General features: G+C 37.6%; 50 protein-coding genes (2 of these 50 only partly in view). All 50 read left to right on the forward strand.

Annotated elements, in window-relative coordinates; genetic code table 11:
- Positions 1–1,022: the final stretch of an anaerobic ribonucleoside-triphosphate reductase gene (nrdD, locus tag BLP50_RS01070; RefSeq protein ID WP_090149619.1), read on the forward strand. It extends 1,102 nt beyond the left edge of the window; the window shows 1,022 of its 2,124 coding nt (coding positions 1,103–2,124); its start codon lies beyond the left edge, outside the window; the stop codon is at positions 1,020–1,022.
- Positions 1,022–1,513: an anaerobic ribonucleoside-triphosphate reductase activating protein gene (gene nrdG / locus BLP50_RS01075; RefSeq protein WP_090149622.1), complete on the forward strand. Its 492-nt coding sequence runs from the start codon at positions 1,022–1,024 to the stop codon at positions 1,511–1,513. Before nrdD ends, nrdG begins: the two co-directional genes overlap by 1 nt.
- A gap of 18 nt (positions 1,514–1,531) precedes the next feature.
- Complete coding sequence (gene dut, locus BLP50_RS01080) at positions 1,532–1,969, forward strand: dUTP diphosphatase (RefSeq protein ID WP_090149624.1); 438 nt, start codon at positions 1,532–1,534, stop codon at positions 1,967–1,969.
- A gap of 77 nt (positions 1,970–2,046) precedes the next feature.
- Positions 2,047–3,972 (forward strand): DNA gyrase/topoisomerase IV subunit B, encoded by a 1,926-nt coding sequence (locus tag BLP50_RS01085; RefSeq protein WP_090149628.1) that lies wholly within the window; start codon positions 2,047–2,049, stop codon positions 3,970–3,972.
- Positions 3,973–4,052: 80 nt separating this feature from the next.
- Positions 4,053–6,293, forward strand: a complete 2,241-nt coding sequence (locus BLP50_RS01090) for a DNA gyrase/topoisomerase IV subunit A (protein ID WP_090149630.1) — start codon at positions 4,053–4,055, stop codon at positions 6,291–6,293.
- Positions 6,290–6,943: an HAD hydrolase-like protein gene (locus BLP50_RS01095; RefSeq protein ID WP_090149634.1), complete on the forward strand. Its 654-nt coding sequence runs from the start codon at positions 6,290–6,292 to the stop codon at positions 6,941–6,943. The genes BLP50_RS01090 and BLP50_RS01095 overlap by 4 nt, the downstream gene beginning before the upstream one ends.
- 73 nt (positions 6,944–7,016) lie before the next feature.
- Entirely contained in the window at positions 7,017–7,571 is a 555-nt protein-coding gene (locus tag BLP50_RS01100; protein ID WP_176753649.1) for a CPBP family intramembrane glutamic endopeptidase, read from the forward strand.
- Between the two features lie 9 nt (positions 7,572–7,580).
- Positions 7,581–8,303 (forward strand): DUF308 domain-containing protein, encoded by a 723-nt coding sequence (locus BLP50_RS01105; RefSeq protein ID WP_090149640.1) that lies wholly within the window; start codon positions 7,581–7,583, stop codon positions 8,301–8,303.
- Positions 8,304–8,493: 190 nt separating this feature from the next.
- Positions 8,494–8,778, forward strand: a complete 285-nt coding sequence (locus BLP50_RS01110) for a co-chaperone GroES (protein WP_015549795.1) — start codon at positions 8,494–8,496, stop codon at positions 8,776–8,778.
- Positions 8,779–8,804: 26 nt separating this feature from the next.
- Complete coding sequence (gene groL, locus BLP50_RS01115; protein WP_090149643.1) at positions 8,805–10,439, forward strand: chaperonin GroEL; 1,635 nt, start codon at positions 8,805–8,807, stop codon at positions 10,437–10,439.
- 262 nt (positions 10,440–10,701) lie between these two features.
- Positions 10,702–11,574 carry a DegV family protein gene (locus BLP50_RS01120; RefSeq protein WP_090149646.1) on the forward strand — a complete coding sequence of 291 codons (873 nt, stop codon included), beginning with the start codon at positions 10,702–10,704 and terminating at the stop codon, positions 11,572–11,574.
- 40 nt (positions 11,575–11,614) lie between these two features.
- Positions 11,615–12,889: an adenylosuccinate synthase gene (locus BLP50_RS01125; protein ID WP_090149648.1), complete on the forward strand. Its 1,275-nt coding sequence runs from the start codon at positions 11,615–11,617 to the stop codon at positions 12,887–12,889.
- 191 nt (positions 12,890–13,080) lie between these two features.
- Positions 13,081–13,728 (forward strand): DUF4340 domain-containing protein, encoded by a 648-nt coding sequence (locus BLP50_RS01130; RefSeq protein ID WP_090149650.1) that lies wholly within the window; start codon positions 13,081–13,083, stop codon positions 13,726–13,728.
- 136 nt (positions 13,729–13,864) lie between these two features.
- A complete protein-coding gene (gene rpsO / locus BLP50_RS01135; RefSeq protein WP_090149654.1) occupies positions 13,865–14,131 on the forward strand; it encodes a 30S ribosomal protein S15 in 267 nt (88 codons plus the stop codon).
- A gap of 161 nt (positions 14,132–14,292) precedes the next feature.
- Positions 14,293–16,374 carry a polyribonucleotide nucleotidyltransferase gene (locus BLP50_RS01140; protein WP_090149657.1) on the forward strand — a complete coding sequence of 694 codons (2,082 nt, stop codon included), beginning with the start codon at positions 14,293–14,295 and terminating at the stop codon, positions 16,372–16,374.
- A 63-nt stretch (positions 16,375–16,437) separates the two neighbouring features.
- Complete coding sequence (abc-f, locus tag BLP50_RS01145) at positions 16,438–18,342, forward strand: ribosomal protection-like ABC-F family protein (protein WP_090149660.1); 1,905 nt, start codon at positions 16,438–16,440, stop codon at positions 18,340–18,342.
- A gap of 59 nt (positions 18,343–18,401) precedes the next feature.
- Positions 18,402–19,034, forward strand: a complete 633-nt coding sequence (locus BLP50_RS01150) for a redox-sensing transcriptional repressor Rex (protein ID WP_090149662.1) — start codon at positions 18,402–18,404, stop codon at positions 19,032–19,034.
- Between the two features lie 8 nt (positions 19,035–19,042).
- The gene (locus BLP50_RS01155; RefSeq protein WP_090149664.1) at positions 19,043–19,810 is read left to right on the forward strand and encodes a hypothetical protein; all 768 of its coding nucleotides are present in this window, start codon (positions 19,043–19,045) and stop codon (positions 19,808–19,810) included.
- Positions 19,811–19,906: 96 nt separating this feature from the next.
- On the forward strand, positions 19,907–20,791 hold the full coding sequence (locus BLP50_RS01160) for a hemolysin family protein (protein ID WP_090149666.1): 885 nt from the start codon (positions 19,907–19,909) through the stop codon (positions 20,789–20,791).
- Positions 20,792–20,852: 61 nt separating this feature from the next.
- Positions 20,853–21,581, forward strand: a complete 729-nt coding sequence (locus BLP50_RS01165) for a YebC/PmpR family DNA-binding transcriptional regulator (RefSeq protein WP_090149667.1) — start codon at positions 20,853–20,855, stop codon at positions 21,579–21,581.
- 48 nt (positions 21,582–21,629) lie between these two features.
- Positions 21,630–23,078 carry a glycogen synthase gene (locus BLP50_RS01170; RefSeq protein WP_090149669.1) on the forward strand — a complete coding sequence of 483 codons (1,449 nt, stop codon included), beginning with the start codon at positions 21,630–21,632 and terminating at the stop codon, positions 23,076–23,078.
- Between the two features lie 18 nt (positions 23,079–23,096).
- Positions 23,097–25,796 carry a DNA translocase FtsK gene (locus BLP50_RS01175; protein WP_242869192.1) on the forward strand — a complete coding sequence of 900 codons (2,700 nt, stop codon included), beginning with the start codon at positions 23,097–23,099 and terminating at the stop codon, positions 25,794–25,796.
- Positions 25,797–25,812: 16 nt separating this feature from the next.
- Complete coding sequence (locus BLP50_RS01180; protein ID WP_090149672.1) at positions 25,813–27,483, forward strand: formate--tetrahydrofolate ligase; 1,671 nt, start codon at positions 25,813–25,815, stop codon at positions 27,481–27,483.
- A gap of 6 nt (positions 27,484–27,489) precedes the next feature.
- Positions 27,490–28,641, forward strand: a complete 1,152-nt coding sequence (locus tag BLP50_RS01185) for a chitobiase/beta-hexosaminidase C-terminal domain-containing protein (RefSeq protein ID WP_090149674.1) — start codon at positions 27,490–27,492, stop codon at positions 28,639–28,641.
- Between the two features lie 214 nt (positions 28,642–28,855).
- Complete coding sequence (gene rlmH, locus BLP50_RS01190; RefSeq protein ID WP_090149677.1) at positions 28,856–29,335, forward strand: 23S rRNA (pseudouridine(1915)-N(3))-methyltransferase RlmH; 480 nt, start codon at positions 28,856–28,858, stop codon at positions 29,333–29,335.
- Between the two features lie 21 nt (positions 29,336–29,356).
- Positions 29,357–30,661, forward strand: coding sequence for a pyrimidine-nucleoside phosphorylase (locus BLP50_RS01195; RefSeq protein ID WP_090149679.1), 1,305 nt, complete (start codon positions 29,357–29,359; stop codon positions 30,659–30,661).
- Position 30,662: 1 nt separating this feature from the next.
- A complete protein-coding gene (locus BLP50_RS01200; protein WP_090149682.1) occupies positions 30,663–31,652 on the forward strand; it encodes a PhoH family protein in 990 nt (329 codons plus the stop codon).
- Positions 31,649–32,854, forward strand: coding sequence for a hypothetical protein (locus tag BLP50_RS01205; protein ID WP_090149685.1), 1,206 nt, complete (start codon positions 31,649–31,651; stop codon positions 32,852–32,854). The genes BLP50_RS01200 and BLP50_RS01205 overlap by 4 nt, the downstream gene beginning before the upstream one ends.
- Entirely contained in the window at positions 32,838–33,335 is a 498-nt protein-coding gene (gene ybeY / locus BLP50_RS01210; RefSeq protein ID WP_090149687.1) for an rRNA maturation RNase YbeY, read from the forward strand. The genes BLP50_RS01205 and ybeY overlap by 17 nt, the downstream gene beginning before the upstream one ends.
- Positions 33,336–33,355: 20 nt before the next feature.
- Entirely contained in the window at positions 33,356–34,501 is a 1,146-nt protein-coding gene (locus tag BLP50_RS01215; RefSeq protein WP_090149690.1) for a DUF3048 domain-containing protein, read from the forward strand.
- A 5-nt stretch (positions 34,502–34,506) separates the two neighbouring features.
- Entirely contained in the window at positions 34,507–36,189 is a 1,683-nt protein-coding gene (locus BLP50_RS01220) for a putative polysaccharide biosynthesis protein (protein ID WP_090149693.1), read from the forward strand.
- A 4-nt stretch (positions 36,190–36,193) separates the two neighbouring features.
- Positions 36,194–37,411, forward strand: a complete 1,218-nt coding sequence (locus BLP50_RS01225) for an aminoacetone oxidase family FAD-binding enzyme (RefSeq protein ID WP_090149695.1) — start codon at positions 36,194–36,196, stop codon at positions 37,409–37,411.
- Positions 37,411–38,991 (forward strand): NAD(P)/FAD-dependent oxidoreductase, encoded by a 1,581-nt coding sequence (locus tag BLP50_RS01230; RefSeq protein WP_090149697.1) that lies wholly within the window; start codon positions 37,411–37,413, stop codon positions 38,989–38,991. Before BLP50_RS01225 ends, BLP50_RS01230 begins: the two co-directional genes overlap by 1 nt.
- A 12-nt stretch (positions 38,992–39,003) precedes the next feature.
- On the forward strand, positions 39,004–41,613 hold the full coding sequence (mutS, locus tag BLP50_RS01235; protein WP_330386034.1) for a DNA mismatch repair protein MutS: 2,610 nt from the start codon (positions 39,004–39,006) through the stop codon (positions 41,611–41,613).
- Positions 41,613–43,541 (forward strand): DNA mismatch repair endonuclease MutL, encoded by a 1,929-nt coding sequence (mutL, locus tag BLP50_RS01240; protein ID WP_090149701.1) that lies wholly within the window; start codon positions 41,613–41,615, stop codon positions 43,539–43,541. Before mutS ends, mutL begins: the two co-directional genes overlap by 1 nt.
- A complete protein-coding gene (miaA, locus tag BLP50_RS01245; RefSeq protein ID WP_090149704.1) occupies positions 43,541–44,479 on the forward strand; it encodes a tRNA (adenosine(37)-N6)-dimethylallyltransferase MiaA in 939 nt (312 codons plus the stop codon). The genes mutL and miaA overlap by 1 nt, the downstream gene beginning before the upstream one ends.
- Position 44,480: 1 nt before the next feature.
- Complete coding sequence (locus BLP50_RS01250; protein ID WP_330386035.1) at positions 44,481–45,767, forward strand: methionine gamma-lyase family protein; 1,287 nt, start codon at positions 44,481–44,483, stop codon at positions 45,765–45,767.
- Between the two features lie 49 nt (positions 45,768–45,816).
- The gene (gene mreB / locus BLP50_RS01255) at positions 45,817–46,830 is read left to right on the forward strand and encodes a rod shape-determining protein (protein ID WP_176753650.1); all 1,014 of its coding nucleotides are present in this window, start codon (positions 45,817–45,819) and stop codon (positions 46,828–46,830) included.
- Positions 46,831–46,844: 14 nt separating this feature from the next.
- Complete coding sequence (gene mreC, locus BLP50_RS01260; protein ID WP_090149714.1) at positions 46,845–47,708, forward strand: rod shape-determining protein MreC; 864 nt, start codon at positions 46,845–46,847, stop codon at positions 47,706–47,708.
- Positions 47,701–48,246, forward strand: coding sequence for a rod shape-determining protein MreD (mreD, locus tag BLP50_RS01265; protein ID WP_242869193.1), 546 nt, complete (start codon positions 47,701–47,703; stop codon positions 48,244–48,246). The genes mreC and mreD overlap by 8 nt, the downstream gene beginning before the upstream one ends.
- A complete protein-coding gene (locus BLP50_RS01270; protein ID WP_242869194.1) occupies positions 48,233–51,085 on the forward strand; it encodes a penicillin-binding transpeptidase domain-containing protein in 2,853 nt (950 codons plus the stop codon). Before mreD ends, BLP50_RS01270 begins: the two co-directional genes overlap by 14 nt.
- 19 nt (positions 51,086–51,104) lie before the next feature.
- A complete protein-coding gene (locus BLP50_RS01275) occupies positions 51,105–51,785 on the forward strand; it encodes a septum site-determining protein MinC (RefSeq protein ID WP_090149717.1) in 681 nt (226 codons plus the stop codon).
- The gene (locus tag BLP50_RS01280) at positions 51,785–52,900 is read left to right on the forward strand and encodes an FtsW/RodA/SpoVE family cell cycle protein (protein WP_090149720.1); all 1,116 of its coding nucleotides are present in this window, start codon (positions 51,785–51,787) and stop codon (positions 52,898–52,900) included. Before BLP50_RS01275 ends, BLP50_RS01280 begins: the two co-directional genes overlap by 1 nt.
- Positions 52,901–53,296: a methylglyoxal synthase gene (locus BLP50_RS01285; protein ID WP_090149724.1), complete on the forward strand. Its 396-nt coding sequence runs from the start codon at positions 52,901–52,903 to the stop codon at positions 53,294–53,296. It abuts the gene before it with no gap.
- On the forward strand, positions 53,280–54,263 hold the full coding sequence (locus BLP50_RS01290) for a D-alanyl-D-alanine carboxypeptidase family protein (RefSeq protein ID WP_242869195.1): 984 nt from the start codon (positions 53,280–53,282) through the stop codon (positions 54,261–54,263). The genes BLP50_RS01285 and BLP50_RS01290 overlap by 17 nt, the downstream gene beginning before the upstream one ends.
- 64 nt (positions 54,264–54,327) lie before the next feature.
- On the forward strand, positions 54,328–54,750 hold the full coding sequence (locus tag BLP50_RS01295) for a twitching motility protein PilT (protein ID WP_090149727.1): 423 nt from the start codon (positions 54,328–54,330) through the stop codon (positions 54,748–54,750).
- Between the two features lie 54 nt (positions 54,751–54,804).
- The gene (locus tag BLP50_RS01300; protein ID WP_090149731.1) at positions 54,805–56,211 is read left to right on the forward strand and encodes a biotin/lipoyl attachment domain-containing protein; all 1,407 of its coding nucleotides are present in this window, start codon (positions 54,805–54,807) and stop codon (positions 56,209–56,211) included.
- A 10-nt stretch (positions 56,212–56,221) separates the two neighbouring features.
- Positions 56,222–56,926 (forward strand): YggS family pyridoxal phosphate-dependent enzyme, encoded by a 705-nt coding sequence (locus BLP50_RS01305; RefSeq protein WP_090149734.1) that lies wholly within the window; start codon positions 56,222–56,224, stop codon positions 56,924–56,926.
- A 20-nt stretch (positions 56,927–56,946) separates the two neighbouring features.
- A complete protein-coding gene (locus tag BLP50_RS01310; RefSeq protein ID WP_090149737.1) occupies positions 56,947–57,459 on the forward strand; it encodes a cell division protein SepF in 513 nt (170 codons plus the stop codon).
- A 69-nt stretch (positions 57,460–57,528) separates the two neighbouring features.
- Positions 57,529–57,671, forward strand: the beginning of a protein-coding gene (gene aroB, locus BLP50_RS01315) for a 3-dehydroquinate synthase (protein ID WP_090149740.1). The gene runs 949 nt beyond the window's last position; 143 of the gene's 1,092 nt are visible here — the first part of the coding sequence; the start codon lies at positions 57,529–57,531; its stop codon lies off the right edge, out of view.

Genomic DNA, 57,671 nt, shown 5'->3' on the forward strand with positions numbered 1-57,671 from the left:
CAGGTGAGGGTTATATTGCCAGCATGTACAAAAAATATGGCAAGGTTATCTCTCCAATGGGATGTAGAGCCTTCCTTTCTCCTTGGTATGAAAGAGGTGGTATGAAGCCAGCAGATGATAATGACGAGCCAGTATTTATTGGACGTTTCAATATTGGAGCTGTTTCACTTCATCTTCCAATGATTCTTGCTAAGTCTCGTCAAGAATCTAGAGATTTCTACGAGGTACTTGATTATTACCTTGAGATGATTAGAAAGCTTCACATCCGTACATATGCTTATCTAGGCGAGATGCGTGCATCTACCAATCCACTTGCATATTGCGAGGGTGGTTTCTATGGTGGACACCTTGGATTCCACGACAAGATTAAGCCACTTTTAAAGGCTGCTACAGCTTCATTTGGCATTACAGCTTTTAATGAGCTTCAGGAACTTTACAATGGCAAGTCTCTCGTTGAGGATGGAGATTTTGCAATTGAAGTACTAAAGCACATCAATGAAAAGGTTAACCAGTTTAAGGAAGAAGACGGCAATCTCTACGCTATATACGGTACACCAGCTGAGAATTTATGCGGACTTCAGGTTAAACAGTTTAGAAATAAATACGGTATTATCGAGCATGTTTCTGATAGAGACTATGTTTCAAATTCTTTCCATTGCCATGTTTCAGAGGATATTACTCCTATTGAGAAACAGGACTTGGAGGGAAGATTCTGGGAGTTGTCTAACGGTGGCAAAATCCAGTATGTCAGATATCCAATTAACTACAATCGCGACGCTGTTAAGACTCTTGTTCGTCGCGCAATGGATAAGGGCTTTTACGAGGGTGTTAATTTATCACTTTCATATTGCGATGACTGCGGTCATGAGGAGCTTGAGATGGATGTTTGTCCAGTTTGCGGTAGCAAGAACCTGACCAAGATTGACCGAATGAATGGATATCTTTCATATTCTCGTGTAAAGGGAGATACACGTCTTAATGAAGCGAAGATGGCTGAAATAGCAGATAGGAAGAGTATGTAATGAATTACCATAATATAACTAAAGATGACATGCTAAATGGCGACGGCTTGCGCGTTGTTTTATGGGTGGCCGGATGTGACCATCACTGTAAGGAATGTCAGAATCCAATCACATGGGATCCTGATGGAGGTCTGAAATTTGATCAGGCGGCAAAAGATGAATTATTCGAAGTCTTATCTAGAGATTATATTTCTGGAATTACATTTAGTGGAGGTGACCCATTGTTTCCAGGAAATCGTAGGGAGGTGACGGAGCTTGCCCGGGAGATTAGGGAGAGATTTCCCGGCAAGACCGTCTGGCTCTATACGGGCTTCACTTATGAGGAAATTAAATCTCTTGAAATAATGGAATATTTGGATGTTCTGGTTGACGGAGAATTTGAAATTGATAAGATAGATTTACAGGCAAAATGGAGAGGTAGTATTAATCAGCGGGTTATTGATGTACCTCAGACTAGAAAGCTTAATCAAATAGTTTTGCATGTAGATTAAAAGGGAGATTTTTGAATAATGAATATTAACATAACTAAGCTTACAGATTCTGCAAAGCTTCCAGAGAGAGGCTCTGAGTATGCTGCAGGATATGACTTATTTGCAGATATCACAGAGGAGGTTAAAATCGCTCCACACCAGACTCTTATGATTGGTACTGGTCTTGCTATGGAGATTCCTGTGGGATATTTCGGAGGAGTTTTTGCTAGATCTGGTCTTTCAGCTAAGGAAGGACTTAGACCTGCTAACTGCGTAGGAGTAGTTGACTCGGATTATAGGGGAGAAGTTAAGGTAGCTCTTCACAATGATAGTGAAGTTGAAAGAGTTGTAACACCTGCTGAAAAAATTGCTCAACTTGTAGTTGTACCATTTCTTTCAGTAGAGTTTTCTGAGGTATCTGAGCTTTCAGATACAGCCCGTGGTGATGGCGGATTTGGTTCCACAGGAAAACATTAGAATGATACTTTGGCGCCTGGCTTTTGTCAGACGCCTTTAGTGCGCTTTATACATATTATTTGAAAGTGAGAAGTTTTATGGCAAAAAAGGTTACCTATGATGAAAGCAGTATATCTGTTTTAGAGGGGCTTGAGGCTGTTAGAAAAAGACCTGGAATGTACATTGGTTCCACCTCTAGAAAGGGCTTGAATCATTTAATTTATGAAATTGTAGACAACTCTGTAGATGAGCATCTAGCAGGAGAGTGCGACACTATCTATGTCACACTTGAAAAGGACGGAAGCTGTACTGTTGAGGATAATGGACGAGGTATTCCTGTTGGAATGCATGCGAAGGGACTTCCGGCTGCACGTTTAGTTTTCTCTACACTTCATGCAGGTGGTAAGTTCGATGATAGTGTATACAAGACTTCCGGCGGTTTGCACGGTGTTGGTTCTTCTGTTGTAAATGCACTTTCAGAATACATGGACGTAAGTATTTCTCGTGAGGGATATGTACACCATGATAGATATGAAAGAGGTGTTCCTACAGAAAAGCTTGTAGATGGCTTGCTTCCAAAGATTTCAAAGACTACAAAGCATGGTACAAAGATTAATTTCCTTCCAGATGCTGAGATTTTTGAGAAGACTAACTTTAAAGAAGATGAGGTTAAGTCACGTCTTCATGAGACAGCTTATCTTAACCCAGGACTTACTATTCATTATGCTGATTTGCGTGGTGAGGAGCCTGAGTACCTTACATTCCATGAGCCAGATGGTATTAAGGGCTTTGTTAAGGAGATTAATAAGACAGCTGAGACTCTTCATGATGTTATTTACTTCAAGGGCAGTGCTGATGGAATTGAACTTGAGATAGCTTTCCAGTACTGTAATGAGTTCAAGGAGAACATCCTTGGATTCTGTAACAATATCTACAACTCTGAGGGTGGTACTCATATCACAGGATTTAAGACTGTTCTTACAACAGTTATCAATAATTATGCTAGAGAGCTTGGTATTTTAAAGGAAAAGGATGCCAACTTTACTGGTGCCGATGTTAGAAATGGTATTACTGCTATTGTCAGCATCAAGCATCCTGACCCACGTTTTGAGGGACAGACTAAGACAAAGCTTGATAATCCTGACGCAGCAAAGGCTACAACAAAGGTTTGCCAGGATGAATTTATCCTCTACTTCGATAGAAACTTAGAGACTCTTAAGGCTATTATTTCATGTGCTGAAAAGTCAGCTAAGATTCGTAAATCCGAAGAAAAGGCTAAGACTAATCTTTTGTCTAAGCAGAAGTTTTCATTTGATCAAAATGGTAAGCTTTCTAACTGTGAATCAAGAGATGCTAGCAAGTGCGAGATTTTCATCGTAGAGGGAGATTCCGCTGGTGGTTCAGCCAAAAAGGCTAGAAATAGAATGTATCAGGCTATTATGCCTATTAGAGGTAAGATTCTCAACGTTGAAAAGGCTTCAATGGACAAGGTTCTTGCAAATGCAGAGATTAAGACACTTATCAACGCTTTTGGTTGTGGTTTCTCTGAGGGTTACGGCAATGACTTTGACATTTCAAAGCTTCGCTATGACAAGATAGTAATCATGGCCGATGCCGATGTGGATGGTGCTCATATCTGTACCCTTCTTTTGACATTCTTCTATAGATTTATGCCTGAGCTTATTAGAGAAGGTCATGTTTATATTGCAATGCCACCTCTTTACAAGGCCATTCCTACTAAGGGCGAGGAAGAATATCTTTATGATGATGTTGCCCTTGATAAGTATCGCAAAAAGATGAATGGTAAATCATTTACTCTTCAGCGTTACAAGGGTCTTGGTGAGATGGACGCAGAGCAGCTTTGGGAGACAACTCTTGATCCTGATCGTAGAAAACTTAAGCTTGTTGAAATCGAGGATGCTCTTATGGCATCAGAGGTTACAGAGCTTCTTATGGGCTCGGATGTTGCTCCACGTAAGGAGTTCATATACAAGCATGCTAGGGAGGCTGAGATTGACGTATAGTCAATTTATATCTCCTATACACGCAAAAAAAATAAATTGCGTGTTTTCCCGTATAGTATTTAGAAAGGGTTTAATTACTTATGGCACAAGATATTATTAGAACAGAATATTCTGAGATAATGCAAAAATCCTTCATAGATTATTCTATGTCAGTTATTCTTGCCCGTGCAGTACCTGATGTAAGAGATGGTCTTAAGCCAGTACAGCGTCGTACTCTTTATGACATGTACGAATTGAAGGTTGATTATAATAAACCATATAAAAAATCTGCTCGTATCGTGGGTGATACAATGGGTAAATATCACCCACATGGTGATAGCTCTATTTATGAATCACTTGTTGTTATGAGTCAGGACTTTAAAAAGAGTCTTCCACTTGTAGACGGTCATGGTAACTTTGGTTCTATCGAGGGTGATGGAGCTGCTGCCATGCGTTACACAGAGGCTCGTCTTGCTAAGGTGGCTCAGGAAGTTTACCTAGGTGATTTGGATAAAAATGTAGTAGATTTTGTTCCAAACTATGATGAGACTGAAAAGGAGCCAGAGGTACTTCCTGTTAGAGTTCCTAATATTTTAATTAACGGCTCTGACGGTATTGCTGTAGGTATGGTTACATCTATTCCACAGCATAATTTAGGCGAGGTTGTTGATGGCGTTATTGCTTACATGAAGGATCCTGACATTAATACAGCCCAGATGTTATCAATCATCCATGGTCCTGATTTCCCAACAGGAGGAATCATCACCAACAAGGATGATTTGATGGAAATTTATTCTACTGGTGTTGGTAAAATCAAAATTCGTGGTAAGGCTGAGATTGAGAAAATCAAGGGTGGCAAGGAACAGATTGTCATTACAGAGATTCCTTACACTATGATAGGTGCCAATATTGGTAAGTTCCTTAACGATATTTATTCGTTAGTAGAGACTAAAAAGACTAACGATATTACTGATATTTCTAACCAGTCAAAGGGCGAGCAGATTAGAATAATTGTAGAGCTTAGAAAGGGTGCAAACGCTGAAAATGTATTAAATCTTCTTTACAAGAAGACTCGTCTAGAGGATACATTTGGTGTCAACATGCTTGCTGTTGCTGATGGCAAGCCTGAGACTCTTGGTATTGTGCCTATTATCAGACATCATGTTAATTTCCAGTATGAGCTTTGCACTAGAAAGTATACTCATCTTCTTGGCAAAGAGCGTGAAAAGAAGGAAATCCAGGAGGGCTTAATCAAGGCTTGTGATGTTATTGATTTGATTATTGAGATTCTCAGAGGCTCAAAGGATGTTAAGCAGGCTAAGGCTTGCTTGGTAGAGGGTATCACTGATGGAATCAAGTTCAAATCAGAGCAGTCAAAGAAGGACGCAGCTCTTCTTAAATTCACAGAGCGTCAGGCCCAAGCTATTCTTGATATGAGATTGCATCGCCTTATCGGTCTTGAAATTGAGGCTCTTAGAGCTGACTATGCCGAGACTATGCAGAAAATCTCTGATTACAACAAGATTCTTGGCTCTCGTGCTGAGATGGCAAAGGTAATCATTAAGGATTTACAGGCAATCAAAAAGGAATATGCAAGAGAGCGCCGTACTGTCATTGATAATGTAGAAGAGGCAGTGGTTGAAGAAAAGCCAATCGAGGTTATTGATGTAGCAGTGCTTATCGACAGATTTGCCTATGCTCGTGTCATTGATATGCCTACATTTGAGCGTAATAAAGATGCTGCAGAGACAGAATCTAAGAAGATTGTATTCTGTAAAAATGTAGATAAGATTTGCCTTTTCACAGAAAAGGGTGATATGCATGCTATAAAGGTTCTTTCCCTTCCATTTGGTAAGTTTAGAGATAAGGGTCAGCCAATTGATACTGCTGAAAAGGGCTCAAAGATTGACCTTACAAAAGAAAATCTTATCTTTGCAGATGCTATGGAAAACATAAAAGATAAAAAGCTTATCTTTGGTACAAAGCAGGCCATGATCAAGGTGGTAGATGGCTCTGAGTTTGATGTTTCTCGTAAGCTTATTGCAGCAACCAAGCTTAATGACAAGGATGAAGTAATCTGCGTTAAGATATTAGAGCCTACTGATACTGTGGTTATGCAGTCAGAAAAGGATATGTTCCTTAGAATCGATGGAGCAACCATCCCTGAAAAGAAGAAAACTGCTGTTGGTGTTAGAGGAATGAAGCTTGCTAAGGGCGATTACCTTACACAGATTCACGTACTTGCTGATGGAGAGGCAAAGGACGTGAAGGTAAAGGGTAAGCCTGTAGCTCTTAATAGACTTCATGTAGGCACTCGCGACACTAAAGGTGTAAAAAAATGATAAAAAATGTTTATTTTGATTTAGATGGAACATTAATTGATTCAGCCCCTAGTATTATTACGGGGCTGAAACTTACTCTTGAAAAGTTTGGGTATGACATACCTGATTTTGCCACATTAAAAAAATGTGTTGGACCACCTTTTACCTATTCTTTTCCAAATTATTTGCATGTTCGTGATGAAGATTTCAAAGAGGCTGTAGCTACTTACAGACATTACTATGACAAAGAAGATGGATGTCTTAATGCCGATGTATTTGAGGGCGTTGAGGGACTTTTGGATTCTTTAGTAAAAAGAGGTTATTGTCTTTTTGTGTGCACTTCAAAACCGGAACCTACAGCACGTAAAATACTTTCCCATCTTGGTATCGATAAGTATTTTACCGAGATATGTGGTGCTACTATGGATGCTAAGATAGATACTAAGGCTCAGGTTATTAATCTATGTTTTGAAAGAGCGCCTTGGCATTTAAAAGAGGAGACTGTTCTGATTGGTGACACTATGTTTGATGTGGATGGAGCTAATCAAGTTGGCATTAAATGTATTGGAATTACTTGGGGCTCTGGTACTAGAGATGATTTATATGAACATGGTGCTATAGAGGTTTTTGATTATCCAGATGAGGTTTTAGATTACATTGAAGGAAATTAAGACTAATCGTTTATTTCAAGTTATATATCCTATTGTTGTTTACTTCCTAGTTTATCAGGTGGGCGTTTCTTTTTTGATTCAGATCTTTGGTGCTAGAATTGGAAAAGTGACTTGTTTGCTGATTGCAGGACTAGTATGTATTATACCTATTTATGGCTTATACAAGAGATATCCTAAATTAATTCCTGAGGATAATTTGGATAGGAAGACTTTGTTTTCCTATGTGATTTGGGTAGTTGGTGTAGTGGCATTTTCAATAGTACTTAACATTCTATTAACCCATTCATCACTTATTAATTCATCTGAGGGATTTAAGAGAGCAAGTGCCACATTAACTGATGGAAGCATACTTATTAAGCTGCTCTGTAGTGGAATAGTAATTCCCATTTTAGAAGAGCTTTTAATCAGAGGAATAGTAGTTGGACAGCTTTATTTATGGATTGGAAGATGGCCTGCTATTGTCATATCTTCAATTTGTTTTGGTATTCTCCACAATAATATAGTACAATTTATTTATGCAATAGCGATTGGCTTTGTGTTGAGTATTATGTATACCAAGCATAAAAGACTTTCTCTTTGTATCATTGCTCACGGATTAATTAATATTATCGTGATTTTATTCAGTTAGGAGGGACCTATGTCTAATTACGAAGAAACTAAACCAGCAAAAGGCGGAGTTATAGCTAATATTTTCGCCGCACTAGCATTTTTAGCATTAGGTATTTGCCTACTTGTTTTGAATGCTGACTCAGTTAGCGATATGATTTATTCATTTGCTTCAATTGCTGTTGGGGCATGTTTTATCTGCTTTGGCGCATATTACATGATTAAATACTTTTTCAAGCAGGAATATAAAAGCATCTGCAATTATGGTTTTACCATGGGCGTTATTTTAGCAATTATTGGTTCTGGATTTTTATTCCTTTCCAATGTTGTTGTAGTATTCCTTGATTTTATTATTATTTTTGCAGGAGCATTGCTTGGAACAATTATGCTTCAGCAGTCATTTGCGCTATTTTACATGAGAAAGGCCACATGGTTCTTAAGCTTTCTCTTTGGAGCATGCTCTATAGCTGCTAGTATTTACTTTGGATTCTTTGAAAAAATAGTATTTTTCTCAGGAAATCTGATTCCTTGCCTTTATTTCATTATTATTGGCGGATTATCACTTCTTTCAATGTTGCTTATGGTTATTGGTATTCATGGTCATAAGAAGGAGGCTAATGTTAAGCCAGCCAAACATACTGAAGAAGTATCTGCTCCAGAGGATAGTATATTTGAGGACGAACCATCATTTGAAACTCCAGTTGTAGAAAAGGTTGAATTGGAGCCTGGTTCAGATGATTTGTTTGATGAATAATATATATTCATGAGAAAAATAGAGTAAAAAAGAGAAAAAACGAGAAAAAAGTAGGATTCTGTAGAAAATAGCTAAAGCTTTTTACTTGCAACTATTAATACAGAATCCTATTATACTTTTTGTGGTTAGCACTCGAAACATTAGAGTGCTAACAGATGAAAAAGATTATTATTTTAGGAGGTAATATAAAATGAAGTTAGTTCCATTAACAGATCGCGTTGTATTAAAGCAGTGCGAGGCAGAGGAGACAACTAAGTCTGGAATTATTCTTGCTTCAGCAGCACAGGAAAAGCCACAGGAGGCTCTTGTTATCGCTGTAGGTCCTGGTGGGGTCGTAGACGGTAAGGAAATTACTATGCAGGTTAAAGAAGGTCAGAAGGTTATTTATTCAAAATATGCTGGCACAGAGGTTAAGCTTGAGGGCGAGGAGTACATTATTGTTCGCCAGAATGATATTCTTGCAGTAGTTGAATAATTAATATAGAAGAGAGGTAGATTGAGATGGCAAAAGAGATTAAGTACGGCGCAGAGGCAAGACAGGCTCTTGAAGCTGGCGTTGATAAATTAGCAAACACAGTTAGAGTTACTATTGGACCAAAGGGACGTAATGTTGTTCTTGCAAAGTCTTATGGTGCTCCACTTATTACAAATGATGGTGTTACAATTGCAAAGGATGTTGAGCTTGATGATGCATTCGAGAACATGGGAGCTCAGCTTGTAAAGGAAGTTGCTACAAAGACTAATGATGTGGCAGGTGACGGTACTACTACGGCTACAGTTTTAGCACAGGCTATGGTTAAGGAAGGTATGAAGAACCTTGCTGCAGGTGCTAACCCAATCGTTCTTAGAAAGGGTATGAAGAAGGCAGTTGATTGTGCTACAGAGGCAATTCTTGCTATGTCAAAGGCAGTAGATGGCAAGGAGCAGATCGCTAGAGTTGCAGCTATTTCTGCAGGCGATGATGAAGTTGGTCAGATGGTTGCTGATGCAATGGAGAAGGTTTCTAACGATGGTGTTATCACAATCGAAGAGTCTAAGACAATGCAGACAGAGCTTGACCTTGTAGAAGGTATGCAGTTTGATAGAGGTTATATCTCAGCATATATGTGCACAGATATGGATAAGATGGAAGCTAATCTTGATGATCCATATATTCTTATTACAGATAAGAAGATTTCTAATATTCAGGAGCTTCTTCCAGTTCTTGAGCAGATTGTACAGTCTGGTGCTAGACTTCTTATCATTGCTGAGGATATCGAGGGTGAGGCCCTTACAACTCTTATCCTTAACAAGCTCCGTGGTACATTCAATGTAGTAGCTGTTAAGGCACCAGGTTATGGTGATAGACGTAAGGAGATGCTTCAGGATATCGCTATTCTTACAGGTGGTCAGGTTATTTCTGAGGAAGTTGGTCTTGAGCTTAAGGATACTACACTTGAGCAGCTTGGCCGTGCTAAGTCAGTTAAGGTTAATAAGGAAAACACAGTTATCGTTGATGGTGTAGGCGATAAGGCTGCAATCGAGGCTCGTGTAGCTCAGATCCGTGGTCAGATTGATGAGACTACATCAGAGTTTGATAAGGAAAAGCTTCAGGAGAGACTTGCTAAGCTCGCTGGTGGTGTTGCAGTTATTCGTGTAGGTGCTGCTACTGAGACAGAGATGAAGGAAGCTAAGCTTCGTATGGAGGATGCTTTAAATGCTACACGTGCAGCTGTAGAAGAAGGCGTTATCTCTGGTGGTGGTTCTGCTTATATTCATGTTCAGAAGAAGGTTGCAGAGCTTGCTGATACACTTACAGGTGATGAGAAGACAGGTGCTAATGTAATTGTTAAGGCACTTGAGGCTCCACTTTTCTACATCGCAGCTAATGCTGGTCTTGAAGGCTCAGTTATCATTAACAAGGTTCGTGAGTCAGAAGACGGAATCGGATTCGACGCTTATAATGAGGAGTATGTAAACATGGTTAAGGCTGGTATCCTTGATCCAGTTAAGGTTACACGTACAGCTCTTCAGAATGCAGCTTCTGTTGCATCAACACTTCTTACAACAGAGTCTGTTGTTGCTGACATCAAAGATCCTGCTGCTGACGCAGCTGCAGCCGCAGCCGCTGGTGCAGGAATGGGTGGCATGTATTAAAATCGAATAGGTAGTCATGCTAGCAATAAAAGTAGCTCCTTTCAAAGTTTTTTGAAAGGAGCTACTTTTTTGCTGACTACCTATTCGATTTTAATACATGCCAATAAAACATCATAGTGGCTAAAGCCTCTAGTTTACGTAGTTTCCAATACCACCAAAAAACTTCTTTTTATTGGTGTTAAAGGTTTAAATTAGTTTTCAACTATGTTAATATAATCGTCGGTGCTTTTATTTTAATAGCCAATTTTAATAGAGGTGATTTATGAGCAAAGTAGCAATACTTACAGATAGCAATAGTGGCATTACTCAGGCTGAGTCCAAAGAACTCGGCGTTTTTGTTGAGCCAATGCCTTTTTATATTGATGGTGAATTATATTACGAAGATATTGATTTGACTCAGGACGAGTTTTACCAGAAACTTACTCAGGGCGGAGAGATTAAGACTTCCATGCCTATTACCGGCAATCTCATGGATACTTGGGAGAAGATCCTTGAGGACTATGATGAGCTTGTTTATATTCCTATGTCATCAGGTCTTTCTTCATCTTGCGCTACAGCTAAGATGCTTGCAGATGATTATGATGGCAGAGTTGTTGTAGTTGATAATCAGCGTATTTCAGTTACTCAGAAGATGTCTGCATTAGAAGCTAAGAAGCTTGCAGATATGGGTAAGAGTGCTCAGGAGATTTGCGATGCACTTATGGAGATTAAATCCTTATCAACTATTTATATTACTGTAGATACACTTGAATATTTGAAAAAGGGTGGCAGACTTACTCCTGCAGTGGCTGCTATCGGTTCGTTACTTAAGATTAAGCCAGTTCTTTCTATCTATGGAGAGAAGCTTGATAAATATGCTATGGCCCGCACTGTTAAGGCTGCTAAGCAGACTATGATTGAGGCCTTGAAAAAGGACATGGTAGATGTTCTTAAGACTGACAATTTTGATGAGGTGCAGATTTCTATAGCCCATACTCAAAATGAAGAGGCAGCCATAGCTTTTAGAGAAGAACTTCTCAAAGAATTCCCTGTTAAGGATATTTGGATTGATCCGTTATCATTATCAGTTTCATGTCATATTGGACCAGGCGCTCTTGCTTGTACAATTACTAAGAAGCTGATTGATATAGATTAGTGATTATTTTTAATCATAGGCATTTTCTAGGAGGATAATTATGGTAAAAGCGGTTGTAGGTGCCAATTGGGGCGACGAAGGAAAAGGTAAGATTACTGACATGATGGCTGCAGATGCAGACATTATTGTACGTTTTCAGGGAGGAGCCAACGCAGGACATACTATTAAGAATCATTATGGTAAGTTTGCTCTTCATACATTACCTTCAGGTGTGTTTTATAATCACACCACAAGCATCATTGGCAATGGTGTAGCTCTTAATATTCCTATTCTTATTAAGGAAATTAATTCTATCGTTGAGAAAGGTGTTCCAGCACCAAAGATTTTAGTTTCTGATAGAGCTCAGATCGTTATGCCATATCACATCCTTTTTGATCAGTATGAGGAAGAGCGATTAGGAAAGGCTTCATTTGGTTCAACAAAGAGCGGTATCGCTCCATTCTACTCAGATAAATACGCTAAAATCGGTTACCAGGTTCAGGAACTTTTTGATGAGGATCTTCTTAAGGAAAAAGTTCTCCGTACATGTGACCAGAAGAATGTTCTTTTAGAGCATTTATATCACAAGCCACTTCTTACTCCAGAAGAGCTTCTTGATACTTTACATGAGTATAGAGATATGATTGCACCTTATGTATGCGATACTTCTGCTTATCTTTGGAATGCAATCAAAGAGAACAAGACAATCCTTCTTGAGGGACAGCTTGGTACTCTTAAGGATCCAGATCATGGTATTTATCCTATGGTTACATCTTCATCTACACTTGCTCCTTATGGATGCATTGGTGCAGGTATCCCAGCTCAGGAGCTTAAGCAGGTAGTTACTGTATGTAAGGCATATTCTTCAGCAGTTGGTGCTGGTGCATTCGTTTCTGAAATTTTCGGTGATGAGGCAGATGAACTTAGACGTCGCGGTGGTGATGGCGGTGAGTTCGGTGCTACAACAGGTCGTCCTCGTCGTATGGGATGGTTTGACTGTGTCGCTTCTAAATATGGATGTAGAATGCAGGGTACAACAGATGTAGCATTTACAGTGGTTGATGTTCTTGGTTACCTTGATGAGATTCCAGTTTGTGTAGGTTACGAGATTGATGGAGAAGTTACAACAGACTTCCCTGTTACATCTAAGCTCGAGAAGGCTAAGCCAGTACTTAAGACACTCCCAGGATGGAAATGCGATATTAGCGGTATCAAAAAGTATGAGGATCTTCCTGAGAACTGCCGTAAATATATCGAGTTTATTGAAAAAGAGATTGGATTCCCTATCACAATGGTTTCTAATGGACCAGGTAGAGATGATATCATCTATAGATAATTTAAATATTTTGCCCTGTGGGATTTACCTGCGGGGCTTTTATTATTAGCAGATTGGCAAATTTAAAAGTTTTGTGAAACATTTCGTAAATGACATGAAATAACATAGCTTTTAGTTATAATCATTTTAGTTATTAATTAATTTTACCAGTTTATGTCAGTTGCTATTGTTTTATACATTGGGAGAGTATGATGCTTAAGAACAAAGAAAAAATCTTAAAAATATCTTTATTAACAGTTGGTGTTTTGCTAATTGTTTTATTTGGAATATTTATTTTTAAAAAGACTCACACAGAAAATGATATGGATGACAAACAGCCTGTTTCCACTGACGAGACAGAAGAGGTTCTTGAAGATGTAGAATTTCCACACGCTGCAGAGCTTGATCAGGCTAGTGAGATTACTGATGATGGAGAACAAATTTTATACCTTCCTAAGGATGAAATCTATGAGTTTTCTATTACTGATGCTAACAACATCCTTTTGAATTTTGAAAAGAAGGATGATAAATGGATTTATGTTGATGATCCTTCTATGGAGATTAATGGGGACAGAATCGATAAGATTCTTAATTATCTTTGTGACATAAGAGTTGTAGATATAATTGAGCTTGATGACGAAGCTGATGCTATGGAGTACGGTCTTAGCCAAGAATCTCCTATGTGCATTATTAAGGATGCTGGAGGTAATGAGATTCTTATATCTATTGGTAATTGCAGTGATGAGAATTGTAATGTGTATTTTGCTTTAAATTATGATTTCTCTACTGTTTATGTTAATAGTGGTAAGCTTTCCAATGTTCTTCAGTACTCTGTTGAGGAGTTACTTAGCCTTTCATAATTTATGAAAGACTTTATTTACAAGAATAATATACTGTGTTAATATATTTCAGGTATTATTTTTACTGTGACTCAGGTTTAGGACACTCCGACCTTCACCTTAGTTACGGCATATTTACAATTTAGGAGGTAATAAAATGATTACAAAAGAGAAGAAGCAGCAGATTATCAATGAGTATGCTAGAACAGCTGGTGATACAGGTTCTCCAGAGGTTCAGATCGCAGTTCTTACAGCTCGTATTTCAGAGCTTACAGAGCATCTTAAGGCTAACCCAGGTGATCATCACAGCCGTCGTGGTATGATGAAGATGGTTGGTAAGAGAAGAAACCTTCTTGCTTACCTTAAGAATACTGACATTGAGAGATATCGTTCAATCATTGAGCGTCTTGGCTTAAGAAAGTAATCTATATGAGCGGAGTAGTTTTACTCCGCTCGTTTTCTAATGTTTAGCGTAAAAGCCCAATCCGAAGCCACTGAATTCTGAGCGAAAGATATAGGAGTCGCTTCGTTTTCAGTAGTTTCGGGTTCGAGCTTAAATATAAAGTATATTTAAAGGAGAAAACCATGAAGACTTTTACAATGGAATTAGCTGGTAGAACACTTCGTGTTGATATCGGCAGAGTTGCAGCTCAGGCTAATGGAGCAGCATTTATTCAGTATGGTGACACAACAGTTCTTTCAACTGCTACTGCATCAGATAAGCCACGTGATGGTATCGATTTCTTCCCACTCTCAGTTGAGTTCGAAGAGAAGACATACGCTGTTGGTAAGATTCCAGGGGGATTTAACAAGAGAGAGGGTAAGGCATCTGAGAATGCTGTTCTTACATCTCGTGTTATTGATAGACCTATGCGTCCACTTTTCCCAAAGGATTACCGCAACGACGTAACACTTAATAATATGGTTATGGCTGTAGATCCACAGTGCCGTCCAGAGCTTGTTGCTATGCTTGGTGCTGCTATTTCTACATGTATTTCAGATATTCCATTTGATGGCCCTTGCGCTATGACTCAGATGGGTATGGTTGATGGTGAGCTTATTGTCAATCCATCACAGGAGCAGTGGGATAAGGGTGACCTTAAGCTTACAGTTGCTTCTACAAAAGAAAAGGTTATCATGATTGAGGCTGGTGCTAATATCATCCCTGAGGACAAGATGATTGAGGCTATTTACAAGTGTCATGATGTTAACCAGACAATTATTGCATTTATCGAGCAGATGGTTGCTGAGTGTGGCAAGCCAAAGCATGAGTATACATCATGTGCTATTCCAGAGGAGCTCTTTGCAAAGATGAAGGAGCTTGTTCCTCCAGCAGAGATGGAAGAGGCAGTATTCACTGATGAGAAGCAGGTTCGTGAGGAGAATATCCGTCAGATTACTGAGCGTCTTGAAGAGGCATTTGCTGAGAACGAAGAGTGGCTTGCAGTGCTTGGTGAGGCTATTTACCAGTACGAGAAGAAGACAGTTCGTAAGATGATTCTTAAGGATCACAAGCGTCCAGATGGACGTCAGCTTGATCAGATTCGTCCACTTGCAGCTGAGGTTGATATTATTCCACGTGTTCACGGTTCTTCAATGTTTACTCGTGGTCAGACACAGATTTGTGATGTTGTAACACTTGCTCCACTTTCTGAAGCACAGAAGATCGATGGACTTGATGCATTTGTTACAGAGAAGAGATATATGCACCACTACAACTTCCCTGCTTATTCAGTAGGTGAGACAAAGCCATCTCGTGGTCCAGGACGTCGTGAGATTGGTCATGGTGCACTTGCTGAGAGAGCACTTCTTCCAGTACTTCCTTCAACAGAGGAGTTCCCATATGCTATTCGTGCCGTTTCAGAGACATTTGAGTCTAACGGTTCTACATCAATGGCTTCTACATGCGCTTCATGTATGTCACTTATGGCTGCTGGTGTTCCACTTAAGGCTATGGTTGCTGGTATTTCATGTGGTCTTGTTACAGGCGATACAGATGACGATTTCGTTCTTCTTACAGATATTCAGGGTCTTGAGGACTTCTTTGGCGACATGGACTTCAAGGTTACAGGTACAAAAGAAGGTATTACAGCTATCCAGATGGATATTAAGATTCATGGTCTTACACGTCCAATCGTTGAGGGCGCTATCGCAAGATGTCGTGAGGCTAGATTCTTCATCATGGACAACTGCATGAGCAAGGCAATCGCTGAGCCACGTAAGGAAGTTGGCGAGTATGCTCCAAAGATTATCCAACTTACAATTGATCCAGAGAAGATTGGTGATGTAGTTGGACAGCGTGGTAAGACAATCAACGAAATCATTGCTAGATGCGATGTTAAGATTGATATCACTGACGAGGGCAATGTTTCTATCTGCGGTACAGATGCTGCTAAGATGGAAGAAGCTAAGAAGATGATTGAAATCATTACAACTGATTTTGAGAAGGATCAGATTCTTACAGGTAAGGTTGTTAGCATCAAAGAGTTTGGTGCATTCGTTGAATTTGCTCCTGGTAAAGAAGGAATGGTTCACATTTCAAAGATTGCTAAGGAAAGAATTGATAGAGTTGAGGATGTTCTTACACTTGGTGATACTGTTAAGGTCGTTTGCCTTGGCAAGGACAAGATGGGACGCATCAGCTTCTCAATCAAGGATTGTCAGTAATTAATTATTTAGATTTATTGGCGCCTGGCTTTTGGTCAGGCGCTCTTTTTTAGGAATAATACTATGTTATTAAACGTATCTCATATATATAAATCATACGGTGAAGACAATATAATAAAGGATGCGACATTTACTGTTGATGAGGGCTCTAAAGTAGCTATTGTAGGTAACAATGGTACAGGTAAATCTACTTTACTTAAAATTATCATCGGAGAAATAATGGCAGATGATGGTGAAGTTACTCTGAAAAAAGATGCCACAATGGGCTATCTTGCTCAGTATCAAGAGGATGCCTTTAGTTCTAACATTTTAAATACAGTTCTTAGCGCTAGAGAAGATTTACTTTCCATGGAAAAAAGACTTTCTGAAATGGAAAGTATGATGAGTTCAATTGATAATTCTGAAATGGCTAAATTCATGGATGATTATCATAAGTTACAGCATCAGTTTGATTTGCAGGGTGGGTATACATTCCGCTCTGAGGCTATTGGTATTTTAAAGGGATTAGGCTTTGAACAAGAGGACTTCGATAAGAGCATGAACGAGCTTTCAGGTGGTCAAAAGACAAGAGTTTCTCTTGGTAGACTTCTGGCTTCTTCACCTGACTTATTGCTTTTAGATGAGCCTATTAACCATTTGGATTTAAAATCTATTATGTGGTTAGAGGGGTATCTTTCTTCATACAAGGGAGCAGTGATTATTGTAGCCCATGATAGATATTTTCTTGATAAGATAGCTGACCATGTGGTTGATTTGTCTTACGGTAGGACTAGTGTCTATACCGGTAATTATACTGCCTTTATGCAGCAAAAAGAGATTTATATGATTTCTTATGAGCGCTCTTATGAGAAGCAGCAAAAAGAGATTGAACATCAAAAGGCTGTTATCGATAAGCTTCAGTCTTTTAACAGAGAAAAATCAATCAAGCGAGCAGAGAGCCGCAAAAAGCTTTTGGATAAAATGGATGTGATGGATGCTCCTGATAAGGACATGCCTAAGATGCGACTTACTCTTGAAATAGAAAAAGAAAGTGGCAAGGATGTTCTTGATTTTTCTCATGTGACAAAATCCTATGAGGATAAAAATATCTTCACTGATTTATCATTTGAGGTACACAAGGGTGATAGGATTGCTATTTTAGGTGATAACGGAACAGGTAAGACAACTATCTTAAAGTGTATCAATGGTCTTACTGATTTTGAATCAGGAGAAATTCGCTTTGGTGTCAATGTTACTGTGGGTTACTATGATCAGGAACAGCAGGGGCTCACTGAAACTAATACTATTTTTAGTGAGTTGCATGATGCCTATCCATTTTTGACTGAAACAAAGGTAAGAAATACCTTGGCTGCATTCATGTTCACTGAAGATGATGTATTCAAGAGGATTAGTGATTTGTCCGGTGGAGAAAGAGGACGTGTGTCTTTGGCAAAGCTTATGCTTTCCAAGTCTAATTTACTCATTCTCGATGAGCCTACCAACCATCTTGATATGGATTCTAAGCAGATGCTAGAAGAGGCTCTTAATGAATATGACGGTACACTTTTGTATGTCAGCCACGATCGATATTTCGTAAATAGAACTGCAAATATGATTCTTGAGCTCTCTGATGGAAAGCTTATAAAGTATTTGGGCAATTACGATGATTACATTGCTAAAAAAGAACAGCTTTATGGAACACAGACTGAGTCTGTATCCCTTGGGGCCTCAGAAGAGACTGCAGCTAAGCTTGACTATAAGGAACAGAAGAGAATAGAAGCTGAAAAAAGAAAGCTTCAAAACAGGATTTCTAAAATTGAAGAGGAAATCGAGACCCTTGAATCCAAGAAGGCAGCTATAGAAGAGGAGTTCTTAAAGCCTGAAAATATGACCAATTCTGCCAAGCTTAACGAGCTTACCGCTAAGCAGAAAGAAATAGATTCTCGCCTTGAAGAATTGTACGATGAGTGGGGATTGTTAAATCCTTGACATGCTTTTAGACAGATTTTATAATTAATTTATTGAATAGATTTTAGGAGGCTTACGCTTTGGATAAAAAGATTTCTCAGGCTGTCATCAGGAGATTGCCTAGATATTATCGCTATTTAGGCGAATTATTAGATGATGGTGTGGAAAGAATTTCTTCTAATGATCTAAGTAAGAGGATGCATGTTACCGCATCTCAGATTAGACAGGATTTGAACAATTTTGGTGGCTTTGGTCAGCAGGGCTATGGCTATAATGTTGCTTATCTCCACGAGGAAATTGGTAATATACTTGGTGTTCATGACACCCATAATGTTATTGTTATCGGTGCTGGTAATTTAGGCCAGGCCATAGCAGGATATGTTAAATTTGAGCGAGTTGGATTTAAAATAATTGGACTTTTTGATGTTAATCCTGAACTCAAAGGCAAGATGGTTAGAGATCTTCCTGTTCAGATGCTAGAGGATCTTCCTGAATTCATTAAGAATAATGATGTTGAGATTGCGGCGCTAACCCTTCCAAAATCAAATGCTAAGGCTACAGCTCTCAAGCTTGTATCTCTTGGCGTCCATGCAATTTGGAATTTTGCCCATGTTGATTTGGATGATATTCCAGATGTGGTTATCGAAAACGTTCATTTGTCTGATAGCTTAATGCAGTTATCTTATAATATTACTCAGCATAAGAATAAGTAGGTGAGTTTATGGGGGAGCATGATTATTCTGCAGCAATTGCTAAAATAAAAGTTCCAATGCTTATATTGGATCAAAAGTGGCATAGATTGTTTGCTCTAGGCGGCAAGCCTAGCAATGTTAAAGAATTAGAAACTAGAGAAAATGACCTTTTAAAGAGAGAGGCAGAGCTTAAAAAGGAGCTGAAAGATTTAAAGAAAGTCAAAGAGAATCTTATGTCTTCTGTTATGTCTAACATGGAAGGCACTTCCGATTTGGTTTCTAAGAAGCTTGATGATGATAAGCGTCTCTTGGAAGAGTGTAAAGAACGCATAGCTTCTGCAGAGGATGAGCTGATGGATATTCCTAATCAGACAGAGGAGGTCAATAAGCAGCTTATGCTTGCCTCCATGGATTATTGCTATGATAAGCTTCGCACTAATTCTCAAGAGGCTGAGGAGATTACTAACTGGATAAAGGATATCCGTGTCCAGCTTAAGAAAAATGTCATTAGAAAGCATAATCGAGAGATTAATAATAAAGAGATTTACTCATATATGCATGATGTTTTTGGTATGGAAGTTCTTAATTTATTCGACTTACAAAATGGGGATTTCTATCTTGGTACAGCTGATGACAAAGCTGACGATAAATCAGCTAAGAAATCTTCTGAGGAGGAGGCCGCAGACCTATCTAATGTTAACTTAGAAGATGTAGATTTAGATGCGGTTTCTAAGGAGACAAAAGAGGATTCTGATGAAATAGATGAGTCTATTGAATCAGCTGAAGAAAATCAATAAATCTATAAAAGACTAGACTTTATAAAGTTTAGTCTTTTTTTATGACTTATGGTAAAATATTAGTGTTAGATTAACCTATTTTTGAAAGGAGTTTATATGGAAGACGGGTCGAATCCCTATATTTTAATTACTGCTTTAGCAGTATTTGCAATTGTTGAACTTATAGGACTTATTATTCTATATCGACGTTCAAAACAGGAAAATGTCACCGAGGAAGATGTTATTTCACTAGTTAACGAGGGCCATGAGGATGGTAATATTCTAGCGTCTGAGGCTGTGATGATTCAAAATATTTTTGAGTTTTCGGATACTGATGTTAAGGATATAATGACCCATCGCAAGAATATAGTTGCCATTGATGGTGAGTCCACATTACGTGAGGCTATTTCATTCATTAATGATAACAATATGAGCCGTTATCCTGTTTATATTGAGGATTTAGACAACATTATAGGTATCTTACATATAAAAGATATCTTAACCTACTATGACAAAGACATTGACAATCTTAAGGTTAAGGACTTAAAGGATTTGATGTCTGTTGCTGAATTTGTGCCTGAAACTCACGGAATCAACACGCTATTTGCTAAGATGCAATCTAAAAAGCGTCACATGGTTATTGTTTTAGATGAGTATGGACAGGTGTCAGGATTGCTTTCTTTAGAGGATATCTTAGAAGAAATCGTAGGTGATATATCTGATGAACATGATGATGACGAGGCGTCCATCGAGGTGAGACCAGATGATACATTTATTATGGATGGTGGCTGCAGTCTGGAGGAGGTAGAAGAGAAAATAGGCGTTAAGCTTTCAGATGATTTCGAGACGCTTAATGGCTATCTAATTTCCTTGTACGGCAAGATTCCAGAGGATGGCAAGAGCTTCAAACTTGAAGATGATAATTTCGTTTATTTCATTAAAAATGTCACTGAAAAAGTCATTGGAGAGGTTTTTGTTAGAAGGAAAAGTCACGTTGAATAAGTACCCGTGATTTGATATAATTTTTTGAGATTTATTTATAGAAGAGAGGTAAAAGAATTTTATGTCAGGACATTCAAAATTTGCTAACATTAAGCACAAAAAAGAGAAGAATGATGCTGCAAAGGGAAAGATTTTTACAATAATTGGTCGTGAGATTGCTGTAGCAGTTAAGGAAGGCGGTCCAGACCCTAATAATAATTCTAAATTACGCGATGTTATCGCAAAAGCTAAGGCTAACAACGTACCAAATGCTACAATTGAAAATGGTATCAAAAAGGCTGCTGGTGACCAGAATTCAGTTAACTGGGAGTCAGTATCATACGAGGGATACGGTCCAAATGGTACAGCTATTATTGTAGATTGTCTTACAGATAACCGTAATCGTACAGCTGCTAATGTTCGTTCAGCTTTCACTAAGGGCGGCGGAAGCATTGGTACTCCTGGTTGCGTTTCATTTATGTTTGATAAGAAGGGGCAGATTATCATCTCAAAAGAGGATTGCTCTATGGATGCTGATGATCTTATGATGATAGCACTTGATGCAGGTGCTGAGGATTTCTCAGAAGAGGATGACTGCTTCGAAGTTTACACAACTCCAGAGGATTTCTCTGCAGTAAGAGAGGCTCTTGAGGCTGAGAATATTCCTATGGCTGATGCCGAAGTTACAATGGTTCCTCAGACTTATGTTGAGCTTACTGATGAGCAGGATCTCTACAAGATCAACAAGATTCTTGATCTTTTAGATGAAGATGATGATGTTCAGAATGTATATCATAACTGGGATGAGTAAATGAGTGGGTTTCCCAACTAATATAAAGATTAATTGAGGGGTTAGTCGATGAACAAAATACTTTTTGCATCTAGTGAGTGCGTTCCATTTGTTAAAACCGGTGGTTTAGCAGATGTTTGCGGTGCTTTACCTAAAGAATTTTCTAAGGAATATTTTGATGTTAGAGTAGTTTTGCCTTATTATACATTTATTCCTGAGAAATATAAAAAGGATTTTAAATATCTTACTAGTTTTCAAATGAATATGGGACCACTTGTTGGGACAAAGTATGTTGGGGTTTTTGAGTATGAATTAGATGGAGTTATTTTCTATTTCATAGATAATCATGATTATTTTGACTGCTTCTATCCATATTCAGAGGATAGATGGGATTTAGAGAAGTTTATATTTTTTGACAAGGCTGTACTTTCTATGCTTCCACTTATAGGATTTCAGCCTAATCTTATTCATTGTCATGATTGGCAGACAGGCTTCATTCCAGTATACCTTAAGAATGATTTCCAAGGAGATCAGTTCTTCTGGGGGATGAAGTCGGTTATGACTATTCACAATCTTAAGTTTCAGGGGATGTGGGACACTAAGACCGTAGCAGGTATCTCTGGTCTTTCTTATAATTTATTTACCCCTGATAAGCTTGAGTATAAAAAGTGCGGAAACATGCTTAAAGGCGGACTTGTATATGCTGATTATATTACAACAGTTTCTGCTAAATACTGCGACGAAATTCAAATGCCATACTATGGTGAGGGATTAGATGGGCTTCTTAGAGCTCGTCATTATGATATGCAGGGCATTATTAATGGTATTGATAATGAAGTATACAATCCTGCTACAGATTCTAAAATCTACAAGAATTTCGATGTTTCTAATTTTAGACAGAAGAAGAAAATCAATAAGACTAAGCTTCAGGAGGAGCTTGGGCTTGAGGTTGATTCTAAAAAATATATGATAGGTCTTATTTCTCGTCTTACTGACCAAAAGGGATTAGACCTTATTAATTACTGCATAGAGGGTATTGTTGATGACTTTACACAGCTAGTAGTAATTGGAACTGGCGAATCCAAGTATGAGAATATGTTTAGACATTATGCTTGGAAATATCCAGAAAAGATTTCTGCTAATATTTGTTACGATGATGCGCTTGCACACAAGCTTTATGCAGCTGCGGATGCATTTTTAATGCCATCCAGATTCGAGCCTTGTGGCTTGACACAGCTTATTTCATTTAGATATGGAACAGTTCCTATTGTCAGAGAGACTGGCGGTCTTAGTGATACTGTTGAAGCATATAACGAATACATGAAGACAGGAGATGGATTCTCTTTTGCCAATTACAATGGTGACGAGCTTCTCAATACTGTCAACTATAGTAAGTTTATATACTTCGAAAAAAAGGCTCAATGGAATAAGATGATTGAAAGGGGCATGAGTAAAAATTATTCATGGGCCGTACAAAAGGAAAAATACGAGAATATTTATAACTATTTAATTGGTTAATAAATATGAGGTTTTATTTTGGCAACAAAAGGGAAGAATAATTCTACAAGAAAATCAAATACAAAACGTACTAGTTCTAAAAAAAGCAACACTAGGGCAAAATCAAAAAAGGTTGAGGAGAATGAGTTCGAAGACCCATTTTTTCAGGATTCCACTAGAGAGATAATTCTTTGGGGATCCATAGGAATGTGTATTTTGCTCTGTGTTAGCAATTTTGGAATTGGAGGATTAATTGGTAATGCTATTGCTAATTTCTTCTTTGGAGTATTTGGCATTATCCAATATGTTTTACCATTCATGGTAGCATTTTCAGCATTCTTTATAATTTCAAATTATGGTAATAAGGTCGCGATTGCTAAGGTTGTGGCTGGTTTTATTCTGCTTATTTTTATAGCTACATTTGTTGAATTGTTAATGAATGGGCAGGAGATTAAATTGCCACTTGATGCTTTCGCTGCTTCAAAGGAGAGTCACAATGGTGGTGGCCTTATCGGTGGTCTTATTGTATATGGTATTTATGATAGTTTTGGTCTTCTAGGGGCTTATCTTATTGATTTAATCGTTATGATTGTGTGTATAATCATCATAATCGAAAGATTCGCCTTTGATAGAGTTCAAAGATCCTCTCAGTACCATGCTGATAAAGCGGCAGCTAAGCGTAGAGCTAGACGTGAGCGAATGATGATGGAGCGCGAGGCTAATCAGACTCGATTTAATTCAGATAGACAGGCTGTTTTAAATAGAATTCAAGAACAAAAAGAACTTGAGCGTCAACAGATGAATCAAAAGGATGGACCTAGACGTGAGAGAAAATACACTGGTATTACTAGTGATACTACTCTTGCTTCTGATTCCTTTGAATCAGCTGCTTTAGGTGATGGCGTAGACGAGATTCGATTTAATATGGCCGAGGGTGAAAGTGACCTAGAGATTACTAAGACTAGTCGTCACAAGCTTCGTGCTGGAGAAAAGAAGAAGAGCAGCCATAGATTCTCTTCTGAGCAGGCAGCGCCAGCTATTGCTGAGCCAGTACCTCCAGTAGAGTCTACACCTGTAGCAGAGCCTGTAAAAGAGTCGCCTTTTGTTATTAATACACCACAGCCTTCGGAGCCGGCAGTTGTTACCTCTGCTCCTGTTGCAGAGACACCGGTTAAGAAAGAGAGAGCATCAGCTGAAAATATTAATAAAACAGCTGACACTATTAGAAATACTATCTCAAGCAGTAGTAATAAGCCTAAAAAGGCCTTTAAGCTTCCGCCTATTTCACTTCTTAAGGATGCTAAGAACACCGGAGGAGATTCGAAAGAATATCTTGCTGAGATGGCAGGCAAGCTTCAAAGGACGCTCAGTAATTTTGGTGTCCAGGCCAATGTAACAGAAGTTACTTTAGGTCCTTCTGTTACCCGTTATGAGCTTGAGATTGCAGAGGGTACTAGAGTTTCTAAGGTACTCAATCTTGAGGATGATATTAAACTTAATATGGCAGTTACTGATGTGCGTATAGAAGCACCTATTCCTGGTAAATCTGCTATTGGTATTGAAGTTCCTAATAAAGTTAAATCAATGGTTTCATTTAAGGAACTTGTATCTTCTAAGGAATTTAAGGCTGCTAAATCTAAGATATCTTTCTGTGTAGGTAAGGATATTTCAGGTAAGGTAATAGTTGGCAATATTGAGAAGATGCCACATTTACTTATAGCAGGTGCTACTGGATCAGGTAAGTCAGTATGTATTAATACTATTATCATGAGTATTCTTTATCATGCTACTCCTGAAGAAGTTAAGATGATAATGGTTGACCCTAAGATGGTTGAGCTATCTGTTTACAATGGTATTCCACATTTGCTTCTTCCAGTTATTACTGATGCTAAAAAGGCAGCTGGAGCACTTCATTGGGCAGTAAAGGAAATGACAGATAGATATGAGCTTTTAGCGGCAGCTGGAGTTCGTAACATAGAAGGTTTCAATGAAAAGGTATCAACGCATTCTCTTCCTGATTCAATTTCTGAGGATAAGAGACAAAAGATGCCTCAGATTGTAATTATATTGGATGAGGTTGCTGACCTTATGATGGTTGCGGCAGCTGATGTAGAAGATTCTATTGTTCGTTTGGCTCAGCTTGCACGTGCAGCTGGTATTCATTTGATTATTGCTACACAGAAGCCTACTGTTAATGTTATTACAGGCTTAATTAAAGCTAATGTCCCTTCTCGAATTGCTTTTTCTGTTTCATCAGGAAATGATTCGAGAGTTATTCTCGATATGAATGGAGCTGAGGACCTACTTGGTAATGGTGATATGCTTTATGCTCCTCAGAACCTTTCAAAACCTGTCAGAATCCAGGGCGCTTTCGTCAGCGATGACGAGGTAAGTTCCGTTGTTGATTTCCTCAAATCTAATAACGAAGCAGCTGATTATGATTCTGATATTGAGGCTCAAATTCAAAACTCTGAGGCTGCTAGCTCAACGGTTTCTATCACTGGAGAAATAGACAACTCCAGAGATGCTTTGTTCGCTGAAGCTGGTCGTCTTGTTATAGAAAATCAAAAGGGTTCTATTGGTTACCTGCAAAGAAACTTTAGAATTGGTTTCAATAGAGCGGCTCGTATTATGGATCAACTAGCAGAAGCAGGGGTTGTTGGTCCTGAGATGGGTACTAAACCAAGAGAAATCCGTATGTCTATATCAGAGTTTGAGGAACTATTAAAAGCACAGTAAGGGAGTCTATTAGGAAATGAAGTCAGACATTCAAATCGCACAGGAAGCAAAGATGATTCATATCAAGGAGGTAGCTAAGAGCCTTGATATACAAGAGGATGATTTAGAGTTATATGGTAAATATAAAGCTAAATTCTCTGATGAGTTGCTTTCTAAAATCCAAAGCAACAAGGATGGTAAGCTTGTTCTTGTTACTGCCATCAATCCTACACCAGCCGGAGAGGGTAAGACTACAACATCTGTTGGTCTTGGACAGGCTATGGGTGTTCTTGGAAAGAAAGCTTGTCTTGCTCTTAGAGAGCCTTCACTTGGACCTTGTTTTGGTATCAAAGGTGGAGCAGCAGGTGGCGGATATGCCCAGGTTGTACCAATGGAGGATTTAAACCTTCACTTTACAGGCGATTTTCATGCTATTACATCTGCTAATAATCTATTGGCAGCTATGCTTGATAATCATATTCAGCAGGGTAATTCACTTGGAATCGATCCTAGACAGATTGTTTGGAAAAGATGCCTTGACATGAATGATAGAGTCCTTAGAAATATCGTGGTTGGACTTGGTTCAAAAATGGACGGAATGGTTCGAGAGGATCATTTTGTTATTACAGTTGCATCTGAAATTATGGCTATTCTTTGCCTTGCAGATGATATGCATGACCTTAAAAAGCGTCTAGGAAGAATCATCGTTGCATATTCATTTGATGGCAAGCCAGTTACAGCTGATGATTTACAGGCAACTGGCGCTATGGCAGCTTTATTAAAGGATGCCCTCAAGCCTAACCTTATTCAGACACTTGAACATACTCCAGCTATTGTTCACGGTGGTCCTTTTGCAAACATTGCTCATGGATGTAATTCAGTTCGTGCTACTAAGGCATCTATGAAGCTTGCTGATATTACTATTACAGAGGCTGGATTTGGTGCCGATTTAGGTGCTGAGAAATTCTTTGATATTAAGTGTAGAATGGCTGGCCTTAAGCCTGATGCCGTTGTACTTGTGGCAACAATCCGTGCGCTTAAGTACAATGGTGGCGTTCCTAAGGCTGATCTTACTACAGAGAATTTAGATGCTTTGAAAAAGGGTATTGTTAACCTTGAAAAGCACATTGAAAACCTTCAAAAGTATGGAGTTCCAGTAGTAGTAACTCTCAATTCATTTATTACTGATACTGATGCAGAGACTAATTTCGTTAAGGATTTCTGCCAGGAGAGAGGCTGTGAGTTTGCTCTTTCTGAAGTATGGGAAAAAGGTGGAGAAGGTGGTGTTGAACTTGCCAAGAAAGTTCTTTATGTTCTTGAGAACAAGGAGAGCAATTTCAAGCCACTTTATGAGAATAATCTTTCCCTTGAGGACAAGATTAAGACTGTTGCTACTGAGATTTATGGAGCTAGCGATGTTACATATTCAGCTGCAGCATTAAAAGAGCTTAAGAGAATTCAAGAGCTTGGAATGGGTGATTTCCCAGTTTGTATGGCAAAGACTCAGTATTCACTTTCTGATGATGCTTCAAAACTTGGAAGACCTACTGACTTCACAATTAATGTTCGTGAGGTATATGCTTCTGCTGGTGCAGGATTTGTAGTTGCTGTTACAGGAAGTATCATGACAATGCCTGGTCTTCCTAAGGTTCCAGCTGCTAATAATATCGACGTTACAGATGACGGAGTAATTACAGGACTTTTCTAATCAACTATGAAATGTAAAAAATGCGGAGAAGAAATTGAATCAAAGCTTTTATACTGCCCAAAATGTGGGGAGCCTATTCAGCTTGTGCCTGTTTACGATGTTTTAGAGGAAGAATTATTATCTAGAGTTGTAGAAGATAAGAAAAAAGCCAAAGAAGAAAAGTTTGCTACAGGTGTATATAAAAACACTCCTGAGGTGCCTGAGGCTAAAAAGCTTCCTAAAATCACCACTAAAAAGGTAAACTATTTCGACAAAAGGCATCTTATCCTTTATACAGGTGCATTCTTTGTGGTTTTTATTTTGTTGTTTTGTGTGTTTGGCTCTTATATGGGCAAGCACACATACAACAATTTGATGAATAGTGCTGTTGAAGCAGAAGAGAATGGCAATTATGGCAAGGCCCTTAATTTTTACGAGGAAGCTTATACCATAGATGATGATTCTTTTGAGGCTATTTATGGCTTGGGCCGCATGTATTCTCGCCTTAATGAGCATAAAAAGGCAGTAGAGTATCTTTCTAAGGCTAGAGAATTAGACCCTACCAATACTAAGATATACACTTATCTTTTAAACTCATATTCAGCGCTTAAGGATTTAGATAGTATTCACGCATTGGCGGAGCTTGCTCCTAACGATGAAATACGTCAATTGGTTAGCAGTTATTTCGTTTCACCACCTACATTTTCTGAAGAAAGTGGTGTTTATGAGGATGATTTGACTATTTTTATTTCAGCTGCTAAGGATTGCCAGATTTTCTATACTGTTAATGGCAAGAATCCAATTACTTCCGGTAAATTATATACCAAAGGAATCACTTTAAAAGAGGGAACTATTGAAATAAAAGCTGTTGCGTTAAATAGTGATGGTGATTACTCAGATGTAGTAAGTGCTTCATACACTGTGGAATATGTTAAGCTTTCCACTCCTGAGGTTACCCCTCAGGCTGGAACTTTCGCTGGCCAGCAGACTATTTCTATCAATGTACCTGATGATTGTACTGCTTATTATTCCCTTGATGGCACTAATCCTCGTGATAATGGTATTCAGTATTCTGGACCGTTTACTTTGACAACTGGTTCCTGTGTTTTATCAGTAATTATTGTTGATTCAAAGGGCAACGAAAGTCCTATTTACATGGGAGGATATTATATTAATTAAAATTTAGGGATGAATTGATGTTTCACAGTTTGTTCACAATTAGCACGTTTTTTAAACATAATTTAATTGTAATATAACATCATCTCGATAAGAGATACATTTTTCATAACATTATTCTCCCTTTGAAAGACACGTCACCGCAGGCGTGTCTTTTGCTTTTTCTTTTATCTATATTTAGTTGTTTAATCCCCCTAAATAGTCTAAAATAAATAGCATGAATGTAAAAATTCTATGCGTAGGAAAAATAAAAGAAAAGTTCTATACACAAGCAATTGATGAGTATGCTAAGCGCCTTTCAAAATATTGTTCTTTAAGCATTGTTGAGGTACCAGATGAGAAGACTTCGGAGAATGCATCTGATACAGAGATAGCTATTGTGAAGGACAAAGAAGGCCAGCGTTTACTTAAGCATATTAATGATAGGGACTTTGTTATCGGTTTAGCAATTCTTGGGCAGCAGTTAGATTCTGTTGCTTTTTCAAAATATATTGAGAATCTTGGTATACAAGGAAATAGTTCCATAGTTTTTGTTATTGGAGGCTCTTTAGGGTTGTCTGATGATGTTTATTCTAGATGCGATTACCAGATTTCTTTTTCAAAGATGACTTTCCCTCATCAGCTTATGCGAGTTATTTTATTAGAACAGATATATAGGGCTATGCGTATTATGAAAAACGAGCCTTATCATAAATAATTACTCTCGGGGGTATAAATCATGAGAATGTATGATTTGATTGAAAAGAAAAAGCTAGGTCAAGAGCTTTCTACAGAAGAAATAAAGGACATTATTGACGGCTACACTAGAGGCGATATTCCTGATTATCAGATATCTGCTTTACTTATGGCTATTTGTTTTAATGGCATGAATGTGAGAGAGCGATATGACCTTACTATGGCTATGCGTGATTCAGGTGATATTTTAGATTTATCGTCTATTGATGGTGTTAAGATCGACAAGCATTCTACTGGTGGAGTTGGCGATAAAGTTACACTTGTACTTGGACCTATCATCGCTTCAATCGGTGTTCCTGTGGCTAAGATGTCTGGTCGTGGTCTGGGACATACCGGCGGTACTATTGATAAGCTAGAGGCTTTTCCTGGATTTAATGCTTCTCTGTCAGAGGATGAGTTTATTGATCAGGTTAATTCCATAAAAATTGCGGTTACTGGCCAGTCTAAGAACTTGGCACCAGCAGATAAAAAACTATATGCTCTTCGCGATGTTACAGCTACTGTTGATGAGATTTCTCTTATTACAGGCTCAATTATGTCTAAAAAGCTTGCTGCTGGAACAGATGCAATTGTTCTTGACGTTACAGTAGGTGATGGCGCATTTATGAAAAATAAAGAAGATGCCCTTGAGCTTGCTAAATCAATGGTTGATATCGGCAAGAGAGCTAACAAGAAAATAGCAGCTTATCTTACTAATATGGATGAGCCTCTTGGATATGCAGTTGGAAATAATCTTGAGGTTATTGAGGCTATTGAAGCACTTAAAGGCAATGGACCTGAGGATTTAATGGAAGTTGTTTATGCCCTTGGCTCTCAGATGGTTGTTTTTTCTGGTATTGAAACAGACAAGGCTAAGGCTAGAGCTTTAATGGAAGAGGCTGTTAAAAATGGCAGCGCTTATGCAAAATTTATTGAGTTTATAGAGGCTCAGGGCGGCGATGCTACATATGCAAAGGACATTAACAAGTTTTCTCCAGCTAAATACGTTATCCCGGTTAATGCTGAAATAGATGGATATGTTCATGCTCTTAAGGCGGAGTCTTTTGGACTTGCATCTATGTCGCTAGGCGGTGGTCGAGAGACTTTTGATGATGTTATTGATATGTCAGTAGGCATTATTTTAAATAAAAAGGTAGGAGATTCTATCAAGGCAGGAGAGCCAATTTGCTATATCCATGCTAATGATCAGGCAAAGGCAGACCATGCTAAGGATATGATTCTTAAGGCTACTGTCATTTCACCGGATAAATGTGACCACATGAAACTTATTATTGATATTGTTGAATAGTATGAGCGATTTTTCTTTAAATATAAATATTCCAGCTGAGCATATAGATAACATATTTGGCCATTTCGACAAAAATATTAAGGCTATTGAAGATGGCATGAATATTTCCTTTATTCTTCGAGATGACAATATTAAGCTCACTGGAGATAAAGAGCATGTTGAACATGCCAACATAATTGTCAATGAGCTTTTAGAGTTATCTAAAGCAGGAAACATTATTACAATACAGGATGTAAATTACGTTATGTCAATCGAACAGGAAAAGTTAGAGAATCATGATGTGTCTGAGGCCAGAGGCGAGATTATTTGCCATACCACAAATGGCAAGCCTGTAGCACCTAAGACACTTGGACAAAAGAAATATGTTGATGCAATCACTAATAACATGATTGTATTTGGCGTTGGTCCTGCCGGTACAGGTAAGACTTATCTTGCTATGGCCAAGGCTATTACAGCCTTTAAGAATGAAGAGGTATCCAGAATTATCCTTACTCGACCAGCTATTGAGGCAGGAGAAAAGCTTGGATTTTTACCTGGAGATTTACAGAGCAAGGTAGATCCATACTTGCGTCCACTTTACGACGCCTTATATCAGATTATGGGTGCCGAGGCTTTTCAGCGCAATATGGAGAAGGGGCTTATAGAAGTAGCTCCTCTTGCATACATGAGAGGTTGTACTTTGGATAATGCTTTTATTATCTTAGATGAGGCTCAAAATACTACACCTGCTCAAATGAAGATGTTTTTGACAAGAATCGGATTTGGTTCCAAGGCAGTTATTACTGGTGACCAGACTCAAAAGGATTTACCTAATGGTCAGAAATCTGGTCTAGATGACGCAATGAAGATTCTTAAAAATATTGAGGATATCAAGGTATGCACTTTAGATTCTAAGGATGTTGTTAGACATCCACTTGTACAGAAAATTGTTAACGCCTATGAGGTATATGAAAAAAAGGCTGAAAATAAATCAAGAAGGGCCAAAAAATGAAATATACTAACAGATTCTCTGCAAAACGACTAGGATATTCCCTTGGCATGACAATGATGTTTATTATCGCTAATACTTTGCTTTGTATTTTTTCAGGGGTGTTAGTTGATAAGTATATTTGTCTTGCAGCTATCAATATTTGTTTCTTTCTTCTTTTTATGCTTTTGCTAGCAGATAGAAGATTAAAGGGACATCTTCCAGAGTTCAATTATATTACCTATGGAAAGATTACAGCGGCACTTTTTATAGACTGGATTATAGTGTTTTTATGTGCTTTTTTTGCTCCAGATTTCTTTGCACCACTTATTATTATTCCGCTTGTCTCTGGATGTGTTTTTGATGATGGATTATCCAATGTTTTAAGCACTTATTTTGTTATTATTATTTCACTTTGCTGTGATTACAGCTTGTACATAGTTCTTTGCTATGTGACTTTAGTATTATTTGGTTCTATTCTCTCTAATTTCATTAAGAGAGAGGAGAATATATATAAGCTATATTCCATTATTTTGATATTCGCTGTTACTACGCTAATATCAACAATCTTTTTCTACTTTAATTTTCTTGAACTTAGGATGACAGATTTTATCTATGGTATCTTTGATGGATTGATTTCTGCTGTTGTGACTATTCTTATAGTTCCTTTGTTCAATAGATTTGTTGTAGAATCACAGACCGATTCTTATGAGGAGTTTCTTAGCCCTGACTTTTCCCTTTGTCAGGATATTAGAAAGTTTTCTTATATTGAATATACACATGCACTTAGGGTTTCGCACCTTTGTCGCAAGTGCGCTTCAGCTATAAAAGCTAATAGCCAGCTTGCTGCATGTGGAGGATTTTACTATAGGCTTGGCAAATTAGAAGGGGAGCCGGTTATTGATAACGCTATTAAGATTGCTAATGACTACTGTTTTCCTGGAGATTTGATTCAGATTTTAGCTGAATATGGTGGTATTGTTTTTTTGCCTAGCTCTAAGGAATCAGCTATAGTTCATATGGTAGATTCTGTAGTTACTAAGGTAGAGCTTTTTGATTCGGATTCAATGAGTAGTTCCTGGAATCAAAATATGGTTATATATCAGACAATCAATGAACTTTCTCAGAAGGGTATATATGACAATTCTGGTCTTACAATGAATCAGTTCCTTACCATTAGAGAAATTCTTGCAAATGAGGATATTTTAAATGACAATCTTGATTGAAAATGAAGTAGACGCAAAATTTGATTTTGATTATGAGGATATAGCAAAAAAGGTTATTAACACTTCTATGGATTTACTTAAGTTTCCATTTGAGGCAGAGATTAGCCTTACAATTACTGATGCCAACGGGATTCAAGCTATCAATAAAGAATTCCGTGACATAGATTCAGCTACGGATGTTTTATCTTTTCCAATGGTAGAGTATGAATCTGCTGGAATTTTTGATAAAATAGAAGCTGATGAGGATTTATTCAATCCTGAAACTGGAGAGGTTATTCTTGGGGATATAGTTCTTTGTAAAGAAAGAATTTATTCACAGGCCGAAGAATACGGTCATTCTGTTCTTCGAGAATATGCTTTTCTCATAGCCCATAGTATGTTACATTTATTTGGGTTTGACCATATGACAGAGGATGAAGCCGCTGTCATGGAAGAAAAACAAAGAGAGATTCTAGATGCTCTTGGGATTTCTCGAGACTAAGAAAAGGAGAGACTAATAGTATGAAGAAAAAAATAGTATCAACAATGCTTGTATTTTCTTTGGCTCTTTCATCATTTATTGCTTGCGGAAAGAAGGACGAAGAAGTTGCAGAGAGTGGTCAGACAACTGTTGACGACCAGGAGGGCGTAGAAGCTGTCGATGATTCTGTTGCATTTTGGGAGCAGACATCAGAGGACGGACGTGTAAGAAGTTATCTTACTGGTGAGTGGGTTGATCCTTCTTATGGTAGACAGCGTCCAGTTGCAGTTATGATTGAGAACACTAAGGCTTGCTTACCACAGTATGGTATTGAAAATGCCGGAGTAATCTATGAGTGCGTTGTAGAAGGTGGCATCACTCGTATGATGGCTATTTTTGATGATTATTCTGGTTTAGACCAGATTGGTAATATTCGAAGCTCAAGACCATATTTCGTATATTTTGCTAGCGAATATGATGCAATTTACATGCATGCAGGTGGTAATCCAGCAGCTTTCGAGCTTATCGATGACAAGAATCTTGTAGACAACCTTAATGCTCTTACTCTTGAGGGTTCAAAGGGCAAGGCTGCTGCATATAGAACAGGAAAGTCAGAGCATACTCTCTATACTAATTCAGAGGGGATCGATATAGGTATTGAAAAGCGCAGTTATGATCAGACACTTCCTTCTGATTATGAGCCACACTTTAAGTTTGCTGCCGATGGCAACAATTTAGAGAACGGTGAGGATTGCCAGGCTGTTCAGCTTTATTACTATACTAATAAGCCATATTGGATTTACAACGAGGATGATGGATTATATTACAGATATGAGTTCAATCAGCCACAGGTAGATGCAATTTCTGGTAATCAGCTTACAGCTAAGAATATTATTCTTCAGGATGTTGCATGGTTTACATATCAGGGTTCACAGTACTTAGGATATTTACTTTCATTCAACACTGGTACAGGTAAGTACATCACAAATGGTAAGATGGTAGATATCGTTTGGTCTAAGGATGCTGATACAGAAGTTACTCATTATTATTATGCAGACACCAATGAAGAGATTCAGCTCAATGTTGGTCAGACATGGATTCAGGCTTGTCAGGCTAGTGGCGAGGGTGATTTCAGAAAAGACAACGAGTTTTACGCAAAGAAATCAGATTTTAGCAAGGCAAAATAATACTCATGGCAAGAAGAAGTAAACATGGCGATGCTAGTTTTATAATGCAAGGTTCCATCCTTGCAATTGCTTCGATTGTTAGCCGTATAGTGGGACTTTTATATAGAGTCCCACTTACAGCTACTATTGGTGATTCAGGAAATGGTTACTATGCAGCCGCCTATGAAATTTATAATATAATATTACTTATTTCATCCTACAGTATACCGCTGGCTGTTTCTAAACTGGTATCTGCTAGAATTGCTAAAGGGCACGTTAAGGACGCAACGAGAGTGTTGCACGGCGCCCTTATTTTTGCGTTTATCAGTGGTGGGTTAGCTGCCGGTGTAGTTTATTTCGGTGCAGAATTTTTTACAGGTGTTATATTAAAGAAATCTTTAGCAGCTATAGCGCTAAAGGTTTTAGCTCCAACCCTTTTAGTTGTAGCGATTTTAGGTGTGTTTAGAGGCTTTTTCCAGGGACTTGGCACTATGATTCCTAGTGCTATTTCCCAGATTGGAGAGCAGATTGTAAATGCTATTGTTTCTGTGGTAGCAGCTAATGCACTTTTTTCTTATGGCAAAAAAGTTGGTGGTGTTTTAGGAGATGTAGACGAATATGCTGCAGCATTTGGCGCCGCAGGTGGTACCCTTGGTACATCCACCGGAGCTTTCTTTGCATTAATTTTTATTCTCTTTATTTTCTATGCCTTTAGCAAGATGCTAAAGAAAATGGTGAAGAGAGATAAGCATAGATCCACAGAGAGTTATTTTGAGATTTTCTCTGTTTTGATTTTGACTATTTTACCTGTACTCTTGAGTACTACGGTTTACAATATTAGTTCCCTTATTGATCAGGGTATTTTTAATAATGTGTCTCTGTTACAGGGATATTCCGAAAAGGAGAGCAATGCGCTTTTTGGTATTTTTGCAGGTAAATATCGAGTCCTAATAAATGTACCTTTGGCGATAGCTTCCGCCATGGCTACGTCTATTGTGCCTAGTCTTACCTCAGCTTTTAACTCAGGGGATGAAAAGCTTGTGAGAAAGCAGGTTAACATGGGTAATCGTTTCGTAATGATAGTTGCTTTCCCATGCGCAGTTGGAATGATGGTTCTATCTAGTCCGATTATGCAGTTATTATTTAATGACAGTTCTAGGACTGCATCAATGATGTTTGTAATCGGTGGATGCTCTATTGTTTTTTATTCACTTTCGACTTTATCCAATGCTATTTTGCAAGGTATTGATAGGATGATTATCCCTGTTAAAAACGCATTTATTGCTCTTGTAGCACATGTTTTAGTGCTTCTAGCATTGATGTTTATATTTGATTTAAATATCTACGCTGTTGTTGTTGCAAATGCATTTTATGCGCTTATGATGTGCTTTTTAAATCAGTCAGCTGTTTTGAGATATTCAGGAGCCTACATTGATATTAGAAGAGTGGTTTTAGCGCCTTTTGAAGCTTCGGCTATTATGGGTGTTATAGTTTTATTGATGTATAAGACCTTTAATGCGTTATTTGCACTTGCTCTTTCGGCTCGTATAGCTAATGCTATAGCTTGCCTTCTTTCGATTTTAATTGGAGCTATTGTATATTTCCTTGCTTTATTCTTCTTTAAGGGAATAGACGAAGAAACATTACTTAAGTTCCCTGGAGGAGCTAGATTATGCGACATTGCTTACAGCTTACATTTATTGAGGTAATCCAATGAAAGACGAAGAAAAGATCTATGACATTTGCATAGTTGGTGCAGGATTTTCAGGACTTGTTCTGGCAATTAAACTTGCCAGGGCAGGTCTTTTGGTATGTTTAGTAGAATTAAATAGAGTTGTTGGTCGCAGAATCTTATCTACAGGAAATGGTCGCTGCAATTTTACTAATAGTCGCATGGGCAAGGATTATTATTACAGCGAGAGTTCTCTTGATTTTATTGGTGATACTCATGAGAGTCTTAGGACTTTTCTTAGAGAGATAGGTGTTATCGACAAGGCATTAGACGGTTATTATTATCCATTTACCAATCAGGCTAAAACAGTTAGAGATTCACTTGAGGCGGAGATTAATTCACTTGGTGTGACAGTTCTTCTTGATAACAGGGTTACTGATATATCTAAGGGCGATGTTTTTACTGTTACAACCAATAGGGATTCAATTAAATCTAAATACGTTTGTGTTGCTTCAGGCGGTCTTTCTGCAGCTACTCTTGGTTCTTCTAAAATCGGATACAAGATGGCTCAGAAATATAAAATGCATGTTACAAAGCTTGCTCCTTCCCTTGTTGGAGTCCTTTCAAAAGATATCTGTCTCAAGGAATTAGCTGGAGTTAGAGCAATAGGTAATGTTACTTATAGGGATCACTCATGTGAAGGCGAGATTCAGTTTAATAAAGACGGTGTTTCTGGTTATCCAGTTATGTGTATTAGCCGTTTTATCGGATTTGACGAGCTTGATAAACGACTTTCAGATATAAAGCTTGATTTCACGCCATATATGAGCGAAGAGGAACTTACATCTGAAATCAGAGATAGATTTAGTAGAAATCCTAGGGCAACTGTAGAAAGTGCACTTCTTGGCTTATGCAATGAAAAGATTTTATCTATTGTTATCAGTTATTCAAGGATTTATGGTGATACTGCAGTTGATAAATTAGACGATGAAGATATCGCTAATCTTGTCTATAATTTCAAGTATTTTTCTATTAATGTTACTGGCACCAAGGGATTTGATAGCTCGCAAGTTACTGCTGGAGGTGTATCGCTTCAGGACATTGATACTAATACAATGGAATCCAAGACCTGCAAGGATTTATTTTTTACAGGTGAGGTCCTTGATGTTGATGGTATTTGTGGAGGCTATAACCTGACTTGGGCTTATACATCTGCGGATATTGCGGCTAACGAAATATTAAAAAGGTATAAAAATTAATGTTAAAAGTTGATCAGCTAAAACTTGATATTTCTCATTCTTCAGATGATTTGCTAAGTCTTATTTCAAAAAAGCTTAGGGTTAAATCATCTGATATAACATCTTGGGCTATTCTCAAAAAATCTGTGGACGCCAGGAAAAAGCCGGATGTTTATTTTGTGTACTCGGTTTCTGTTGAACTTGCTGGGAATTTAGAGAAAAAAGTTTTAGATAAGAATAAAAAAGAAAATAATATTAACCCATATTCTAAAAAGGAGTATGCGCTTCCAAGGCTTGATAAAGAGCTTCGCCCTATTGTTATTGGGGCAGGGCCGGCAGGTCTTTTTGCAGCCTATGCCTTTGCCCTAAACAATATGCAGCCTATTATTTTTGAACGAGGCAAAGAAGTTGACCAGCGCACTACAGATATTCTTAAGTTTTGGGAGACAGGGGTTTTAGATACCAAATCCAATGTACAGTTTGGAGAGGGCGGAGCAGGTACATTTTCAGACGGTAAGCTTAACACCCTTGTAAATGACAAGCTAGGCAGGAATAAATTTGTCCTTGAGACATTTGTTAAATTTGGAGCTCCTTCCAATATTCTTTATGACTACAAGCCACATATTGGCACAGATGTTTTAAAGGATGTAATTAAGAATTTACGAAATGAGATTATTCGCCTTGGGGGAGAGTTTCATTTTAATTGCCAGGTAACGGATTTCCTTATAGAAGATGGAAAAATAAAGGGAGTATTGGCTGGCGATAAAAAGTACCTTAGTGAAAATGTTGTGCTTGCTATTGGACACAGTGCAAGAGATACCTTCAAAAAGCTTTATGATTTAGGCTTTGATATGGAGGCCAAGGATTTTGCAGTAGGGTTTAGAATAGAACACCCACAGGCCATTATTTCTCAATCTATGTATGGTCCTAGATTTGACGAATTAGAGCCTGCTGCATATAAGCTTGCTTGTAATCTTGATAATGGAAGAGGCGTATATTCATTTTGTATGTGTCCTGGAGGATATGTGGTCAATTCCTCGTCAGAAGCCAATCGCCTTGTAGTTAATGGAATGAGCTATTCAAAGCGTGATAGCAAAAATGCTAATAGTGCCATAGTTGTTACTGTTGGTGGGAGAGAATTTGATAAAACGAATCCACTTTCCGGTATTGAATATCAGCGCGCTATTGAGAATAAAGCCTTTGAGTTCTGTAATGGTAAAATTCCTCAACAACTTTTTGGGGATTATAAAACCGGCAAAATTTCCTCTAATTACGGAGATTTTGATAGTGTTACAAAGGGCCTTACAGATTTTGGACCTTTACATGAGATTTTTTCTCAGGAAATAAGGGATTCAATTATTGACGCAATGGGGTTCTTTGGTACTAAAATAAAAGGGTTCGATAGATTAGATTCTATCTTATCTGGTGTTGAAAGTAGGACTTCTTCACCAGTTAGAATCAAACGTAATGAGCTGTTTCAATCAAATGTTAGCGGACTTTATCCATGTGGCGAGGGCGCCGGTTATGCTGGCGGAATTACATCTGCTGCAATGGATGGATTGAAAGTAGCAGAAGCTGTTATAGCAAATAATAAAGAATAGGTGGGAATAATTGTGGCAGAATACACTCCAATGATGCAGGAGTATCTTAAAACTAAATCTGAATATGAAGATTGCATCTTGTTCTATAGATTGGGAGATTTTTACGAGATGTTTTTCGAGGATGCCAAAACTGCTTCTCGAGAGCTAGAGCTTACTCTTACAGGTAAAGCATGCGGTGCTGAGGAGCGAGCTCCGATGTGTGGAGTTCCTTTTCATGCGGCAGATTCTTATATTAATCGCCTTGTCAGTCGTGGATTTAAGGTGGCTATTTGTGAGCAGGTAGAAGACCCTAAGGAGGCGAAGGGTCTTGTTAAGCGTGAAGTAATTCGTGTAGTTACACCTGGTACCAATATAGACCAGATGGCTCTTGATGAGACTAGCAATAACTATATTATGGCTCTTTTTTATCAAAGAGGCGTATTTGGCGTTGCTGCTTGTGACGTTTCTACAGCTGATTTTTATCTTACAGAGGTTGATTCAGTTCGAAAGCTTGTGGATGAGATTTTTAGATTCAATCCTGCTGAGATTATTTATTCTAAATCAATTTTTGAATCTGGAATGGATATTTCTGGTATCACAGAAAAGCTTTCTTGCGCAAGCTCCCTTCTAGATGATTCTATGTTTGATGATGTTCTTTGCACTAGAGAGATTCTTAGACATTTTAAGGCTCATTCTCTTGAAGGCCTTGGACTTATGGATTTTTCTATTGGCAAGATTTCTGCAGGAGCTCTTTTGTCATACTTAAAAGATACTCAGAAATCTGATTTAGCGCATCTTACCCATATCACACCATACACAGACGGTAAGTTTATGCTTCTGGATAATTCCACCAGGAGAAATCTTGAGCTTACTGAGACAATGAGAGATAAGCAAAAGCGCGGTTCTTTATTATGGGTATTGGACAAGACTAAGACGGCTCTTGGTGCTCGTCAGCTCAAGGCATATATAGAGCAGCCACTTATTTCTGTTGATGAGATTATCAAGCGTCAGGATGGAATAGAAGAGCTTAAAAATATGATGATTGATAGAGAAGAGCTTCGTGAGTATCTATCATCTGTTTATGATTTAGAGCGTCTTATTACCAAAATAACTTATCAATCAGCTAATCCTAGAGATTTGATTGCCTTTAAACAGTCTATTGGTATGCTTACGCCTATAAAGACTATTTTAAATGGTCTTCACTCTAGAATTCTTTGTAATCTCAATGATGATATTGATGATTTAAAAGATTTGTATGTTCTCATAGATGAGGCCATTATGGAAGAGCCGCCTATTTCTTCACGTGATGGTGACATTATTAAGACTGGCTATAATGACGAGGTTGATAGACTTCGAAGCGCTAAAATTGATGGCAAGAAGTGGTTAGCAGACCTTGAGGCCAATGAGAGAGAAAAGACAGGTATCAAAAATCTTAAGATTAAGTTTAATAAGGTTTTTGGATTCTACCTTGAAGTTACTAATTCCTACAAGGATTTAGTACCTGATTATTACGTTAGAAAGCAGACCCTTGCCAATGCAGAGCGTTATTATACACCTGAGTTAAAGGAACTTGAGGATAGTATTTTAGGAGCAGAGGACAGACTCAATACTATAGAGTACGAGTTTTTCAAGACTGTTAGAGATACAATCGCTTCTCAGGTTGATAGGATTCAAATTACCGCCAAGGCTATAGCAAACCTTGATGCGCTTATTTCTCTTGCTGTTGTAGCAGACAAGAATCACTATATTCGACCTGTCATTGATAATAGAGGAATAGTTGATATTAAAGAGGGGCGTCATCCTGTTGTTGAGCAGATGATAGATGATGATCAGTTTATTTCAAACGATTGTTACCTTGATTTAGACACTAATACAATCGCTATTATTACAGGTCCTAATATGGCTGGTAAGTCCACCTATATGAGACAGGTGGCACTTATTGTCCTCATGGCCCAGATTGGAAGCTTTGTCCCAGCTACAGAGGCTAGAATTGGCGTTGTTGACCGTATATTCACTCGTGTTGGTGCATCAGATGATTTATCTACTGGCCAATCTACTTTCATGGTAGAGATGAATGAGGTTGCTAATATTTTAAATAATGCCACCAATAAATCCCTTTTGATTTTGGATGAAATAGGCCGTGGAACATCCACCTATGATGGACTTTCTATTGCCTGGTCGGTTGTGGAGCATATTGCTTACAATATTGGAGCTAAATCTCTTTTTGCAACCCATTATCATGAGCTTACTGAGCTAGAGGGTCAGATAAAGGGCGTTCATAATTACTGTATTTCAGTTCAAGAGATGGGCGAGGATATTATTTTCCTTAGAAAGATTATTCCTGGTGGTGCAGATCAGAGTTATGGTATTCAGGTAGCTCGTCTTGCAGGTTTGCCTGAGGAGGTACTTACAAGAGCACGTACTATTGTTAATTCATTAAATGAAAATGACATTGCTGCGGTAACAGATAAAATTGCTATTCAGGAACATATAGAAGAGAAAATTAAGAATATGTCAGGGGTTACTTTCTCAGAAAAAGAAGCTGATATTATTTCTGAGCTAAAGAATCTTGAAATAACTCAGATTACCCCTCTCGAAGCTATGAATATTCTCTTTGAGTATCATAATAAGGTGAATGAATAATGGGAAAAATTAATGTATTGAGCCAAGAGACAATTGATAAGATTGCTGCAGGAGAGGTGGTTGAAAGACCAGCTTCCGTTGCCAAGGAACTTATTGAAAACAGTATCGACGCTGGTGCTACAGCTATTTCTGTTGAAATAAAAGGTGGAGGTATTGAGTATCTTCGAATTACAGACAATGGAGTCGGCATAGAAAAGGACCAGATTCCGGTGGCATTTCTTCGCCATTCTACCAGCAAAATCAAAGATGCAGAAGACTTAAATAACGTTCATTCTCTTGGATTTAGAGGAGAGGCTCTTTCCTCGATTTCGGCAGTATCAAAAGTTGAGCTTATTACAAAGACTAAAGATAATTTACTTGGTGCAAGTTACATTATAGAAGGTGCCAGGGAAGTATCACTTTCTGATGTTGGCGCCCCAGATGGAACAACATTTATTATTAGGCAGCTATTCTACAATACTCCTGCTAGAAAAAAGTTTTTAAAAGCAGAGAGCACAGAGGGCAGTTATGTTTTTGATGTTGTAGAGCATCTTGCTTTATCCCATCCAGAGATTTCATTTAAGCTTATAATTAACGGCAAGGAAAAGCTGATGACATCTGGCAATGGTTCCCTTTCAGATACTATCTACCAGATATATGGTCGCCAGATTGCAGCTAATATTTTAGATATTAGTTATGAGGATGAGCTTTTTTCTATTACAGGATATATTGGCCTTTCTATTATAGCTAGAGGAAATAGAGCTTTTGAGCATTTCTTTGTAAATGAAAGATATATCAAGAGCAATAATCTTTCTCGCGCCTGTGAGGAGGGCTACTACGGATTTTTGATGGGTCATCAATATCCATTTTTTGTATTAAACATCGATTGTAATGATGGTGCTGTGGATGTTAATGTTCATCCTACTAAACAAGAAGTTCGTTTTGAAAACGAATCAAAAGTATGCGAGATTCTTACAAAGGCTATTAATAGCCGCCTCAGAAGAAGAGAAGATGTTGTTGAGGCTAAGGTAGAGGAGGAAAAGCCTAGATTTAACGATACTTTCAATACAATTATTCCTGAGCCAATTGAAAAAGCTACATCTGTAAATAAAAGTTTATCCGTAGAGAAAGCTACTCCTCTTGATACAAGTAGCGATGAATTAATTGCCGATTATAAATCAGAATCATCTTCCGAACAGGAGATCAAACCAGTCAAGCTACCAGAACCATTCGAAAAGAATAGACTTGAGGCAATCAAAGCAAGTATCACTAGTCAAATCCGAAAGGATACTCCTTATGAAAAAAAGTTTGCTGAGAAGAATAGTGGTGGTGAAAAGTATGAACAGATTAGTTTCCTGACTAGAGAGGCAGTTAAGGAGCATAAAATTATCGGTCAAGTTTTTGATACCTATTGGATTATCGAGTACGATAAAAATATGTATATAATTGACCAGCATGCTGCTCACGAAAAGGTTTTATTTGAAAAAACTATGGCTCGTCTGAAGAATAAAGAAATGACTTCTCAGATGGTTAGTCCACCAGTTATTATTTCTCTTTCACAGCAGGATATTCTTTTATACGAAAGATATCATGAGGCCTTCGAGAGTCTGGGATATAGAGTAGAGTCATTTGGTGGCAATGAGCTTGCAATCACAGCTGTTCCAGGTAATTTATTTAGCTTGGATCCAAAACAGTTTTTCTTAGAGGCACTTGCTGATTGTCAGTCATACAAGGCTTCTGATTCTTTTGATATAATAGTTGAGAGAGTTGCATCCATGTCTTGTAAGGCTGCTGTTAAGGGTAATAACAGATTATCATTACCTGAAATTAAAACTCTCATAAATGACCTTTTGGAGCTTGATAATCCATATCATTGTCCACATGGTCGACCAACTATGATTTCATTTTCGGAATACGAATTAGCAAAGAAATTTAAAAGGATTGTTTAATGAAAAATTTAGTTATTTTAACAGGTCCAACTGCAGTTGGTAAAACAGCCCTTTCTATTAATCTCGCCAAGGCTATTAATGGCGAGATTATTTCTGCTGACAGTATGCAGGTTTATAAGAAAATGGATATTGGTACAGCAAAAGTTACTCCAGAGGAAATGGATGGAGTTAAGCATTATCTTATCGATGCTATTGAGCCTACAGAAGATTTTCATGTTGTTAGATTTCAAAAGATGGTTCTTGAGGCAATGGATGAAATTTATAGCAAGGGCAAAATCCCAATTATCTGTGGAGGAACAGGCTTTTATATTCAGGCTATTTTATATGATATTCAGTTCACAGAGCAGGAAATTGATGGTAGTTATCGTAAATCATTAGAGGATTATGCTAATGAATTTGGCAATGAAGCTCTTCACACAAGGCTTAATGAAGTTGACCCTGAATCAGCGTCCACAATTCCTGCGGCTAACAGAAAGAGAGTTATTAGAGCAATAGAATATTTCCATCAGACTGGTGAGAAATTTTCTGTTCATAATGAACGTGAAAAACAAAGGACAAGCCCTTACAATTTTGCATATTTTGTGCTAAATGATGATAGAGGGTTGCTTTATAATCGTATTGATAAAAGAGTTGATATTATGATGAAAGCAGGTCTTTTAGATGAGGTCAAGATGCTTTTGGCTATGGGATGTAAGCCTGGCATGACATCAATGGATGGCATTGGATACAAGGAAATCATCTCTTATCTTGATGGTAATATATCTCTTGAAGATGCTGTTGAGCTTATCAAGAAAAACTCCCGCAATTACGCCAAAAGGCAGTTGACATGGTTTAGACGAGAAAAAGAAGTTACATGGCTAGATAAAACAGTTTTAAAAGATGACAGACAGCTTTTGGATTATATTTTGTCTCAGCTTAAAGAGAAAGGAATTATTTAAAGTGTACGAGATTTACAAGGAATTTGGTATTTCAAAGGAAGTATATGAATACGGCAAGGCTGTTATTAGTGATTTAGAGCCTAGATTTAAAGAAATTGATCAGGTCGCAGAATACAATCAGCTTAAAGTTTTAAAAGCTATGCAGGAGCATAAAGTAGCTGCAGAGTGTTTCAATGCATCTACAGGCTATGGATATGATGATGTTGGAAGAGACACACTTGAAAAAGTTTACGCATCTGTTTTTAAGGCTGAGGATGCTCTTGTTAGACCTCAAATTACCTGCGGAACTCATGCACTTGCTCTTGCTTTAATGAGTAATTTGCGTCCAGGAGATGAGCTTTTATCTCCAGTAGGTAAGCCATATGACACTTTAGAAGAGGTAATTGGTATCAGACCATCTAATGGTTCTCTTGCAGAATATGGTATTACATATGCTCAGGTAGATTTACTTGCTGATGGTGGCTTTGATTATGATGGAATCAAGGCAGCTATCAATTCAAAGACAAAGCTTGTTACAATTCAGCGTTCAAAGGGATATGCAAATCGTCCTACACTTTCTGTAGAGCAGATAGGAGAGCTAATTTCATTCATAAAAGGAATTAAGCCAGATATTATTTGCATGGTTGATAACTGCTATGGCGAATTTGTTGAAAAAATTGAACCTACTGAAGTTGGGGCTGATATGTGCGTTGGTTCTCTTATTAAAAATCCAGGTGGCGGACTTGCGCCTATTGGCGGATATATTGTTGGCAAAAAAGAATGTATTGAAAATGCTGCACACAGACTTACAAGTCCTGGCCTTGGCAAGGAAGTAGGTGCTTCTCTTGGTATAATGCAGTCATTCTATCAGGGATTTTTCCTGGCACCTACTGTTGTAGCTGGTGCACTTAAGGGAGCTATTTTTGCAGCTAATGTTTATGAGAAGCTTGGCTATTTATGTATACCAAATTCTACTGAACCTAGATACGATATTATTCAGGCGGTATCATTTTTAAAGCCAGAGGGACTTATTGCATTTTGCGAAGGTATTCAGGCTGCAGCTCCAGTTGATTCTTATGTAACTCCAGAACCATGGGATATGCCAGGTTATGATAGTCAGGTTATTATGGCTGCAGGAGCTTTTGTACAGGGCTCATCTATTGAATTATCTGCTGATGGTCCACTTAGAGCACCATATACTGCATTCTTCCAGGGAGGCTTAACTTGGAATCATGCAAAAATAGGAATCCTTAAGTCCCTTCAAAAACTGGTAGATGCTTGCCTTGTGAACAAAAGTCAACTGTGTTAAACTTTTAAGAGGTTTGTAAAAAGGATTAATAGACATATGGAGGATAATCATGGCCAATTCATTTGGTATTGATATAGGAACCCAGAATCTTAAGATTTTCAGCGGTTCAAATAATCATATCACTAACATTAAGAACACAATTGCAATCGTTAATAAAAATCAGATGTATTCATATGGTGACAATGCCTATTCAATGTTTGAAAAGGCACCTGACACTATTGATGTATCTTTCCCAATCATTTCAGGAGTTATCGCTGATTTTGATAATATGCAGACAATGCTTTTTGAAGTTCTTGAAAAGGACTTAAAGGGCAAGATTAAGGGGGCAGATATTGTTGTAGCTGTTCCTACAGATATTACAGAGGTTGAGAAAAAGGCATTCTCAGACTTATTCAGCAAGTCTAAGAACAAGCCTCATTCAATTAGAGTTTGCGAGAAGCCTATCGCTTGTGCTATAGGAATGGGACTTGATGTTTCTGAGCCAACAGGCGTTATGATTGTTGATTTGGGAGCAGATACTACAGAGATTTCTGTTATTTCTTTAGGTGGTCTTGTACTTTCAGAGCTTCTTCCTTTTGGTGGTAATCAAATTGATGAATCTATCGTTACCTACATGAAGAGAAACTTTAATCTTGTTATAGGTCAAAAGACAGCTAAGCAGTTAAAAGAGGAGATTGGTTCTGCTCAGCCAGGCAGAGGTGAGAAGCTTACTGTTGTAGGTCGTGATGTTGTCAGTGGTCTTCCTATCGAGATGGAAGTTGAGAGTGATACTGTATATAACGCTATGAAGGCTGATTTAGAGAGCTTTTGTACAAATGTTAAACTTATCCTTGAAAAGGTTCCACCAGAACTTGCGAAGGATATTGTTCATTCAGGAATTTACCTTACAGGTGGTACATCACAGTTACACCAGCTTCAGGATTTATTCTCTGAAGTTACTAATATTAAAGTTAATGATTATGAGGATCCAGAGGAATCATGCGTAAGAGGACTTGGTTCTGTTCTTGCTGATAATAAATATAAGCAGTACGGATATAGCATGAAGACTCGCATCTTTAAATAGAATTTAGAGGTATTATGAGACAAAGAAAATCAGGCGGGGGCCTTGCAAGTAAATATCTACTTACAATACTGTCTATTTTTTGCATTATGCTTTTGTTTGTTAGCTATTCTACTGGTTTTTCCGGTGGTCCACTTGAGACAGTTGCCAATCATCTCTTTATACCTATGCAAAAGGGTATCGATTATATTGGCAGCAGCATTGCTTATTCTTCTGCAGACACCAAGTCAAAAGAGGAACTCATAAAAGAAAATGAGGAGCTTCAAGCTCAAGTAGAATCACTTAATGCACAGATTGATAGCATGGAGCTGAAGCTCAAGGAATTAGATGAACTTCAAGAGCTCTATGATCTTGATAAGTCATATTATGATTACGAGACTACAGGAGCTCGAATTATTGGAAGAGGAACCACTAATTGGTTCAATACTTTCACTATTGATAAAGGCAGCAAGGATGGTATTAAAGTCAATATGAACGTTATCGCTGATGGCGGCTTGGTAGGAATCGTTGTATCTGTAGGCGATTCGTATGCTGTAGTACGTTCTATAATCGATGATACATCCAATGTAAGTGCTACAATTTCATCTACTGATGACAATTGTATCGTGTCAGGTTCTCTTGAAAATATGGCATCAAACAATCTTATCAATTTTTCTAATCTATATGATGAAGAGGATAAGGTAGCTATTGGAGATGAGATTGTTACATCTAATATTTCAGATAAATATTTACCAGGTCTGACAATAGGTTATGTTTCATCAGTTACTCCTGATGACAATGATTTGACCAAGTCTGGTACTTTGACTCCAGTGGTTGATTTCAGACATTTGTCAGACGTTTTAGTTGTATTACAACTTAAGGAGTCTTACAAAGTTGAATGATTTTAAGAAACATTTACGAAGAATATCAATCATCGCACTTATAATTTTTTTCTGCTATATTTTGCAGACTAGTGTGTTGTCTAGATATCCACTTGCCGGTGTTACCCCTAATATTCTTATTTGCGTTGTAGCTACTTATGGCTTTATGAAGGGTAGACGCTATGGTATTTTAATTGGTTTTTGCACAGGCCTTCTTTTAGACATATATTCTGGTGTCCTTTTTGGATTATATGCTCTTGTATATATGTATATTGGTCTGTTAAATGGTTTATTTAAAAAGCAGTTTTTTGGAGACGATTTAAGACTTCCTATGATTCTCATAGGAACAAGCGACTTGATTTATGGCGTTTTGTCTTATTTCGTCCTGTTTACTATTAGATCTCAGAAGGACTTTTCATTCTACTTTATGAATGTTATTATGCCCGAGGTTGTTTACACACTTGTTGTTTCTATCTTTGTTTATTATGCAATCCTGCATATTAACAATTGGATAGAGAAATTTGAGAAGAAAGGTTCTGATAGAATTGGAAATTATTAAGGACTTTTTTATAAATGCATTTTCTTCACGTATTCGTGTCGTTATGGTAGCAATGGTATTTTTTGCTACCGTTCTTGTTTCACGCCTTTTTTATCTTCAGATAATCAATGGTTCTGAATATCAGGATAACTACAATCTGAAGCTCGAGAAAACTGAGTCTATCCCTGCTACTAGGGGCAATATCTATGATAGAAATGGTAATTTGCTTGCTTACAATGAGTTAGTTTATGCCGTAACAATCCAAGATAATGGTACATATTCCAGCAAAACAGAAAAAAGCGAGTCTTTAAATACTGAGATAGCTCAGATTATCACAAAGCTTGAGGGCAATGGAGATAAACTAGACAATGATTTTGGTATTTATATTGATTCCTCTGGAAATTATCAGTTCTTGTACACTAGTGATACTTTGATTCAGAGATTTAGAGCTGACGTTTTTGGCAAGGCTAATATAGATGATTTGGCCTACAATGAGAATCTTGGTTTTGATGAGGCTACTGCCACACCGACGCAGATTGTTAATTATCTTCAGGGCAGTAGAGTATATAACATTTCAGAAGAGTATGGCAAAAAGCTCAGATATGAAATAATGGTTGTTCGTTACAATATGGGACAGAATTCATATCAGAAATATATTTCTACAGTCATTGCATCAGATGTTTCACAGGAATCTGTAGCCTATATCAAGGAAAACATCAACGAGCTTGTTGGTGTAGATGTAGAACAGCAAGCTGTTAGACGTTATGTTGACAGTGAATATTTTGCTCATATTATTGGTTATACAGGTCAGATTTCTACTGCAGAGTATAAAGAACTATCCGCTAAAGATGATTCAGTAGAGACTACTGATGTTATTGGTAAAATCGGTATCGAAAAGGTGATGAACGATACTCTTGCCGGTAAAAAGGGATATGAAACCCTGTATGTTGATAGTGTTGGTAACACTATAGCTGAAGGTGATCACGTAGCTGCTGTTTCGGGTGACGATGTATATCTTTCTATTGACTATGATTTACAAAAAGCCTCTTATATTTTGCTTGAGCAGGAGATAGCGGGTATTTTATATTCAAAGCTTCGAAATATTAAGAGCTACAAAGTTGAGTCAGACGACGATGTAATTGTGCCTATTTACGATGTCTATTATTCATTTATTAAAAATGGAGTTATAGATATTAATGCATTTAGGGATGAGTCCGCAAGTCCTACAGAAAAGGCTGTATACTCTGCACATGAATCTAAGCAACAATACGTCTTATCCACTCTAAGGAGCCAACTCAAGGTAGGAAATGAGACTATCTATAAGGATTTACCTGAAGAATATCAGGCTTATTCTACTTATATTGTCACAACTCTTAAAGCTCTTGGCGTTTTTGATGCTTCTGCTATTGATGCTTCTTCTGAAGTACAGATTAACTGGACCAAAGAAGAGATGGCTGTTAATAAATATTTGCTCTACGCCATTGAGAACAACTGGATAGATATTACAAAATATGAAGTTGAGAAGAAATACGCAGATACAGAAGAGCTTTACAATGATTTGATTGATTATGTAATTGATTATCTCAACACTGACGTGGGATTCCAGAAGCTTATTTACAAATATTTGCTTTTAGATGATGGAATAACTGGTAATCAGATATGCATGATTTTATATGATCAGGGTGTTCTTGAAGAAGATGAAGAAATGTATTCACGTCTTTCATCAGGCGGTATCACAGCATATGATTTTATGCGTCAAAAGATTAAGTCTCTTGAGATTACACCTGGTCAGATAGCTTTAGATCCTTGTTCAGGTTCTACAGTTATTTTGGATTCAAAAACAGGCGAAGTATTAGCTATGGTTTCATACCCTGGCTATGATAATAATAAGCTGGCTAACTCAGTAGATGCTGACTATTATGCATACCTTAATAATACTGCATCTAATCCACTTTATAACTATGCAACCCAGCAGCGTACTGCTCCTGGTTCTACTTTCAAGATTGTCAGTGCAACAGCAGGTCTTTCCGAGGGAGTTATTACAACGACCTCAGAAATCGAGGATTTAGGTAAATACATGAAGGTTTCCAATCAGCCTGAATGTTGGATTTATTCTAGTGGTGGCACCCATGGTAGCATTAATGTATCTGAAGCTATTAGAGATTCATGTAACTATTTCTTCTACGAAGTGGGTTATAGACTTGCAGATGGATATAATAAATATGACGATCCTGCCGGTATTAAAACAATTACTGATTACGCGTCACTTTATGGTTTAAATGAAACTACTGGTATTGAGATAGAGGAGAATGATCCTAATATTGCCACAAAGTTCCCTGTCATGGCTGCAATTGGTCAGTCTGATAACAACTTTACTACTGTAGGTTTAGCCCGTTATGCAACAGCTATTGCCACTAGCGGTACAGTATATAATCTTACACTTCTTGATAGCGTAAGAGATTCAGATGGAAAGGTCCTTGAGAGCTTTAGTCCATCTGTTAGAAATCATGTAGATGTACTTGACGGTTCTCAATGGAATGCTATTCATTATGGTATGAGAATGGTGTGTGAAAATCTTCATTCCTTTGATAATTTCCAGGTTGAAGTTGCTGGTAAGACTGGTACTGCCCAGCAGTCAAAAACTCGTCCTAGCCACGCTTTATTTATTGGATATGCACCATACGACGATCCGGAAATTGCAATTGCAACTCGTATTGCGTTTGGTTATACATCACATAATGCAGCTGAGGTTTCTAAAGATATTTTGGCTTATTACTTTGGAGTATCAGCTACTGAGGACTTACTTAATGGTGAAGCGACCATGGTTTCAGACTCCTCAGATGAATTTGTACAAGACTAACTAAGGAGTATTTATTATTATGAGTAACGACCCTGTTGTTTTAAAAAGTAATAAATATGGATTATCACTACAATTAGATGCGACTATACCTTTCGAGGAATTAGTTAGAGAGATTTGCAAAAAGTTTGCTCAGTCAGCGGATTTCTTCGGTGAATGTCAAATGATTCTTGAGACTATGGGTCGCGAGCTTTCAACCGAAGAGGGCCTTGTTATAATACAGGCTATTGAGCTTAATTCTAAAATTAAAGTTATTCTTTTAAATGAGAATAATGAGCTAAAAGATACTAGAATGCTGGACCAGGTGGACAGATTCTATACAGATGAAATTTTTGAGAATGCTAAGATCATTAGAGGCTCAATTTACAAAGATGATATTGTTACTTCTGATTCTAGTGTAATTGTTCTTGGAGATGTTAAATCCAAGGCAACTATCCAGGCAAAAGGCAATATTATCGTAATGGGCTCTTTACTGGGAACTGCCTACGCTGGATATCCTGATAATACTGGATGTTATATAGTTGCAGGGCAGCTCAATTCTCACAACATTCATATTGGAACTGTTTCTGGTGAGGTTACAGTACAGGAAAAATGGTCTCTTAGAGTTCATAAGAGAGAAGAGGAGCCAGTAGGTATTTCTGTTTGGAATAGAGAACTTTTAGCAGAGCCTTTAAGTAGTGGTTTATTAAAAAGGATAAAATAATGTTTCATAATTATAAATTTAAGAATCTAGATTTCAAATTAATAATTGCAGTCATAGCCCTTACAATAATTGGCATTTTTGTTATTGGTTCTGCCAATGAGTCCAATCAGCAAAAGCAGATTATTGGTATGATTCTTGGCGTAATTGTTATGAGCGTCATGGCACTGGTCGATTATGATTTTATTCTTCATTTTCACTGGCTATTCTATGGCTTGGTTATTGCTTTGCTTTCATTAGTTCTTTTGGTAGGTGATAAGTCGGGGGGAGCAACAAGATGGATTGAAGTTGGTATCCGTTTTCAGCCTTCTGAGCTTGGTAAGATTCTTCTTATCTTGTTTTTCTCTTGGTTTTTAATGATGCATGAAGAAGATATTAATAAGCCTAAAATTTTAGCTTTTACAATACTTTTATCTTCGGTACCATTATTATTAATAGAAAAAGAACCAGATTTATCTACTACAATTGTCACAATGATGATTATTTGTGTTATGATGTTTGTAGTAGGATTAAGCTATAAATTGGTAGCGATTGTACTTGGTATTACAATACCTTCTATTGTTATTCTTTTAATACTTGTTTCTAGAGAGGGACAGACTATTTTAAAAGAGTATCAGGGCAATCGAATTCTTGCTTGGCTTAAGCCAGACAAATATCCTTCTAGTTCTTATCAGCAGCAAAATTCTATCATGGCCATAGGTTCAGGTCAGTTATTGGGCAAGGGCTTAGGTAATGATGCTTTTGATTCTGTTAAAAATGGTAATTATATTTCTGAGCCTCATACTGATTTTATTTTTGCAGTAGCAGGAGAGGAACTTGGTTTCTTAGGTTCTGTACTTATAATTGCACTTATTTTCTTTATTACAATTGAGATATTGCTTATTGCAAAAAGGGCAAAGGATATTTCGGGGAAATTGATATGTGTTGGTATGGCAACACTTATTGGCTTCCAGAGCTTCGTTAATATCTGCGTTGTTACTGGTTTATTGCCTAATACTGGTTTGCCATTACCATTTGTATCTTACGGATTGACATCGCTTGTTACCGTATATTTTGGAGTTGGTATTGTGCTTAACGTTGGTCTTCAAGCGAAAAATATAAACGGGAGGCTTTTTTAGATGAATATAGGTTTAGTTGCGCACGATTCTAAGAAGAAGCTTATGCAGAATTTTTGCATAGCTTACCGAGGAATACTTAGCAAGAATGAGATTTTTGCTACAGGTACAACAGGTAGACTTGTTGAAGAGGTGACTAATCTTAGCGTACATAAGTACTTAGCAGGTCACTTAGGAGGCACACAGCAACTTGGTGCACAGATTGAACAGAATGAGATTGATTTGGTCATTTTCTTGAGAGACCCATTGACAGTTAAGTCTCATGAGCCTGATGTAAATAGTATTGTTCGCATTTGTGATGCGCATAATATACCATTGGCAACCAATCTTGCCACAGCAGAATTATTAATCAAATCATTAGATCGAGGAGACCTTGAGTGGCGTGAAATGTATAAGTAAAGTTTTCAAAATAATTATTACTTGCAGTTTGTGCCTTTCATTGATCGGATGTGGTTCTAGTACAAAAGACTCTGTTGCAACATATGATATTTATAATTCGTCTTTTGTATACGGTATTACAAATAATGGTTCTAATTCTAATATACAGTTTTTCAGCGATGGATTATGTGTAGCAGGAAAAGATGATTTAGGGACATCTGGTGTTGATTCTCAAGTTGCTCAGGCAGGAGGCGCTTTTAATGCAACAGAACAAAGCGTTTTATATGCTCAGAATATGCATGAGAAGATGTATCCTGCATCTACTACCAAGATTCTTACAGCATATGTTGCTTGTCTATACGGGGATTTAGATAGCTATGTTACTGTGAGCGAAAATGCCTGCAAACAGGAATCAGATTCTTCTGTAATTGATCTTAAGCCTGGAGACGTTATGTCTCTTAGGGATTTATTATATGGTTTGATCTTGCGTTCTGGTAATGATGCGGCAGTTGCAATAGCAGAATCAATGTGCGGAAGCGAAGAAGAATTTGTAGCTAAAATGAACGAGACTGCAAGATCTCTTGGGGCTACTAATTCCAATTTTGTAACTTCCAACGGATTGCACGATGATAATCATTACACTACAGTCTATGATATGTATTTGATTTTGAATAAAGCTATTCAAAACGAAGAGTTTTATAAGATTTTTACATCTACTAATTACACATGCAATTATACTTCAGGTGGTGAGCCTAAGACTGTTGAATGGAGTACAACTAATCAATATTTAACAAATAGTGTTACTACACCTAGCGGGTTTACAATTTTAGGGGGTAAAACAGGTACAACCGGAGCAGCAGGCTATTGTCTGGTATTATTATCAGAAAACGAAGATAAAGACACAATTATCTCAATTGTATTCAATGCTGACTGCAGATCCAATTTATATCTGTTAATGAGTGAAATTCTTAGTAATTATTGTGTATAATTGTTTAGGTTTTCCTCTTAATATGATATGATATATATATCTTAATAAAGGGAGGTATTTTGCTATGGTGGAAATCATTTCAGGAGAAAAAGGCAAAGGCAAGACAAAGTATTTACTCGACAAGGTAAATACAGACATCAAAAAAGTTGATGGTTCTATTGTCTACATTGACAAAAACACTAAGCACATGTACGAGCTTGATTCCAAGATTCGATTGATTAATATGGGGGATTATCCAATCGATTCTACAGATGAATTTTTAGGTTTTCTTAGTGGTGTGTTATCTCAGAACTCAGATATTCAAGAGGTTTTTCTTGACAGTTTCCTTACAGTATCTTACGTAGATACAAATGAAGGCTTTACATCTGCGATGAATAAGCTGGATAAAATTTGTAATAACTACGACGTTAAATTTGTTATTTCCGTTAGCAAAGATGAAAAAGACCTGCCTGAAAGCGCCAAAGGCAAAATCGTTGTTTCATTATAATAAAAGTAGATATGAGGGGCACTTAAGAGTGTCCCTTTTAATTTGTTTGTTCCTATGAGTAAAAATAGTAAAAAATCTTCACAAAAAGCAACTAAAACAATAATTAGATATCCAAAGCAGTATCATTTTTCAATTGGAATGATAGTTATTGGGGTAATGTGCGTTTACATGGTATATCATTTATTTACGTATCTTACATCTAATAACGTTACTATATACGAGGTTTCTCAGGGTTCTATTTCATCTAATTTAGAGTATAATGCCCTTGCTATTAGGCAAGAGCAGATAGTCTATGCGGATAATACTGGAGATATTCTTTATCTTTCCGAAAATTTTGGAAAGGTTGGTGCTAAAAGTCAAGTTTATGCCCTTGATACTTCAGGTGAGATTCTTTCTTCAATTGAAGAGGCTAATGAAAATGCTGAAGTAACTCTGGACGAGTCAGACTATGAGAAGCTCCAAAGTGTAGTTTCCACTTATATGGTTGATTACGACAATCAGCGCTATGGAAAGACATATGCTTTTAAAACAGAACTAGAGTCACAAGCTGAACAATTATACGCCGTCTCTGCTATTGAAAATATGGGAGATAGCCTAACTGCAGCTATGAATTCTGGAACCTTTAACATTTATTCGAGTCCTACACCAGGATTAATTGTATATTCTATTGATGGATTTGAAGATTTAACTACTGATTCTTTTACTTCTGAATCATTTGATACATCAAAATATACTTCTACTAATCTTAAATCACAGAAATCTGTGGAGGCAGGAGCGCCAGTTTATAAGCTTATTACATCGGATCACTGGAATCTTATTTGTGAGATTGATAATGACCTGTACGAAGCTCTAAAAGAAGAAACATATTTACAAATTAAATTCTTAGAGGATGATGTTCAAACATGGACTACAATAGCTTTTGCCGAAAAGGCTGGTAAGAGATATATCATTTTATCATTAGATGATTCCATGGACAGATATGCGGATTCCAGATTTGTTCATATTAAATTTATTAATAATAATATTTCTGGTCTTAAAATCCCTAATTCATCTATTGTTGATAAGGACTTTTATAAGATTCCTAAAGCCTATATGGTTCAGGGTAATAATAACGATGATCCTGGTTTTATTTTGCAGTCGGATGCAGACAATATTTACATTAATCCTACAATATATTATGAGGATGAGGAGTTCTATTATGTTGATGAGGGCGTTCAGCGAGGCGATAAGATATTAAAGCCTAATTCCAACGAATATTACGTAGTTGGCGCTGATATGGGTACACTTCAGGGTGTTTATAATGTAAATAAAGGATATGCAGTATTTAAGCAAATAGAAATCCTATATCAAAACAATGATTATTCTATTATAAAAACAGGTACTAGCTACGGAATTTCAATGTATGACCATATCGTCTTACAGGGAGATGAGGTAGAAGAGAATACAATCATTAATAATTAGCGAGGTAGTCATGAGAGCAGAAGAATTAAAAGAGAACTTAAAAAGTGTCGAAGAGAGAGTAGCAGCAGCTTGTAAGAGAGCAGGCAGAGATAGAAGTGAAGTTACTTTAATCGCTGTTAGTAAGACAAAGCCTGTAGAAGATTTACAGGTCATTTACGATCAGGGAATTCGACAGTTTGGTGAAAATAAAGTTCAGGAGCTTACTGGTAAGATTCCTGAAATGCCAAATGATATTGATTGGCATTTAATTGGGCATCTTCAGAGAAATAAAGTTAAATATATCGTAGATAAAGTTAAGCTTATTCACTCTGTTGATAGCTACCGACTTGCTGAGGAAATTAATATTCAGGCTAAAAAGCATGGTGTAGTTGCTGATATCTTGATTGAGGTTAATGCAGCTAACGAAGCTACAAAGTTTGGAGTTAAGCTTGAGGAAGCAAAAGAACTTTGCAAAGAAATTTCAGAATTAGACGCTGTTCACATCAGAGGTTTGATGACTATCGCACCAAATGTTGTGGTTCCAGAGGAAAATCGAGGGATTTTTCACAAAATAAAGGATTTAGCGGTTGACATAGCCGGTGAAAACTACCATAATATAGATATGGATTTTATATCTATGGGTATGACAAATGATTTTGAAGTAGCCATAGAGGAAGGTGCTACTCATGTAAGAGTTGGCACAGCCATTTTCGGGGAAAGAAACTATGCTTTATAGTTTAAAAGAAGGAGTATGTTATGTTTGAAAGAATGCTTGACGCAATGCATCTTAGCGACGACTATGACGATTACGATGACGATGAATTATATGATGAAGAGGAGAAATCATCCTTCTTTAACAAGTTCTCTAAGAAAGATGATGAGGACAGACGACCAGTTCTAAATAAGCCTTCTGAAAGGGAGACTAGAGCGTCTAAGCCAGCGCCAAAGATTACACCTATGAGAAATAAGGGGAAAGGAACTGTTATGGAGGTATGTGTTATTAGACCATCTTCATTTGAGGATGCTCGAGAGATATCAGAGACACTACTCGCTGATAGAACGGTTCTTCTTAACATGAAGGGCTTAGATTTAGGAGTAGCACAAAGAATCATTGATTTCACTTGCGGTACATGTTACGCAATAGATGGTAACCTTCAGAGAATTGAGGATTACATTTTCATCATTACCCCTGCAGGAGTTGAGTTATCTGGTGATTTAGCAGGAATCGTTGATGCTTTTGACTTTACAGGGATTCAGACAGGATTTTAGTTTATAAGCACCAGAGTCAATCTGGTGCTTTTGTTTTATGTATTGTTTTGACTTACTATAGGAGACATCATGGCAAAAGATATTAATGTAAATTACAACGGACAGTATAGCTATAGCATTTGTATTAGATCCGATTTTAATGATCTTATACCTATGCTTAATGAAAAAGTAAAAAAATCATATGATAAGGTCTGCATAGTTACAGATTCTAA

Origin of the sequence: Pseudobutyrivibrio sp. AR14 (genome assembly GCF_900101325.1) — a bacterium.
Classification (GTDB): Bacteria; Bacillota; Clostridia; order Lachnospirales; family Lachnospiraceae; genus Pseudobutyrivibrio.

Coding starts and splice junctions, on each gene's coding strand:
- nrdG (WP_090149622.1), top strand. CDS start 1,022: ATGAATTACCATAATATAACTAAAGATGACATGCTAAATGGCGACGGC.
- dut (WP_090149624.1), top strand. CDS start 1,532: ATGAATATTAACATAACTAAGCTTACAGATTCTGCAAAGCTTCCAGAG.
- BLP50_RS01085 (WP_090149628.1), top strand. CDS start 2,047: ATGGCAAAAAAGGTTACCTATGATGAAAGCAGTATATCTGTTTTAGAG.
- BLP50_RS01090 (WP_090149630.1), top strand. CDS start 4,053: ATGGCACAAGATATTATTAGAACAGAATATTCTGAGATAATGCAAAAA.
- BLP50_RS01095 (WP_090149634.1), top strand. CDS start 6,290: ATGATAAAAAATGTTTATTTTGATTTAGATGGAACATTAATTGATTCA.
- BLP50_RS01105 (WP_090149640.1), top strand. CDS start 7,581: ATGTCTAATTACGAAGAAACTAAACCAGCAAAAGGCGGAGTTATAGCT.
- BLP50_RS01110 (WP_015549795.1), top strand. CDS start 8,494: ATGAAGTTAGTTCCATTAACAGATCGCGTTGTATTAAAGCAGTGCGAG.
- groL (WP_090149643.1), top strand. CDS start 8,805: ATGGCAAAAGAGATTAAGTACGGCGCAGAGGCAAGACAGGCTCTTGAA.
- BLP50_RS01120 (WP_090149646.1), top strand. CDS start 10,702: ATGAGCAAAGTAGCAATACTTACAGATAGCAATAGTGGCATTACTCAG.
- BLP50_RS01125 (WP_090149648.1), top strand. CDS start 11,615: ATGGTAAAAGCGGTTGTAGGTGCCAATTGGGGCGACGAAGGAAAAGGT.
- BLP50_RS01130 (WP_090149650.1), top strand. CDS start 13,081: ATGCTTAAGAACAAAGAAAAAATCTTAAAAATATCTTTATTAACAGTT.
- rpsO (WP_090149654.1), top strand. CDS start 13,865: ATGATTACAAAAGAGAAGAAGCAGCAGATTATCAATGAGTATGCTAGA.
- BLP50_RS01140 (WP_090149657.1), top strand. CDS start 14,293: ATGAAGACTTTTACAATGGAATTAGCTGGTAGAACACTTCGTGTTGAT.
- abc-f (WP_090149660.1), top strand. CDS start 16,438: ATGTTATTAAACGTATCTCATATATATAAATCATACGGTGAAGACAAT.
- BLP50_RS01155 (WP_090149664.1), top strand. CDS start 19,043: ATGGGGGAGCATGATTATTCTGCAGCAATTGCTAAAATAAAAGTTCCA.
- BLP50_RS01160 (WP_090149666.1), top strand. CDS start 19,907: ATGGAAGACGGGTCGAATCCCTATATTTTAATTACTGCTTTAGCAGTA.
- BLP50_RS01165 (WP_090149667.1), top strand. CDS start 20,853: ATGTCAGGACATTCAAAATTTGCTAACATTAAGCACAAAAAAGAGAAG.
- BLP50_RS01170 (WP_090149669.1), top strand. CDS start 21,630: ATGAACAAAATACTTTTTGCATCTAGTGAGTGCGTTCCATTTGTTAAA.
- BLP50_RS01180 (WP_090149672.1), top strand. CDS start 25,813: ATGAAGTCAGACATTCAAATCGCACAGGAAGCAAAGATGATTCATATC.
- BLP50_RS01185 (WP_090149674.1), top strand. CDS start 27,490: ATGAAATGTAAAAAATGCGGAGAAGAAATTGAATCAAAGCTTTTATAC.
- rlmH (WP_090149677.1), top strand. CDS start 28,856: ATGAATGTAAAAATTCTATGCGTAGGAAAAATAAAAGAAAAGTTCTAT.
- BLP50_RS01195 (WP_090149679.1), top strand. CDS start 29,357: ATGAGAATGTATGATTTGATTGAAAAGAAAAAGCTAGGTCAAGAGCTT.
- BLP50_RS01200 (WP_090149682.1), top strand. CDS start 30,663: ATGAGCGATTTTTCTTTAAATATAAATATTCCAGCTGAGCATATAGAT.
- BLP50_RS01205 (WP_090149685.1), top strand. CDS start 31,649: ATGAAATATACTAACAGATTCTCTGCAAAACGACTAGGATATTCCCTT.
- ybeY (WP_090149687.1), top strand. CDS start 32,838: ATGACAATCTTGATTGAAAATGAAGTAGACGCAAAATTTGATTTTGAT.
- BLP50_RS01215 (WP_090149690.1), top strand. CDS start 33,356: ATGAAGAAAAAAATAGTATCAACAATGCTTGTATTTTCTTTGGCTCTT.
- BLP50_RS01220 (WP_090149693.1), top strand. CDS start 34,507: ATGGCAAGAAGAAGTAAACATGGCGATGCTAGTTTTATAATGCAAGGT.
- BLP50_RS01225 (WP_090149695.1), top strand. CDS start 36,194: ATGAAAGACGAAGAAAAGATCTATGACATTTGCATAGTTGGTGCAGGA.
- BLP50_RS01230 (WP_090149697.1), top strand. CDS start 37,411: ATGTTAAAAGTTGATCAGCTAAAACTTGATATTTCTCATTCTTCAGAT.
- mutL (WP_090149701.1), top strand. CDS start 41,613: ATGGGAAAAATTAATGTATTGAGCCAAGAGACAATTGATAAGATTGCT.
- miaA (WP_090149704.1), top strand. CDS start 43,541: ATGAAAAATTTAGTTATTTTAACAGGTCCAACTGCAGTTGGTAAAACA.
- mreB (WP_176753650.1), top strand. CDS start 45,817: ATGGCCAATTCATTTGGTATTGATATAGGAACCCAGAATCTTAAGATT.
- mreC (WP_090149714.1), top strand. CDS start 46,845: ATGAGACAAAGAAAATCAGGCGGGGGCCTTGCAAGTAAATATCTACTT.
- BLP50_RS01275 (WP_090149717.1), top strand. CDS start 51,105: ATGAGTAACGACCCTGTTGTTTTAAAAAGTAATAAATATGGATTATCA.
- BLP50_RS01280 (WP_090149720.1), top strand. CDS start 51,785: ATGTTTCATAATTATAAATTTAAGAATCTAGATTTCAAATTAATAATT.
- BLP50_RS01285 (WP_090149724.1), top strand. CDS start 52,901: ATGAATATAGGTTTAGTTGCGCACGATTCTAAGAAGAAGCTTATGCAG.
- BLP50_RS01295 (WP_090149727.1), top strand. CDS start 54,328: ATGGTGGAAATCATTTCAGGAGAAAAAGGCAAAGGCAAGACAAAGTAT.
- BLP50_RS01300 (WP_090149731.1), top strand. CDS start 54,805: ATGAGTAAAAATAGTAAAAAATCTTCACAAAAAGCAACTAAAACAATA.
- BLP50_RS01305 (WP_090149734.1), top strand. CDS start 56,222: ATGAGAGCAGAAGAATTAAAAGAGAACTTAAAAAGTGTCGAAGAGAGA.
- BLP50_RS01310 (WP_090149737.1), top strand. CDS start 56,947: ATGTTTGAAAGAATGCTTGACGCAATGCATCTTAGCGACGACTATGAC.